At 60.4% G+C, this 56,309-nt stretch carries 46 protein-coding genes; 11 read left to right on the top strand and 35 right to left on the bottom strand.

The window, feature by feature from the left end; translation table 11 throughout:
- Positions 1-75: 75 nt before the first annotated feature.
- The 15 genes from ABJN75_RS20625 to ABJN75_RS20695 all read right to left on the bottom strand — a co-directional run bounded on the left by ABJN75_RS20625 (position 76) and on the right by ABJN75_RS20695 (position 15,162).
- On the bottom strand, positions 76-708 hold the full coding sequence (locus tag ABJN75_RS20625; RefSeq protein WP_348441481.1) for a 5'-methylthioadenosine/S-adenosylhomocysteine nucleosidase: 633 nt from the start codon (positions 706-708) through the stop codon (positions 76-78).
- A complete protein-coding gene (locus ABJN75_RS20630; protein ID WP_348441482.1) occupies positions 705-1,154 on the bottom strand; it encodes a PaaI family thioesterase in 450 nt (149 codons plus the stop codon). Before ABJN75_RS20630 ends, ABJN75_RS20625 begins: the two co-directional genes overlap by 4 nt.
- Before the next feature lie 75 nt (positions 1,155-1,229).
- Positions 1,230-1,694: a TspO/MBR family protein gene (locus ABJN75_RS20635; protein WP_348441483.1), complete on the bottom strand. Its 465-nt coding sequence runs from the start codon at positions 1,692-1,694 to the stop codon at positions 1,230-1,232.
- A gap of 71 nt (positions 1,695-1,765) precedes the next feature.
- Complete coding sequence (locus tag ABJN75_RS20640; RefSeq protein WP_348441484.1) at positions 1,766-3,058, bottom strand: RsmB/NOP family class I SAM-dependent RNA methyltransferase; 1,293 nt, start codon at positions 3,056-3,058, stop codon at positions 1,766-1,768.
- A gap of 177 nt (positions 3,059-3,235) precedes the next feature.
- Positions 3,236-3,982: an SDR family oxidoreductase gene (locus tag ABJN75_RS20645; RefSeq protein ID WP_348441486.1), complete on the bottom strand. Its 747-nt coding sequence runs from the start codon at positions 3,980-3,982 to the stop codon at positions 3,236-3,238.
- Positions 3,983-4,002: 20 nt separating this feature from the next.
- A complete protein-coding gene (locus ABJN75_RS20650; protein ID WP_348441487.1) occupies positions 4,003-5,469 on the bottom strand; it encodes an aldehyde dehydrogenase family protein in 1,467 nt (488 codons plus the stop codon).
- Positions 5,470-5,489: 20 nt separating this feature from the next.
- Positions 5,490-7,100: an ABC transporter ATP-binding protein gene (locus tag ABJN75_RS20655; RefSeq protein WP_348441488.1), complete on the bottom strand. Its 1,611-nt coding sequence runs from the start codon at positions 7,098-7,100 to the stop codon at positions 5,490-5,492.
- Positions 7,097-7,921, bottom strand: a complete 825-nt coding sequence (locus tag ABJN75_RS20660; RefSeq protein WP_348441523.1) for an ABC transporter permease — start codon at positions 7,919-7,921, stop codon at positions 7,097-7,099. Before ABJN75_RS20660 ends, ABJN75_RS20655 begins: the two co-directional genes overlap by 4 nt.
- Positions 7,922-7,956: 35 nt before the next feature.
- A complete protein-coding gene (locus tag ABJN75_RS20665) occupies positions 7,957-8,907 on the bottom strand; it encodes an ABC transporter permease (protein ID WP_348441489.1) in 951 nt (316 codons plus the stop codon).
- Between the two features lie 70 nt (positions 8,908-8,977).
- On the bottom strand, positions 8,978-10,468 hold the full coding sequence (locus ABJN75_RS20670; RefSeq protein WP_348441490.1) for an ABC transporter substrate-binding protein: 1,491 nt from the start codon (positions 10,466-10,468) through the stop codon (positions 8,978-8,980).
- The gene (locus ABJN75_RS20675; RefSeq protein ID WP_348441491.1) at positions 10,469-11,812 is read right to left on the bottom strand and encodes an acetylornithine deacetylase/succinyl-diaminopimelate desuccinylase family protein; all 1,344 of its coding nucleotides are present in this window, start codon (positions 11,810-11,812) and stop codon (positions 10,469-10,471) included.
- A gap of 63 nt (positions 11,813-11,875) precedes the next feature.
- Positions 11,876-12,205: a septal ring lytic transglycosylase RlpA family protein gene (locus tag ABJN75_RS20680; protein WP_348441524.1), complete on the bottom strand. Its 330-nt coding sequence runs from the start codon at positions 12,203-12,205 to the stop codon at positions 11,876-11,878.
- A gap of 157 nt (positions 12,206-12,362) precedes the next feature.
- Positions 12,363-13,235 carry an SDR family oxidoreductase gene (locus ABJN75_RS20685; protein ID WP_348441492.1) on the bottom strand — a complete coding sequence of 291 codons (873 nt, stop codon included), beginning with the start codon at positions 13,233-13,235 and terminating at the stop codon, positions 12,363-12,365.
- Between the two features lie 45 nt (positions 13,236-13,280).
- Entirely contained in the window at positions 13,281-14,465 is a 1,185-nt protein-coding gene (gene queG / locus ABJN75_RS20690; RefSeq protein ID WP_348441493.1) for a tRNA epoxyqueuosine(34) reductase QueG, read from the bottom strand.
- 4 nt (positions 14,466-14,469) lie between these two features.
- Positions 14,470-15,162: a glutathione S-transferase family protein gene (locus ABJN75_RS20695; protein ID WP_348441495.1), complete on the bottom strand. Its 693-nt coding sequence runs from the start codon at positions 15,160-15,162 to the stop codon at positions 14,470-14,472.
- A 189-nt stretch (positions 15,163-15,351) separates the two neighbouring features.
- Here ABJN75_RS20695 and ABJN75_RS20700 point away from each other — a divergent pair, with 189 nt between their 5' ends.
- On the top strand, positions 15,352-16,155 hold the full coding sequence (locus tag ABJN75_RS20700) for an undecaprenyl-diphosphate phosphatase (RefSeq protein WP_348441496.1): 804 nt from the start codon (positions 15,352-15,354) through the stop codon (positions 16,153-16,155).
- Between the two features lie 8 nt (positions 16,156-16,163).
- On the opposite strand, the gene ABJN75_RS20705 is transcribed toward ABJN75_RS20700, so the two are convergent.
- From ABJN75_RS20705 to ABJN75_RS20760, 12 genes are all read right to left on the bottom strand, one after another.
- Positions 16,164-16,316 carry a hypothetical protein gene (locus ABJN75_RS20705; RefSeq protein ID WP_348441497.1) on the bottom strand — a complete coding sequence of 51 codons (153 nt, stop codon included), beginning with the start codon at positions 16,314-16,316 and terminating at the stop codon, positions 16,164-16,166.
- Positions 16,317-16,552: 236 nt separating this feature from the next.
- Positions 16,553-17,272, bottom strand: coding sequence for a sulfite exporter TauE/SafE family protein (locus ABJN75_RS20710; protein WP_348441498.1), 720 nt, complete (start codon positions 17,270-17,272; stop codon positions 16,553-16,555).
- Between the two features lie 62 nt (positions 17,273-17,334).
- Positions 17,335-18,315, bottom strand: coding sequence for a complex I NDUFA9 subunit family protein (locus tag ABJN75_RS20715; RefSeq protein ID WP_348441499.1), 981 nt, complete (start codon positions 18,313-18,315; stop codon positions 17,335-17,337).
- Between the two features lie 141 nt (positions 18,316-18,456).
- A complete protein-coding gene (locus ABJN75_RS20720) occupies positions 18,457-18,750 on the bottom strand; it encodes a DUF1330 domain-containing protein (protein WP_348441500.1) in 294 nt (97 codons plus the stop codon).
- A gap of 11 nt (positions 18,751-18,761) precedes the next feature.
- A complete protein-coding gene (pyrF, locus tag ABJN75_RS20725; protein ID WP_348441525.1) occupies positions 18,762-19,490 on the bottom strand; it encodes an orotidine-5'-phosphate decarboxylase in 729 nt (242 codons plus the stop codon).
- 72 nt (positions 19,491-19,562) lie between these two features.
- Complete coding sequence (locus ABJN75_RS20730) at positions 19,563-20,144, bottom strand: NAD(P)H-dependent oxidoreductase (protein WP_348441501.1); 582 nt, start codon at positions 20,142-20,144, stop codon at positions 19,563-19,565.
- Between the two features lie 178 nt (positions 20,145-20,322).
- Positions 20,323-20,913 carry a phospholipid N-methyltransferase PmtA gene (gene pmtA / locus ABJN75_RS20735; RefSeq protein WP_348441502.1) on the bottom strand — a complete coding sequence of 197 codons (591 nt, stop codon included), beginning with the start codon at positions 20,911-20,913 and terminating at the stop codon, positions 20,323-20,325.
- 111 nt (positions 20,914-21,024) lie between these two features.
- The gene (dnaJ, locus tag ABJN75_RS20740; RefSeq protein WP_348441503.1) at positions 21,025-22,164 is read right to left on the bottom strand and encodes a molecular chaperone DnaJ; all 1,140 of its coding nucleotides are present in this window, start codon (positions 22,162-22,164) and stop codon (positions 21,025-21,027) included.
- 192 nt (positions 22,165-22,356) lie between these two features.
- A complete protein-coding gene (locus tag ABJN75_RS20745; RefSeq protein WP_348441504.1) occupies positions 22,357-23,472 on the bottom strand; it encodes an acyltransferase in 1,116 nt (371 codons plus the stop codon).
- A 224-nt stretch (positions 23,473-23,696) separates the two neighbouring features.
- A complete protein-coding gene (dnaK, locus tag ABJN75_RS20750; protein ID WP_348441505.1) occupies positions 23,697-25,610 on the bottom strand; it encodes a molecular chaperone DnaK in 1,914 nt (637 codons plus the stop codon).
- A gap of 252 nt (positions 25,611-25,862) precedes the next feature.
- Positions 25,863-28,046 (bottom strand): transglycosylase domain-containing protein, encoded by a 2,184-nt coding sequence (locus ABJN75_RS20755; protein ID WP_348441526.1) that lies wholly within the window; start codon positions 28,044-28,046, stop codon positions 25,863-25,865.
- A gap of 236 nt (positions 28,047-28,282) precedes the next feature.
- Positions 28,283-29,674, bottom strand: coding sequence for a M20/M25/M40 family metallo-hydrolase (locus ABJN75_RS20760; protein WP_348441506.1), 1,392 nt, complete (start codon positions 29,672-29,674; stop codon positions 28,283-28,285).
- Between the two features lie 648 nt (positions 29,675-30,322).
- On the opposite strand from ABJN75_RS20760, the gene ABJN75_RS20765 reads away from it, so the two are divergent.
- The 6 genes from ABJN75_RS20765 to ABJN75_RS20790 all read left to right on the top strand — a co-directional run bounded on the left by ABJN75_RS20765 (position 30,323) and on the right by ABJN75_RS20790 (position 38,519).
- Entirely contained in the window at positions 30,323-30,511 is a 189-nt protein-coding gene (locus ABJN75_RS20765; RefSeq protein WP_348441507.1) for a hypothetical protein, read from the top strand.
- A 68-nt stretch (positions 30,512-30,579) separates the two neighbouring features.
- Positions 30,580-33,522, top strand: coding sequence for a DNA polymerase I (gene polA / locus ABJN75_RS20770; protein WP_348441508.1), 2,943 nt, complete (start codon positions 30,580-30,582; stop codon positions 33,520-33,522).
- A gap of 81 nt (positions 33,523-33,603) precedes the next feature.
- Positions 33,604-33,882 carry a hypothetical protein gene (locus tag ABJN75_RS20775; protein WP_348441528.1) on the top strand — a complete coding sequence of 93 codons (279 nt, stop codon included), beginning with the start codon at positions 33,604-33,606 and terminating at the stop codon, positions 33,880-33,882.
- Between the two features lie 70 nt (positions 33,883-33,952).
- Positions 33,953-36,418 carry an ATP-dependent helicase HrpB gene (gene hrpB / locus ABJN75_RS20780; RefSeq protein ID WP_348441509.1) on the top strand — a complete coding sequence of 822 codons (2,466 nt, stop codon included), beginning with the start codon at positions 33,953-33,955 and terminating at the stop codon, positions 36,416-36,418.
- Positions 36,419-36,546: 128 nt separating this feature from the next.
- A complete protein-coding gene (locus tag ABJN75_RS20785) occupies positions 36,547-37,887 on the top strand; it encodes an ActS/PrrB/RegB family redox-sensitive histidine kinase (RefSeq protein WP_348441510.1) in 1,341 nt (446 codons plus the stop codon).
- Between the two features lie 62 nt (positions 37,888-37,949).
- A complete protein-coding gene (locus ABJN75_RS20790) occupies positions 37,950-38,519 on the top strand; it encodes an ActR/PrrA/RegA family redox response regulator transcription factor (RefSeq protein ID WP_348441511.1) in 570 nt (189 codons plus the stop codon).
- Between the two features lie 76 nt (positions 38,520-38,595).
- Here the strand turns inward: ABJN75_RS20790 and ABJN75_RS20795 are convergent, their stop codons facing one another.
- Entirely contained in the window at positions 38,596-39,066 is a 471-nt protein-coding gene (locus tag ABJN75_RS20795) for an MmcB family DNA repair protein (protein WP_348441512.1), read from the bottom strand.
- 207 nt (positions 39,067-39,273) lie between these two features.
- Between ABJN75_RS20795 and ABJN75_RS20800 the strand changes: the two genes are divergently transcribed.
- Positions 39,274-39,921, top strand: coding sequence for a L,D-transpeptidase (locus ABJN75_RS20800; RefSeq protein WP_348441513.1), 648 nt, complete (start codon positions 39,274-39,276; stop codon positions 39,919-39,921).
- Between the two features lie 91 nt (positions 39,922-40,012).
- Here the strand turns inward: ABJN75_RS20800 and ABJN75_RS20805 are convergent, their stop codons facing one another.
- The 3 genes from ABJN75_RS20805 to ABJN75_RS20815 form a co-directional block, all read right to left on the bottom strand.
- Positions 40,013-42,169: a malate synthase G gene (locus ABJN75_RS20805; RefSeq protein WP_348441514.1), complete on the bottom strand. Its 2,157-nt coding sequence runs from the start codon at positions 42,167-42,169 to the stop codon at positions 40,013-40,015.
- A gap of 223 nt (positions 42,170-42,392) precedes the next feature.
- Entirely contained in the window at positions 42,393-44,396 is a 2,004-nt protein-coding gene (locus ABJN75_RS20810; RefSeq protein WP_348441515.1) for a hydantoinase/oxoprolinase family protein, read from the bottom strand.
- 135 nt (positions 44,397-44,531) lie between these two features.
- The gene (locus ABJN75_RS20815) at positions 44,532-45,926 is read right to left on the bottom strand and encodes a cytochrome P450 (protein WP_348441516.1); all 1,395 of its coding nucleotides are present in this window, start codon (positions 45,924-45,926) and stop codon (positions 44,532-44,534) included.
- Positions 45,927-46,133: 207 nt separating this feature from the next.
- On the opposite strand from ABJN75_RS20815, the gene gyrB reads away from it, so the two are divergent.
- Complete coding sequence (gene gyrB, locus ABJN75_RS20820) at positions 46,134-48,566, top strand: DNA topoisomerase (ATP-hydrolyzing) subunit B (protein ID WP_348441527.1); 2,433 nt, start codon at positions 46,134-46,136, stop codon at positions 48,564-48,566.
- Between the two features lie 83 nt (positions 48,567-48,649).
- On the opposite strand, the gene ABJN75_RS20825 is transcribed toward gyrB, so the two are convergent.
- The 3 genes from ABJN75_RS20825 to ABJN75_RS20835 form a co-directional block, all read right to left on the bottom strand.
- The gene (locus ABJN75_RS20825) at positions 48,650-49,918 is read right to left on the bottom strand and encodes an ABC transporter permease subunit (protein WP_348441517.1); all 1,269 of its coding nucleotides are present in this window, start codon (positions 49,916-49,918) and stop codon (positions 48,650-48,652) included.
- Positions 49,915-50,721, bottom strand: coding sequence for an ABC transporter ATP-binding protein (locus ABJN75_RS20830; RefSeq protein ID WP_348441518.1), 807 nt, complete (start codon positions 50,719-50,721; stop codon positions 49,915-49,917). The genes ABJN75_RS20825 and ABJN75_RS20830 overlap by 4 nt, the downstream gene beginning before the upstream one ends.
- An 85-nt stretch (positions 50,722-50,806) precedes the next feature.
- Positions 50,807-51,799 (bottom strand): ABC transporter substrate-binding protein, encoded by a 993-nt coding sequence (locus ABJN75_RS20835; RefSeq protein ID WP_348441519.1) that lies wholly within the window; start codon positions 51,797-51,799, stop codon positions 50,807-50,809.
- Positions 51,800-52,144: 345 nt separating this feature from the next.
- Here ABJN75_RS20835 and ABJN75_RS20840 point away from each other — a divergent pair, with 345 nt between their 5' ends.
- Both ABJN75_RS20840 and ABJN75_RS20845 read left to right on the top strand, forming a co-directional pair.
- Positions 52,145-53,527 carry an aminotransferase class III-fold pyridoxal phosphate-dependent enzyme gene (locus ABJN75_RS20840; RefSeq protein WP_348441520.1) on the top strand — a complete coding sequence of 461 codons (1,383 nt, stop codon included), beginning with the start codon at positions 52,145-52,147 and terminating at the stop codon, positions 53,525-53,527.
- A gap of 133 nt (positions 53,528-53,660) precedes the next feature.
- Positions 53,661-55,133, top strand: coding sequence for a PLP-dependent aminotransferase family protein (locus ABJN75_RS20845; protein ID WP_348441521.1), 1,473 nt, complete (start codon positions 53,661-53,663; stop codon positions 55,131-55,133).
- 50 nt (positions 55,134-55,183) lie between these two features.
- On the opposite strand, the gene ABJN75_RS20850 is transcribed toward ABJN75_RS20845, so the two are convergent.
- Positions 55,184-56,309: sulfoacetaldehyde acetyltransferase (locus ABJN75_RS20850; protein ID WP_348441522.1), on the bottom strand; the 1,126-nt coding region annotated here is incomplete at its 5' end.

Consider the following 56,309-nt stretch of genomic DNA (forward strand, 5'->3'; position numbering starts at 1 on the left):
CACCTGACTGCCGAAATCGATGATCAGGATGGAATCGGGATGAGTGGTGTGGAGGATATCGTTCATGGCGAGCGATTAAGCCAAAGCCGCGCCGGATGCAATCGCCGCCTCGACGCGATCCACCGCTAGAGCCAGTTTTTCGTCGATCACGTGAAGATACTCCGTCCAGTCGTCGATATGGGTGAGGTCGGACTTGCCGTCTGAAATGCCGCGCAGGCCGATGACCGGGATCGAGAACAGGCTCGCCGCACGCACCACCGCAAAAGTTTCCATGTCGACCATGTCGGCATCGATCAGGTCATAGGCAGCGCCGGAAACGATGTTGGCGCCGGTCGACAGGCGCACTGCAGGAATCTCCGGCACGACAACCGGCATGGGAAGGGCGGCAGGCAGATCCAGCAATGGGGTGCGCCCCTTCTCGAAACCCAGCGGGCTTGCATCAATGTCGCGATAACTCACCGAGGCCACCTGATAGATCGCGGTCTGCTCAAGCACACGGGAGCCGGCGGATCCGAGACAGACCAGGCAATCGATCCGTTCGCTGGCACCGCCGGCCAGTCTCGCAGCCACCATCATGGCCGATTCGACGGGACCGATACCGGTGATCAGCGGGTCAAACCGGGCCTTGAGATGGGGGCCATATTCCGGCTCCGCCGCCATCACATAGAGAACACGGTGATCACCAACTGACTTGATTTCACCTCTCATCCGGCGATTCCTTCACGTCCGCGCACCACCATCATCGTGCCTGTCATCGAGGCAATCAGCTTGGCCGGGCCGTCGGCAATGGCATATGCACGTCCGTCGCTGACAATGATGGTGCTGCCCGGCTTGGTGACTTCGCCGCGAAACAGGAACCTGTCGCCCCGGCCCGGCGACAGCAGATTGATCTTGAATTCAATGGTGAGCACCGCAGCCTCTTCCGGCATCACCGAGAGCGCGGCATATCCGCAGGCCGAATCCAGCGCGGCCGAGAGTATGCCGGCGTGAAGGAACCCATGCTGCTGGGTCAGATCGGTGCGAAACGGCATCTCGATCTCGACAACGCCATATTCCACACTGGTCAATTCGGCGCCAATTGTGCGCATGGCGTTCTGCCGCGCAAAACTCGCCGTCACCCGTTCTCGGAAATTCTCATCGGGCCTTTCATTCATGCGGCACATCCTTTCGCAGGTGCGAAGGTGCCAAGCAGCCGCTCAAACAGCAAGCTCTTTTTGAAGAGGCCCGACTCAGACCGGATTGAGCTGCCAGATTGCGCCATTCAGCAAGCCGGCAAATAAAACCCAGGCGGCATAGGGCAGAAACAGAAGCGCCGACGGGCGATCGCGGCTCCAGGCGAGCGTGATGAAGCAAAGGATGGCAATCAGCATGGCGATCAGCACTACAAGCGCCAGATCCGGTCGATGCAAGATGAAAAAGACCGGGGACCAGACCAGATTCAGCGCCATCTGGAGAAACCAGATCTTCGGCAGCCAATTACCGCGTTCGCGGATGAAAACCCGCGCACCGGCAATACCGATGAGCACGTAGAGCGCTGTCCAGACCGGTCCGAAAACCCAGCTTGGCGGATTGAAAGACGGCTTTTGCAGCCCCTGATACCAGGGACCGGGGATTGTGGAATATCCGACAAGGCTGCCGGCCGCGACAGTCAGAACGACAAACAGGATCAGCGTCAGTGCATGGGATTTATTCATGGTTCCACCTCTTGTGCGTCGTTGCCAGACAACCGGCACGCGGCACAGACTTTGGTGCTCCGTCCTGCCGGTTACATCTTGCGACGGAAACCGGCGAAATAGAATCCGTCCGTGCCGGTACGGCGTGGCGACAGCAGCAAGCCCAGGTTCTGGTCCGCATAGGGAACCGGCGCATCCGGGTCCGCCACGACACTGCCCCAACGCTGCTTGAGACTAATGGTTTCAAATTCAGGATGGCGTTGCAAAAACGCCTTGACCCGGTCGGTGTTCTCTTCCGGCAGCAGTGAACAGGTGACATAGGCCAGTTCGCCGCCGGGCCGGACATAGAGCGACGCGCTGTCCAGCACCTGGTCCTGATCGGCGACGCGGTCGTTGATGTTCTTTTCCGAGATGCGCCATTTGGCATCGGGGCGGCGGCGCCAGGTGCCGGTTCCTGTGCAGGGAGCATCAATGAGAACCCGGTCCATGCGGTTTTCCAGACCTGCAAGCATCGCGGCACGTTCCTTGATGTAGATGATCTCGGCGCCTGCTCGGCGGATACGCTCGACCATTGGCGCCAGCCGGCGCCGGTCGGCATCAAAGGCATTGATGCTTCCCTCATTGCCCATCATCGCCGCGAAGGCCAGCGACTTGCCACCGCCGCCGGCGCAATAATCGAGCACCTTTTCTCCGGCGGAAGCTCCAGCCAGTCCGGCGGCCAGTTGCGAGCCTTCGTCCTGGATTTCGAACCAGCCGCGAGCGAAGCTGACTTCGCTGGTGGCGGCGATCTGGCGCTGGGGTCCTTCGCCGGCTTCAATTCGGATGCCGTTCGGCGCCAGCCGGGTCGGGCGGGCGCCTTGCTCACCAAAGGCTTCCAGCACCTGGTCGCGCCCGGTTACAAGCGTGTTGACCCTGAGATCAAGCGGTGGGCGGGCGGTCATAGCTAGCGCTTCGGCTTCCCATTCGGGGCCGAAAGCGCGTTCGAAAGAGCCTGCCAGCCATTCGGGAATATCGGCGCGAACGTGGGGCGCGGCCTGAGACAGGTCACGGCCCAGACACGTGACGAGGTTCTCTGTCGAAGGGATCTCCGGAGCGAACTTGTCGCCATCCAGACTGGCGGTCAGTTGTTCCGGACTGATTTTCCATTGGCGCAGCAAGGTTGCCACGGCCAAACCGGCAGGCTCGTCAGTCTCCATGATGAAGCCGTGCGACAGCTTCATCCTGAGCGCGTCATGCACAAGGTTGGAAATGGCCGCGCGATCACCCGATCCGGCGAAGCGATGCGACAGGCCCCAGTCCTTGAGCGCATCGGGAACCGGCCGATGCCGGGTTTCGATATCAGTGAGAACCTCAATGGCTGCTTGCAGACGTCCGCCAATGCGCATGATTTTGTCTCCGAATGCATGTCGGGCTCACATGGAGACATCCGAGCGACAACGCACATGCATTGCTTCAATTGGGTACAGCATCCCTTGCACGTCACTTTTGAGGCGCGGTGCTGTTGATTGGCCTCTGCTAGAGCGTTTCGTGCTCAATTGAAAGCGATTTGACTGTGGACACGCCTAGATGCAGCGACCGCCATCGACTTCCATGGCGACACCAGTGATCATCGAGGCCTCGTCGGAACACAGGAAACAGGCGGCGTTGCCCATATCTTCCGGCGTCGAAAACCGTCCCAGCGGAATGGTCGAGAGGAATTTGGCGCGGATTTCCGGCGTATCCTCTCCCATGAAGGATTTGAGCAGCGGCGTTTCTCCGGCAACCGGATTGATGGCGTTGACCCGAATGCCGGATGGCGCCAGTTCGACCGCCATGGTCCGGGTCGCGGTGATCATCCAGCCCTTAGAGCAATTGTACCAGCTCAGCCGGGGACGGGGGCTGACGCCCGCGGTTGAAGCAACATTGAGGATGGCGCCCGAGCCTTTTTGTTTCATAGCCGGAACAAAATGGCGTGCGGTGAGGAAAACAGACTTGGCATTGACCGCCAGCACCCGGTCGAAATCCTCTTCGCTGACATCTTCGAGCGCTGCGGGGAGATGGGTGATGCCCGCATTGTTGACCAGAATATCGAGATGGCCGAACCGGCCAAGCACATCCCCGGACATGGCGGCGACGCTGTCATTGCTGGAAACATCGACGGAAACAGCAAACGCCCGCTCGCCCAGTTCCGCGGCAAGCGCGGTGGCGGCATCGGCATTGATGTCGGCGATGACGACGCGGGCGCCTTCAGCCAGGAACTTGCGGACGATGCCCGCGCCAAACCCGGATGCGCCGCCTGTGACCAGCGCGGTCTTGCCTTCAAGTCTCATCGAATTCTCCTCCAACGAAATTATTTGCCATGCCAGACCGCAACGGTCTTCAAGGCCGAGAAACCATACAGCGCCTCAAAGCCCTTTTCGCGGCCATGGCCGGATTTTCCAACGCCGCCAAAGGGCAGTTCCACACCGCCGCCAGCGCCGTAATTGTTGACAAACACCTGGCCCGAGCGGATCGCACGCACCAGACGCATCTGCCGGCCGCCGTCGCGGGTCCAGACTCCGGCGACGAGACCGTAATCGGTGCCGTTGGCGATAGCGATTGCTTCCTCTTCATCACGGAACGGGATGATCACCTGCACAGGACCGAAAATCTCGTCACGGGCCAGTGCATGACCAGGATCAACATCACCATAAAGCGTCGGCCGCACGTAATGGCCGCCCATCGGGGCTGATTTGGGCATCTGGCCTTCGGCGATCGGCGCCAGCCCGTCTTCATCCGCCTCGGAGAGAAATCCCTGAACAATGTTCTTCTGCCGCTCGGAAATCAGCGGGCCAACCGACTGATCCTCGATCGCGGCGCCGACGGTCAGCGCCTTGTAGCGCTCGCTCATCAGCCGCACGACGTCGTTGTGCAGTGGCGCCTCGACAAGAATGCGCGACGAGGCCGAACAGGTCTGCCCGGCGTTCTGAATGCCGGCATTGACCAAAAATGGCAGCGCCCGCTCAAGGTCGGCATCAGCGAAGACGATCTGCGGCGATTTTCCGCCAAGCTCCAGCGTCACCGGAACTACATTTTGCGCGGCTGCCTGCTGCACCTTGCGGCCGGTTTCCAGCGACCCGGTGAAAGAGAGATGATTGACACCCGGATGGCCGCAGAGCGCGGCACCGGCTTCTTCGCCCAGGCCCGGAACGACATTGAGCGCACCAGCCGGAAGACCACACTCCATGGCAATACGGGCGAAAGCCAGAGCCGTGAGCGAGGCTTCTTCAGCCGGCTTGAGAACCGCGGCGTTGCCCATAGTCAGTGCTGCGCCGACGGAGCGCCCGAGGATCTGCATCGGGTAATTCCACGGAATGATATGGCCGGTCACGCCGTGCGGCTCGCGCAATGTGTAGACCGTGTAATCGTTGAGATAGGGAATGGTCTCGCCGTGGATCTTGTCCGCCGCGCCGCCATAAAACTCGAGATAGCGCGCCAGCGCCCTGGCGTCGGCCCTGGCCTGGGTCAACGGCTTGCCGACATCGTGGGCTTCCAGCGTGGCCAGCCATTCGACATGGTCCTCCACCGCCCGTCCGATCTTGGCGAGCAAACGCCCCCGTTCGGCGGCGGGCATTTGCCCCCACTCACCCGCAAGCGCCGAGCGGGCGGCGTCGATAGCGGCCTCGATCTCGACTTTTCCGCCACGGGCGATGCGGCCGATTTCCTTGCCGGTCGAGGGATCTTCGACAGCAAGGGTGCGACCGCCGCTGGCACCGATCCATCGGCCGCCAATCAGGCATTGGCTGGTGTCAAATCCGGCGTCGAGAGTGTCGGTCACGGAAGTTCCTTTCGTCTGGATCAGCTTGCCGGTGCGGCGAGCGCCGCATCCAGTGACGGCGTCGCGGCCACCAGCATCTGTGTATAGGGATGTTGCGGATTGCGGAACACGCTGTCGGTTTCGCCCTGCTCGACAATGCGCCCGTCCTTCATCACCAGCACCCTGTCGGTGATGGCGCGAACCACGGACAAATCATGCGAGATGAACAGGTAAGACAGATCCAGTCGGTCTGAAAGACCAGCAAGCAAATCGAGAATCTGGGCGCGGATTGACACATCCAGCGCGGATACCGCCTCATCGAGCACAATCAGCGCCGGCTCGATGATCAGGGCCCGGGCAATGGCGATACGCTGACGCTGGCCGCCGGAAAACTCATGGATATATTTGTCGGCGTCGCTGGAGGAAAGGCCGACTTCAACCAGCGCCCGGTCAATCCGTCGCTCGAGTTCTGCGCCCCGCGGTGGTGATTTCAATAGATGAAACGGTTCCGTAACAAGACGACGAACCCGGTGACGTGGATTGAAAGACCCATAGGGATCCTGAAACACCACCTGCATCCTAGCCCTTAGTTCCGGGTGCGGACCATCGCCGGCGCTTGAGACCACATGACCGTTGAGCCTTATCTCGCCACCCTGCAGGGCATCGAGCGCCAGAATGGCGCGGGCGAGCGTTGATTTTCCGCAGCCTGATTCGCCGACCAGTCCGACATTTTCGCCATGGGAGATCTTAAAGCCGACCTGATCGACAGCGCGGAATGGCGGCCGCCTGACAAACAGGCTCCGGCGGGGCTGCTGGTAGTCGCGGACAACATTCTCAACCGACAAGACGGGGATTGCCGACGCCACAGGCTTGCGGCTTCGGTCGGGCACATGGGCGGAGGCGGAGAACAGGGCACGGGTATAGGGATGGCGCATGGTGCGGAACACCTCACGCGTCGGCCCGGTCTCGACCACGGCGCCGTCCTTGAGGATGGCAATCGTATCGGCCAGTCCGGCGACAACCGCCAGATCATGGGTGATCAGCATCAGCCCCATGTTCTCCTCGCGCACCAGCTCGATAAGCAGATCGAGAATCTGTGCCTGGGTGGTCACATCAAGCGCGGTGGTCGGCTCGTCGGCTATCAGCACCCTGGGTCTCAGCGCAATCGCCTGGGCGATTGCCACCCGCTGGCGTTGGCCGCCGGACAGATCATGCGGATACCGGTCAAGCGGAAAACGGTCTTCCGGCAGGCCAACCCGATCAAGCGTTTTGCGGGCGACTGCGAGGGCGTCGCGACGGCTTGCCCCGGTATGGATCCGCACGGTCTCGGCCACCTGGTCGCCGATTGTCATCACCGGATTGAGCGCGGTCATCGGTTCCTGGAAGATCATGCCGGCATCGCGGCCGCGCATCTCGCAGAGCTGTGCCTCATCCTTGCCCGCAACACTTTCGCCGCCGACCAGAATTTCGCCGTCCCAGCGGCTGCCTCGCGGCAACAATTGCATCACCGCCAGCGCGGTCATCGATTTCCCCGACCCCGATTCACCGACCACACCGAGAACCCGTCCGGGTTCAAGCGACAGGTCGATATCATGCAGCACTGTCTTGCCGTGAATGTCGACTTTCAGGTTGGAAATGACGAGCGCACTCATCCACGCCCTCGTCTCAGTTTGGGATCAAACAGGTCGCGCAGGCCGTCACCCATCAGGTTGAGGCCAAGCACGGTGATGATGATTGCAAAGCCGGGAAACAGGGCCATGTGCGGCGCCAGCGAGATCAGGGTTTGTGCATCAGCGAGCATCCGGCCCCAGCTTGGCAGCGGCGGCTGCGCGCCAAGCCCGACATAGGCAAGCGCTGCTTCGGCGAGAATGGCGAGCGAAAACTGGATGGTGCCCTGAACGATCAGCAGACTGGTGATGTTGGGCAGGATGTGTTCCGCGGAAATGCGCGCCTTTCCCTTGCCCGCAACCCGGGCGGCGAGCACGAAACCCCGGGTCCACAACGACAGCGCCGCACCGCGCGCCAAGCGCGCGAACACGGGCACATTGAAAATACCGATGGCGATGATGGCATTGATCGCGCCGGGGCCGAACACCGCGGTGATCATGATCGCCAGCAGCAGGGAGGGAAAGGCAAACACCAGATCGTTGCCGCGCATGATGATTTCGTCAACCAGACTGCCGCGCCGGGCGGCAGCGTAAAGGCCGAGCGGCACACCAAGGATCATGCCGATGCCGACCGCCACAAAAGCGACGGCAATCGACACGCGAGCCCCGACCATGATCATCGAAAACATGTCACGTCCGAAATGATCCGTGCCAAACCAGTGCTGCAAACCAGGCGTTTGCAGCTTTGCCGGAATGCTGAGCTTGGCCGGGTCGAACGGCGTCCAGATAAACGAGACAAGCGCCATAACGATGAAGAACGACGAAAGCGCACACCCGGTCAGGAATGCCGGGTGGCCCAGCGCCATGCGCAGGAATAATTTCTCGGTGGGCTGCGCGAGGCTCATCGGCGATGCCTTCTGAGCCGGGGATCGACGGCGGCATAGGCGAGGTCGACCAGAAAGGTGACGGCAATGACGGCAAAGACCAGCAGAATCACCACCGAGCGGACGACGATCAGATCGCGCTGGGTGATGGCCTGAAACACCAGCCGTCCGAGACCGGGCAGATAGAACACATTCTCGATGATGATGCCGCCGGCAAGCAGGAACGAGAACTGCAAGCCGATAATGGTCAGCACCGGGATCAGTGCGTTTCGCAGCGCATGCCGCCACAGCGCCTGGCTGCGGCTCAGGCCCTTGGCCCGGGCGGTGCGCATGAAATCCTCGTCCAGCGTATCGATGAGCGACGAGCGCATCACCCGCGCCAGAATCGAGGCTTGGGGCAGGGCGAGCGCGATCGCGGGAAGCGTCAGCGCTTTCAACGCCGGTCCGATGCCGGCTTCCCATCCCGGAAATCCGCCGGCCGAAAACCAGCGCAAATTGATCGCGAAGATCACAACCAGAATCATCGCGAACCAGAAATTCGGGATCGCGACGCCAAGCTGGGTCGCGCCCATCACCGATAGATCGGCTGCGCTGTTGCGCCGGGAGGCAGCGATGATGCCCGCCGGGAAGGCGATCAGAGTCGACAGCGCCAGTGCATAGAGCGTCAACGGCAGGGAGATCAGCACCCGATCCGAGATCAGCTCCGAGACCGGAACCCGGTAGGTATAGGACACGCCGAAATCGCCCTGCAGCAGTCCCGCCACCCATCCGATATACCGAAGCGGCAGCGGTTCATCGAGACCCATCTGCAGACGCAATGCAGCCACCGCCGCAGGATCGGCATTGATGCCCATCATGAAGGAGGCCGGATCGCCCGGCACCACTTCCATCACCATAAATATCACGACGCTTGCCGCAACGAGACTGAGCGACAGCGACAGGAGGCGCCTGAGCAGATAGGCGGTCATTGAACAGGATCCAAAAGCAGACTCACTCCAGGGCCGGCAACAAGGCCGACCCTGGTGCAGATATCAGGTGTCACTCTTCCCAGTATACGCCGGTCATATCGTTGGCCTGGGTTGGCGAGTTGGGCCAGATGCCCTTGAGCTTGGCGTTGGTTACGCCGGTGCGAGGAAGCTGGAACAGATAGGCGTTGACGTAGTCGTCAGCGATTTTTTTCTGCGCTGCCTGCATCAGCTCGGTGCGTCTGGCCGGATCTGTGGCCTTGTCGAGATCGGCCATGATCGCCTTGAAATCCGCATTGCCGTACTGGAAATAGTAGTCTTCGCGAGCATAGATGCCGATGTCCATCGGCTCGGTGTGGGAGACGATGGTCAGATCGAAATTCTTGCCCTTGAAAACGTCTTCGAGCCATTGCGCCCATTCGACATTGGTGATCTCGGCATTGATGCCGACCTCACGCAATTGCGCGGCGATGATCTCGCCGCCACGGCGGGCATAGCTTGGCGGGGGCAACTTGAGGGACAGTGTCAGATCCTTGATGCCGGCCTCGGCCAGAAGCGCCCTGGATTGGTCAGGATCATGGGCCGATTGCGCGGTCAGATCGACATAGGCCGGGTTATGCGGGGCAAAATGCGTGCCGATCGGCGTGCCATAGCCGAACAGGGCGCCATCGATGATGGCCTGACGATCGATGGCATGGGCTATCGCCTGACGCACCTTGATGTTGTCGAGCGGCGGCTTCTTGTTGTTCATCGCGAGAATGGTCTCGCCTTCCGATGAGCCGATAATGACCTCAAACCGAGGGTCGGCTTCGAACTGCACCAGGTTTTCAGGCGCCGGAAAGGCCGGATAGGCATCCAGATCACCCGCCATCATGGCGGCAAACGCAGCTGTCGGGTCGGAAATGAATTTGAACGTCACCTTGTCAAGTTTGACCGGCGTGCCCCAGTAGTCGGGATTGCGGTTGAGATCGACACGGTCTCCCTTGGCCCATTCACCAAAAGTGAACGGGCCGGTGCCGACCGGATGGGCGGCGTTGTCGGCCGCGGTCTCCGGAGCAACGATGACAGCATCGCCCCAGGCCATGTTGAAAAGAAACGATCCATTGGGTTTGGACAGGGTCACCCTGACGCTCGCCGGATCAACCACCTCGACCGACGCGATATCTGCGAACAGGGCCTTCTGGGCATTGGTCGAATCATCCGCGCGGGCACGATCGAGCGAGAATTTCACATCCTCGGCGTCAAATGCCGAACCATCGTGAAATTTCACCCCGGTGTGCAGCTTGAATGTGTAGGTGAGGCCATCCTCCGAAATCTCCCAGCTTTCAGCCAGCGCCGGCAGAATCGCACCATCCGAACCAAAGCGGGTCAGTCCTTCGAACACATTGGCATAAAGCACTTCGTCGATCGCGGCAGCCGCGCCGCCGGTCGGATCGAGATTTGGCGGTTCAAGCTGCATGCCGATGGTGGCGTCCATCTTGGCGGCCAGCGCCGGCGTGACGCCGAATGCCAATCCCAGGGCCAGTATCGAAACGGCTGCAGCCGCAATCGGGTTCTTTGTCATTTAAACTTCCTTCGCTCCCGTTGGCCCGGATGCGTCCTGCGCGCATCCGTGCAAAAGATCGTCCAGGGCAAAAGCCATTACCTTTGCCGAATCGATCATGTCTTCAATCCCGACATATTCATCAGGCTGGTGGGCCAGATCGAGGATGCCGGGGCCATAGGCGATACAGTCTTTCAAGCGGCCAATCCGGTCAATATGTTTCTGATCGTAGGTGCCGGGCGAGACAACGTGGACCGGTTCGCAGGCAAGAGCCGAGCGTATGCCGCGCTCCACCGCCTTGACCACCGGCGCATCCACGGAGGTCATGGTCGGGCTGACCTGCCAGAGTTCCTCGAAATCATAGCGGAATCCATGCCGCTCCGCCTTCACCCGTTCGAGAAGCGCCACGATTTCCTCTCGCACATCGCTCGCCTGCTCCTCGATCAGATAGCGCCGGTCAATGACCATGCGGGCTTCATCGGGCACGCAAGCCGAAGGAAAGCCGGTGAAATCCGGTTCCGGTTCGGCTTGGCCTCCGTGCAGGGAATTGATGTTCATGGTCGATTGCCGCGCGCCATCGGGGACAACCGGCATGGCGGTGCGTTTTTGCGCCAGCGCCGGAAACAGCGAGGTTTCCATTTCGGAAATGACCGCTCCCATGTGCCGCACGGCACAATCACCCAGGAAAGGCATGGACCCGTGTGCAATCCGCCCATGAGTGCGGATCTGCGCCCACATCACGCCACGGTGGCCCAGACAGATGCGATCCTTGTTGAGCGGCTCGGGAATGATGACATGCTGGACGCGCTCGGGCGAGAAATAGCCCTGCTCGGCGAGCCAGGCGACACCGCCATAACCGCCGGTTTCCTCATCAGCAGTACCGGAGATCTCGATTGCGCCGGGATAATCGGGCCAAAGCGCGACAAAAGCTTCGACCGCGATGATCGACGCGGCGAGCCCGCCCTTCATGTCGCAGGCGCCACGGCCGTAGATCTTGCCGTCGGAGACAGTTCCGCCAAAGGGATCGAAGGTCCAGCCGCTGCCGGTCTCGACCACATCGATGTGAGAATTGAAATGCACGCACGGGCCGGGGCGCCCACTTTCGCGGCGGGCAATCACATTCCAGCGTGGATGCCGTTCGCTGTCGCCGGGGGTGCCTTCGGCACGCAACATCTCGATGGCAAACCCGGATTTTGCCAGGCGCCGGGACAGATACTCGCAAATGTCGCGATAGAATTCGCCGGGTGGATTGATCGTCGGTATGCGAATCAGATCCTGGGTCAGAGCCACGAGATCGTCGCGCCGCGCGGCAATTTCCCGGGCCATTGCCTGCTGGCGATCAGATTGTTCGACGGCTTGCGCCATGTGATGTCTCCCTGCTGTCGCGCCACAATAGCGAGACCGGCAGGGCTGACAAGATGTCTCGGATCAGGAAACCACGCGAAAACAAACCTTTGCGACGCCGGATCTGATCATGCCCAAACGACCGGCGGCGGCCTTGGAGACATCGATGATGCGACCCTTGACGAAAGGTCCACGGTCATTGATGCGCACGACGACGGTTTTTCCGTTGTGCGGATTGCTGACTTCCACCTTGGTGCCAAAACGCAGACGCGGATGGGCCGCGGTCAGCTTGGACGGATCCATGCGTTCGCCCGATGCGGTGCGCGAGGTCAGTGCGTACCACGAGGCGCGTCCGCACGAGGGATCGGCGGCGGAGGCCGGGGTGGAGACAGTGACGCTGGCTGTCACGGCCATGAGGCCGGCAAGGAACAAAGATGCGGCTCGTGCGTTGGTGCTTGTTGAAGTCAATTTTGGATCCCTTTTGGTTCAGTCAGGGTGTTGCACACCGAACCGGGCCAAAAAAAGAACTGCAAAATCACTTGTTGTTGCGTTTTGTTGCAATGCAACAGAATCAGCCTGCCCAGGCCGCATCCCGCCACAGCGCGCCAAGGCCGGCTTCGTAGTCGGGGTGGAGAAATTCATATCCCGCCGCCCTTATCCTGGCATTGGAGACACGCTTGTTCTCGCTATAGAACGATCTGGCCATGGGAGAGATATCCGCGGTTTCGAAATCGGTTTCCGGTGGCGGCGCGACGCCCATCAGCTTTGCGGCACATTCAACCACATCCTGCGGCGGCGCGGGCACGTTGTCGGTCACATTGTAGATCCCGCCAAGACATTGTCGCGCCAGCAAGGCGGTGGCGCCGCCGATGTCCTCGACATGAATGCGATTGAACACCTGGCCGGGCTTGATCATCCGTCGCGCCTTGCCTTGTTCCAGTGTTCGAAGCGCATTGCGGCCAGGACCATAAATGCCCGACAACCTGATGATGGCAAGCGGCACATGCACCTGATCGGCCAGTCTGGCCCAACCTTCTTCGGCCGCCAGCCGCGCCACAGACCGTTTGGACACCGGGCGGCAAGGCGTTGTCTCGTCAACCCATTCGCCGCCATGATCGCCATAGACCCCGACCGTGGAGAGATACCCGATCCATTCAAGCTTCGGCATGATCTCGCCAAGCCCGCCGGCAAAGGCGTCGAGAAGCGGATCACCACCGGCATCGGGTGCAATCGACATGACCAGATGCGTGGTTTTTGAGAGCGCCTTGTGCAATTGCGGCGATGGTTGCCCCCCCTCATAAGTGAAAGGGGAGAGACCTGCGCTGCGCAACTCGCCAAATCGAGCCTCGCTGCGGGTCGTGCCCGCTGCAAACCCGCACTCACCGGCAAGGGTACGGGCGATGGCGAGACCGGAGAAACCTGCGCCGAAAATCATCAAGTTCATCTGCCGGTCCATCCTCTGACTACATTTGGTCTGGTCAATCCGGGTTCACCGGGAAGCTGGCGAGACAGCCGCATGCCATTCGGCGCGGACGTCATCATCCGGATCGACGCCGATCCGCCCTGCGAGGGCCTGCATATGGTCCTGCCCGGTCAATTGCATCAATGCCCAGACCGCAGCCCCACGCACCAGCGGCGAGGCATCCTCAAGCAGAACCTCGCAGGGCGGAACCAGTTTCGGATCGTCACTGTTGCCGGCAGCAATCAGCACGTTGCGTAGGAACCGGTCGCGGCCGATCCGCTTGACCGGAGAACCGGAGAAAAAGCTGCGAAACGCTGCATCATCCATCGCCAGGAAGTCGATCAACGGCGGCGACCGCAAATCATCGCGGGCGATCAGTTTCGCCTCATTCGCAGTCACCGCGTATTTGTTCCACGGGCAGGCCGCCAGGCAGTCGTCGCAGCCATAGATGCGATTGCCGATGGCCTTGCGGAATTCTTCGGGAACAGGCCCCTTGTTCTCGATGGTGAGATAGGAAATGCAGCGCCGCGCATCGATTTGATAGGGCGCGGGAAAGGCATTGGTCGGACAGGCATCGAGACAGGCCCGGCAGGAGCCGCAATGGTCAATCTCGGCCGTGTCCGGGGGCAGTTCCACGGTGGTGAAAATCGAGGCGAGAAACAGCCAGGAACCGTGGCTGCGACTGACCAGATTGGTGTGCTTGCCGATCCAGCCAAGCCCGGCGGACCTGGCCAGCGGCTTTTCCATCACCGGCGCGGTGTCGACAAAGACCTTGACGTCACCGCCTGACCGGGAGGCAAACTTGCCTGCAAGCTCCTTCAGCCTGCCCTTGATGATGTCATGGTAATCGCGGTTGCGGGCGTAGACCGAAATGTTTGCGCGGGTTCTTTGTCCAAGATTGGCAAGCGGGTCACTGTCCGGACCGTAATTCATCGCCAGCATGATCACCGAGCCGACCTCGGGCCACAGGGTTTTCGGGTCGGCGCGGCGGGCCCGCGTTTCATCAAGCCACAGCATCGATCCGTGTCGCTGCAACTCGACAAACCGGTCCAGCCGCTCGGCAATTTCCGGGCCGGTATCGGGAGCGGTAACCGCCAGGGCGCAGAAGCCGAGCCTCTCGGCCTCGGTGACCAGATAGGCCTTGAGCCGCTCAGCCCTGACGCCGGCCTTGTCAGCGGTAGTGGTTAGCGTAGAGGGATCAGCCGGCGCCATCGCCTTAGAAATCGAGATCTGCGTAATGGGCGACCGGTGGCAGATTCCGGATCCGGTCGGCCAGAAGCGGCCTGAAAGAAGGGCGGGATTTGACGCGCTGATACCAGTCCTTTGCCTGGGGATGTTCTTTCCAGTCAATTTCGCCCAGATAATCCATCACTGACAGCGCGGCGGCGGCGGCGAGATCAGCATAGCTCAAGCGGTCGCCGGCCAGCCAGGCGCGGGATCCGGCGAGCCAGGACACATACTTCATATGCTGGCGAATATTGGCCCGGCCGGTGCGAAGCATTTTCGGGTCAGGTGCACCGCCGCCATTGCTGGTGGGCATCTGCAGTTTGACAATCCGCTCGCGAACCAGCGGGCGAACCACATCCTGCTCGAACTTGATCAGAAACCATTCCAGCAATCGCCGGATTTCCGCACGCCGAAACGGATCCTCCGCCAGCAGGCGGCGATCGCGCTTGAACACGCCAAAAGATTCATCAAGCCACTCGGCGATGACGTGCGGTCCGCATAATGCATGAGCGTTGTCGGTCACCAGCACAGGCAATGTTCCGGCCGGATTGATCTTGAGAAACTCCCGACGATTCTCCCAGGGCAGTTCCTCGGAGAGGTCCGCCACGAAATCCACCTCGTTGAAACACACCCTGACGAAGCGGGAGGCGGCCGAAATTGTGTGATGATAAAGGACTGGCATCGTTGTGCTGAACGTGTTTGCGTTGGCGCCGGTGCGCGGGACTGGTCAGTTTCCGGGAAATAGAGCTATAGGGATTGGCCCACCGCAAGACAAGCGAATCACTAAACCAATGTTAGTGAATCCTTGTGGCGAAACCGGGTAGGGCTACCGCAAAGTGCGAAAACCAGTCGAGACAGGGATGTATCCAGCATGAATGATTCCACACTTGTAGGGGCTCTGCTGGGCCTTATAGAAGGCCTGACAGAGTTCGTTCCGGTGTCTTCGACCGCGCATTTGCTGCTGGCCGGGCATTTCCTGGGGTTCAAGTCCCCGGGCAACAGCTTCGAGGTGCTCGTACAGCTCGGCGCCATACTGGCGATCTTGTCGGTGTATTTCGCGCGGCTCTGGAAACTGCTTACAGACCTTCCATCAAGCCCCCAGGCGCGGCGTTTCGTTGCCGGCATACTTCTGGCTTTCCTGCCCGCGGCGGTGATCGGCGCGCTGGCCCATGACTTCATCAAGTCGGTGTTGTTTGAATCGACGGCGATGATTTGCTGGGTGCTGATCGGCGGCGGGATCATCCTGTTGATGATAGACCGGATGACGCTTACCCCGAAATATACCAATGTCATGGATTACCCGCTGCCGCTGGCATTCAAGATCGGGCTGTTCCAGTGCCTGGCGATGATCCCCGGCACGTCGCGCTCGGGAGCAACCATCGTCGGGGCATTGCTGATGGGCGCCGACAAGCGCTCGGCGGCGGAATTCTCGTTCTTCCTCGCCATGCCAACCATGGTGGGCGCTTTCGCGCTCGACCTGTACAAGAACTACGACAAGCTGGCCTATGACGACGTCGTCACCATCGCCGTGGGCTTTGTCATGGCGTTCATCGCCGGGGTGATCGTGGTGCGCAGTCTGCTCGACTTCGTATCAAGGCACGGTTTTGCGCTGTTTGCCTGGTGGCGCATCATTGTCGGCGTCCTTGGGCTCGTCGGTCTGCAGCTGCTGAGTTAGGCCCGAAACTATTCGGTCATAGTCTGGATGGCGCAGGGATCAACACCATAGGCCGGAGTGCAGCCCTTGGAAGAGTGGGCAACGCTGCGTGGCGCAAAGGCTGACGCGGACAGGATCACCACAATTGCAAAAGCGAATGCGGATACGACTGTTTTACCCATAAATACTCATCCCGACTTGTTTCGTCCCGACGCCTCGATTGACCAAAGCGCGTGGCGTTTGTTGTATTCCAAACATGCATTTCGCTGCCGCGGGCCGTAATACGGTGTTGATCCATGACACTGCGGAGAGCAATGAAGGCCCGCGAGAAGCAGGGGCGATTTACGCGGCTCTGCCTGTTGGTTCAAGTCCCAACCCGGCAAGGTCTCCAATAAAACCCGATAAACTTAAATCAATGCTAACCATGCGCCATTCCTGCAACACCACGCCGGACCAGATCGAGCGCCAGAATGGTCAGGCAGAGCTTGAAAAGCAGTTGAAAGCGGCTTTCGGGCATCTTGCGCAGGATATTGGCGCCCACCCAGGTCCCCGCAAGTCCGGTGACAATCATCGCCGCAATCAGCACAAGCCAGGGGGCAAAGGCAAAACCGGCAAGCGCAAAGGCGATGGTCTTGACCAGATGCTGCAGGCTCATGACCGCCGCGGTGGTAGCCTGAAACCGCAGTCGGTCAGGAAAAGTCTTGGACAAAACCACGGCGTTGAACGGTCCGGTGGCGCCAAAAAGCATTGTCAGGAAAGTGGTGATCGCGCCGGTGAGCACAAAACCCGGTAGCCTGATCGCCGCAAGCCGGGGAAGGCGCATCCAGGTGATGAGCAGAATAAATCCGCCAAGCGCCGCCCTGAGAACCGGTTCGGCCAGGGCGCCGACAGCAACACTGCCCATCCACGCTCCGGGGATAGCGCCGATCAAAAACGCCACAAGACAGCTCCAGGCAACATGGTCGCGCAGAATGGCTGCTCGGCCGACATTGGAGCCCAATTGCACGACGCCGTGGACCGGAATGATGACTGCAACGGGAAACAGATATCCCATCAACGCAAGCAAGGCGACGCCTCCGCCAATACCGACGGAAACAGTCAGCGCGGAGGCGAAAAAACTCGCTGTTATCAAAACCACCGCTGCCCAGGCTTCAAGCCCGGGCGGAACCAGCGCCGATATCAGCCAAGCAAAATCGACGCTCAGGCTTTGCTCCCGGCGCCGCTGTACTGGCCATGGGGCCGGTAGCGTGTGAGATAGCTCGGCAGAATCGCTTCCACCGTGGTCGGTGCGATGCCGATTCCGGCCAGGGTCCGGTTCTGGCTTGACGCTTCTGCGGAAACAACATTGTCGCTTCTGAGCAGAACAACCTGATCGCCGGTCAATGGCGGGGCAATGAATGGAACAAGGCTGGCAATTTTGCCGATCATCGACGCCACGCTCCATGGCAGCGGAAGCAGGACGCGCTTGCGATGGGTAATCTCGAGGATCTCCTCAAGACATTCCCTGAAGCTCATCACCCTGGGTCCACCCAGTTCATAGGTCACGCCACCTGCCAGCGTGCCGTCGACACTGCGCGCGACCGCTTCGGCGACATCGCCGACATAGATCGGCTGGAACTTTGTTTCCCCGCCGCCGATGAGCGGCAGGGCCGGGAAAAACCGCGCCATTTCGGCGAATTTGTTGAAAAAATCGTCTTCCGGCCCGAAAATGATCGACGGTCGCAGGATCACCGCATCGGGCATGATTTTGCTGATCGAGGTTTCGGCGCGTCCCTTGGATCTGGCATAAACCGATTCGGATTCAACATCGGCGCCGATGGCCGAGATATGGGTGAGGCCGGCGCCCGCCGCGCGGGCGGCTTCGGCGACGGCGCGCGCGCCAAAATCCTGGACTGAATCAAAGGTGTTGCGTCCCGATTCAAACAATATGCCGACGCAATTGACGACATGATCGGCGCCTCTGACTGCCCGGTTGACCGAATCGCGATTTCGCAGATTGGCCTGGACAGCGACGATCTGGCCAACCCCGCCCAACGGCTGAAGATGGCCGGCGAGATCGGGCCGTCGCACGGCGACCCGAATGCGGTAACCGCGGCGGGCGAGCGCACGCACGACGTGGCGGCCAACAAAGCCGGACCCGCCGAATACCGTTACGAGCTTGGGTTGGATCAGCGATGTCATCTAGGCACTCCCTCGCAGGGTCAATGGGCAGGTTGATCAATCAAGAGCAGCCCGGTCGGGTCAACGTTCAAGCATGCTCTTAGTCAAAAACAGCCGCGAGGTGAAGAGCCAGGCCCTGCGCCAAATGGACCATTCTCCGGCTCAGGCCTCATGTCCTTGAACAATCAGCAGTTCGCCATCGGAAAATTGCTGGCGGATGGCACGGGCCTTTTGATAGGTCGCGGAATTGTAGCAGGCGATGGCCGCCTCGTAGCTGGGGAATTCGATCACGACGTTGCGGGCCCGCGACTGGCCCTCGACCGGATTGAAGTCTCCGCCGCGCACCAGAAAGTTTGCGCCAAACTCCTTGTAGGCCGGCGTCGCAGTCTCGACATAGGCCTTGTATGCCTCCGGGTCATGCACATCGATGCGCCCGATCCAGTATCCCTTGGCCATGATCTGCTCCTTCAGTCCTGTGACATTTCCAGGCGGATCGCCCGGGCTGCGGCGGCCGGATCGGCAGCGGCGTTGATCGGTCGTCCGACAACGAGATGTGATGCACCGGCGGACAGCGCCCTGGCAGGCGTCATAACCCTTTTCTGGTCGCCGTGATCGGCGCCGGCTGGCCGGATACCCGGTGTGACGATTGCCATATCGGGACCAATGATGGCGCGCACAGCCGCGGCTTCGGCGGCAGCACAGACAATGCCACCCATTCCCGCATCACGGGCTTGTGCGGCACGGCGCTTGACCAGTTGCTCGGGAGACATGGCATAACCGGCTTCAGCAAGATCGCCGGCATCCATCGAGGTCAGCACGGTCACGCCGAGAAGGCACAGATCGCTGCCCTTGGCCGCGGCAACAGCCGCGCGCATGGCTTTCGGGTAGGCATGCAAGGTGAGCATGTCGACGCCCATGCGCATCACGTTCTCCACACCCTTGGCGACGGTGTTGTCGATATCGAGAAGCTTCATGTCGAGAAAGACCTTGAGCCCCGACGCCTTGAGATCGCGGGCCAGCGACAATCCGCCCGCAAAGGCGAGTTGGTAGCCGATCTTGAAAAATACCGCTTCGTTGTCGATCCGCGCCACCAGGGCCTCGGCTTCGGCAACTGAGGGTACATCGAGAGCCACAATCAGGCGCGAATCAAAGGCGTCAGTGGCTGCCACATTCAAATCAACCGCTGCATTTGTCATCATGCATTCCCTCCGTACTATCCGGTCCTCGCATGAAGACGGAGCTATCGCAAGAGGGGTGAGACAAGAGCCTCACCGGCTGTTCATCATCGTGCAATGGGTGAGCAGGGATTTGCAGGCCTTGGACAGCATCGCCCGTGTCCGTTCATCCCTGAGCCCTCCGGCTTCATCGAACGCATCCGCCGCGCCGCCGACCGAGCATTGCTCGCTGATGACTTGGGTACCGACATTCATCAGCACCGAGCGGACATGATACAGCCCGCGAATGCCTGAAAATTTTCCGTTTGAAGCCGATCCCAGAGCCACATACCGTCCCGACCATGGCTTGAACGGCCGGTCGCCGTCGCTGGAAATCAGGCTGACCCAGTCAATCATGTTCTTGAGCAGCGGCGGGATTGACGAATTGTATTCCGGGCAACACAGGAACACCCCGTCCTGGGCGGCAATCAGCCGCCCCAGTTTCATGGCGTTTTCGGGTATGCCGGACCGGTTCTTGAGATCCTCGTCCACAATCGGCAGGGGAAAATCGATCAGCGAGATGCGAGTGACATCGGCGCCCTGCTGCGCCAGTTCGAGCGAAGCCGCCGCCGCCAGTGACGCATTGAACGAACCACTGCGGTTCGAGCCGGGGAGAACGAGGATTTTCGGGATCATGGACTGCTCCGCTGCACATCAGGTGGCTTTGATCGAGATTCTTCAGGTTCACAGACCCTTACAGATCACCATGGACCAGCGCAAACAACGCGATCAAGTTCGGGGGGCGCCGGGTGTGGATAGCGGCAGGCGAGGGATTACGGGCTGGACGACCACGGGCCGGTTGGAGTGGGATGCACTATTCCACTCTGTGGTAGATCCACAAACGCGCCGGCGGCACATTGCGCATGACAAAGTCATGATGAACCACTGAAAAGCTCGATCCGCGCGCCGTCACCGGCGATATCGGACCATAGGAAAACTGCACCACGGGGCGGCCAGGCGGAAGGCGATCGAGAAGATCTTCAATCAGCCCGACCCGGTGGTCCATGGGGAAGTTGAGCAAGGGAATCCCCGAAATAACGCTGTCAAACAGGCTGGTGTTCAAATCTCCCAGGGTCTTGTCGAGATCGAACGCATCGCCGTGAATAAACCGGACTTCGGGGTAATCAAGTGTCAGGCGGCTGTGAAAATCGCGGGAATTTTCAATCGACACCAGATTGGCCGGAGCCACGCCGCGGGCCAGGATGGCGCGGGTGATCACTCCGGTGCCCGGTCCCAGTTCAAGCACCGGAAGACCCGACGCCGGGTCGATCACCCGGGCCATCGACCGGGCTGTGATCGTTGAGGTCGGCATGATCGCACCGACTGCCTTCGGACCGTCTATCCAACCCTTGAAAAAACGGATTTCATCATCGAAACGCCTGGCAAACCGCCCGGAAAAATTCATGCCCACATCCTGCACCTCCCAAAGGCAATACCCGATCGTCCGCGCAATAGGGACGACGCGATCTGGGCACAACACGGTTTCTCTTGGGCGACGCCAGTCCGGGCCGCAAGATCAGTCTGTCAGCGTATCGAAAAAGCCCTTCATCCGTGAGAAAAAGCCGGTTGATTCGGGGCTGGTCTCCTTGGAGGACAGTTCCTGAAATTCCATCAGCAGTTCGCGTTGCCGTTTGGACAGCTTCTGTGGGGTCTCGATCGAGATCCGGATATAGAGGTCGCCAAACTGAGCGGAGCGCAGCACCGGCATGCCCTTGCCGCGCAATCTCAACTCCTTGCCTGGCTGGGTGCCTTCGGGCACCGATACGCGTGAGCGCGCGCCGTCCATCGTGGTGATGTCAAACTTGCCGCCCAGCGCCGCCGAGGTCATCGAGATCGGCACGGTGCAATACAGATCGGCACCCTCCCGCTGGAAAACCGGATGGGGTCGCACGGACAGGAAAATGTAGAGATCGCCGGTCGGGCCTCCGCGCATGCCGGCTTCGCCTTCGCCAGCAAGCCTTATGCGGGTGCCATCCTCGATGCCTGCCGGAATATTGACTGACAGTGAGCGCTCTTCGGTCACACGGCCCTGTCCGGCACACTTGGTGCAAGGGTCGGTAATGGTCTGGCCACGACCGTGGCAGGTCGGGCAGGTGCGTTCAACTGAAAAGAAGCCCTGTGCCGCGCGCACACGGCCCGCGCCGCCGCAGGTGGCGCATGTGGTCGGCTGCGTACCGGGCTTGGCGCCAGAGCCGGAGCATACATCGCACGTGATCGAGGTGGGAACCCGGATCTGCGCGGTCTTGCCCGCATAGGCTTCCTCAAGCGAGATTTCCATGTTGTAGCGCAGATCGGCGCCGCGTTCGCGACCGCCGGACGAGCGGCGGCCACCGCGACCGCCTCCCATCATTTCGCCGAAGATATCTTCGAAGATGTCGGAGAACCCGCCGCCACCGCCGAAACCGCCCCCCATTCCGCCAGGACCGCCCTGTTCAAAGGCGGCGTGACCGAAGCGGTCATAGGCTGCGCGCTTCTGAGGATCCTTCAAGGTCTCGTAAGCCTCGTTTATCTCCTTGAACTTGTGCTCGGCGTCGGAACTGTCGGGATTTTTGTCCGGGTGGTATTTCATGGCGAGTTTCCGGAAAGCGCTTTTCAGCTCCTTCTCGTCCGCGCCACGCGCCACACCAAGCGTTTCGTAAAAGTCTGGCTTGGCCATAGTATCCGTCTATCTCTCTTCCGGGAGCGTCCATAGCGATGCCGCAGGCTCGATGGACGCACAAGAACTCACACATGCCCCGCCTCAACCGGTGAGGAGGACTCGCGCCTGAACGCGTTCCTGCGTCATGTAGTCACTCGTCGGGAAAAATTCTAGCCCCCAATACGCCTCACAGTGCGTCACAGCCCGGTTTCAAACCTGTTGCCGAGACAATCGACGGCGTCCGATGAGACCGACAAGGGTTGTTTCGATCCACTTGCCCGCGGGCCGCTCAAACCAGCGTGCGGATGCCAGCGCCACACCGATGGTCAAGATCATGGGGAGCGGCAAAAAGAGCCAGAACAGCGCAGGATCGTCAATTCCGATCAACCGTTTCCACAAAAGCGAGTAGGCGAAAAGTTCGATGACCGGATGCCAGAGATAAATCCCGAACGACACCGTTGCCACAGGCATGACAGGATCAAGCCATGCCGTTTCATCCTTCCCGGTCCGGTCAGCCAGGGCTGCCAGGACAATGGCCACTCCGAACAATCCGAGCGTGAGATAGATATTGGCCTCGGAGAACATGGCGACGAAAACGCCGCCAAACATGCCCCAGGCCAACCACTGGCAGCGCCGTGGCACCTTGATTTGCCGTGTGACGACACAAAGCAAAGCGCCGAAACAAAAGTCCGCCGCCACCCGATATGCGGCCCATAATTTGGTGTTGAACCAGTAGTCGTATTTTTCGGTCGCACCGTGATCGGCAATCTCCAGTGCCACGATGATGGTCGCCACCAGCAGCGCCAGTCCAAAGGCCCGGCCGCGAGCGAAAGCGAAAAGCACGACCGGGAATATCAGGTAGGCAAACCATTCTCCCGAAAGCGACCAGGACACATAGTTGAACGTCAATTCGGAATCCACGCCCCAAGCCTGGATCAGCATCAGATTGGCTGGCAGTGCCGTCAGATCATAGCGGGTGTCGGCACCCTGGGAGTTGACCAGACCGAAGTAAACAAGCACCGCGAACGCAACGAAGAATGAAAGCGTGATCAGGTGAAGCGGATAAAGCCGGGAAAGCCGCTTGATCAGGAAACCGGCATAGTTTTCACCGGTATTCTCCATGCGGCCATAATGTTCGAAAATCAGAAAGCCGGACATGATGAAAAACATGTCGAGCAGCGGCAGCATATGCTCGAACCATTTGACGACCGGCTCCGGGTTCGGCGCGGAGTGCGCGAAGTGATAGGCCATCACCAGCATCGCGGCGAGAAGTCTCCAGACCCCAAACAACCTGTAGGTCTGCTTCACTACCGTACTCCAATCCATGATGCCAACCTGCTGCAAGGCCTGGAAAAGAGCTTGCAGAGGGTCTGGAATGTCCGGACTTCATATTCGCAATGCCATTCCGGTGTGCTTGATAAGTATTTCATGAATCACTGAATAATGATCCGGGCCGGCTTTCACAAACGGAGCTTGAAAACATCGTAAACGTAAAAAGGGCCCCGCAAGCGGAGCCCTTCGTTCATGCCGGGCTTATGTCAGACCGGATGTCAGGCGGATTTCTTATGGTCGTCGTCTTCGTCTTTGACTTCCTCGAAATCGGCGTCGACGACTTTCTCGTCGCCTTCGGCTTCACCTTCGCCGCCATCAGTCTGGGCCTGCTCATACATGGCCTGACCAAGCTTCATGGAGACTTCCATCAGAGTCTGGCTCTTGGCCTGGATGTCTTCGGCGTCCGGCTCTTCGGCTTCCACGGCTGCCTTGAGCGCGGCAATGGCGTCGGCAATGGCGGCACGATCCTCTTCGGAGACCTTGTCACCATAATCCTTGAGCGACTGTTCCGAGGAGTGCACCAGGCTTTCGCCCTGGTTCTTGGCCTCGACGACGGCGCGACGCTTCTTGTCGGCCTCGGCATTGACCTCGGCTTCCTTGACCATTGCCTCGATATCGGCGTCAGACAGGCCACCCGATGCCTGGATGCGGATCTGGTGCTCCTTGCCGGTGCCCTTGTCCTTGGCAGAGACGTTGACGATGCCGTTGGCGTCGATGTCGAAGGTGACTTCGATCTGCGGCACGCCGCGCGGGGCCGGCGGAATGCCGACGAGATCGAACTGGCCGAGAACCTTGTTGTCGGCGGCCATTTCACGTTCGCCCTGGAAGACCCGGATCGTCACGGCATTCTGGTTGTCTTCAGCGGTGGAGAAAACCTGGCTCTTCTTGGTCGGGATCGTGGTGTTGCGGTCGATCAGACGGGTGAACACACCACCCAGCGTTTCGATGCCGAGCGACAGCGGGGTCACGTCGAGCAGCAACACGTCCTTGACGTCACCCTGCAGCACGCCAGCCTGAATGGCGGCGCCCATGGCAACGACTTCATCCGGGTTGACGCCCTTGTGGGGCTCCTTGCCGAAGAACTTCTTCACCACTTCCTGGATCTTGGGCATGCGGGTCATGCCGCCGACCAGAACCACTTCGTCGATGTCTGCAGCCTGAAGCCCCGCATCCTTGAGCGCAGCCTTACAAGGCGCGATCGTGCGCTGGACGAAATCATCGACCAGGCTTTCGAACTTGGAGCGGCTGAGCTTCATGGTCAGGTGCTTCGGCCCGGAGGCATCGGCGGTGATGAAGGGAAGGTTGATTTCGGTCTGTGAAGCGGACGACAGCTCGATCTTGGCCTTTTCGGCAGCTTCCTTGAGGCGCTGCAGCGCGAGCTTGTCCTGTTTCAGGTCAATGCCCTGCTCCTTCTTGAACTCGTCGGCGAGATAGCCAACCAGGCGCATGTCGAAGTCTTCGCCACCCAGGAAGGTGTCGCCGTTGGTCGACTTCACTTCGAAGACGCCGTCGCCGATTTCGAGGATCGAGACGTCGAAGGTGCCGCCGCCAAGGTCATAGACGGCAATGGTCTTGCCTTCGGTCTTGTCCAGGCCATAGGCCAGGGCAGCAGCGGTCGGCTCGTTGATGATGCGCAGCACTTCAAGACCGGCAATCTTGCCTGCATCCTTGGTGGCCTGACGCTGGGCGTCGTTGAAGTAGGCCGGAACCGTGATGACGGCCTTCTCGACCTTCTCGCCAAGATAGGACTCGGCTGTTTCCTTCATCTTCTGAAGGATCATCGCAGAGACCTGAGCCGGCGAATACTTGTCGCCATTGGCCTCGACCCAGGCGTCGCCATTGTCGCCACGGACGATCTTGAACGGAACCAGTTCCTTGTCCTTGGACACGGCCTTGTCTTCGTAGCGCCGGCCGATCAGGCGCTTGACTGCAAACAGTGTATTTTCCGGATTGGTGACCGCCTGCCGTTTGGCCGGCTGGCCAACCAGACGTTCGCCGTCATCATTAAAGGCCACCATTGACGGTGTGGTGCGGGCACCTTCCGCATTTTCAATCACGCGGGCCTCCTTGCCATCCATCACTGCAACGCAGGAATTGGTGGTTCCGAGGTCGATACCGATTACTTTCGCCATGTTACTTTCTCCTTGAAGCGAGCTGCCGGGACCCGGTCAGGCGTTCCATTCGACAGCCCCTAACGGGACATTACTGAAAACAGGATAATCTTGATCATCCGTTTCCGCCGCCAATCAGGACCGCTTCAATACGGCGCCCGCTGGAAGCGTTGAGGCGTATATAAGAATGTCCCCGACAGACTGCAAGCGCCGCGGATTGCCCAGATGGGCGGTTCACGCCTGTTTTTGCGAGATAAAGCGGTCAATCCGGTTCTAATTGCCCAACAGGATATCAAGCAAGGTAGTCCGTTTTCCGTTGTCGGGCCGGGACGAGGCTACGCCAATGCCGGCAGGCTGGGTCGGAACGCCCTGACTGGTGGCGCTCGTGGCGTCGCGCGAAACCGGCACAGGCGCCAGATCGCGGACAAGATCGGCCACGGCATCGGTGTCGGTGGGCGCGGGACCGTCAAGCGCCACCGGCGGAACCGGATTTCCCAGCGGCAGGTTTGCCGGCGGCAGCCCCGAATGGGCAACCTGCATGAACTTCTTCCAGGTCTGGGCCGGAAGCCCGCCGCCTGTGACATTCTTCATCGGCTTGCCGTCGTCATTGCCAAACCAGACGCCGGTGACAAGATTGGCGGTGTATCCGACGAACAGGGCGTCGCGGTAGGACTGGGTGGTTCCGGTCTTGCCGGCCGCCGGCCAGCCGTCCAGCCGCGCCTTGCGGCCGGTTCCCTGCTCGACAACACGTACCAGCATGCGGTTCATCATGCCGGCAACGGCCGGATCGATAACCCGCGGTGGATTGTCATAGGTGTTTTCGTAAAGCACCTTGCCGGCCTGGGTGGAAACCCGGCGAATGACGTGCGGTGTGGCCTTGTAGCCGCCATTCATGAACGGCGCATAGGCTCCGGTCAGTTCCAGCAACGTCACTTCGGACGTGCCCAGGGCGATCGACGCATTGGCCTTGAGCGGCGCTTCGATGCCAAGCCGGTGGGCGGTCTGCACCACGGTTCTGGGCCCGACTTCCATGACAAGCTGCGCCGCCACAGTGTTGAGCGAATCGGACAGCGCATCCGACAAGGTCACCTCACCGCGATACTTGCCGTCATAATTTTCCGGCGTCCACTTGCCGATCCGGACCGGCGCATCGTTGCGCACAGACAGCGGCGTGCGGCCCTGTTCAAGTGCTGCGGTATACACAAACGGCTTGAACGCGGACCCGGGCTGGCGCAACGCATCGGTTGCCCGGTCGAACTGGCTGGTGGCATATTCGCGACCGCCGATCAGCGCCCTGACGGCGCCGGTGCCATCAACAGAAACCAGCGCGCCCTGGCCGACCTTGAGCCTGGCGCCATTCTCCTCAAGTGCGGCGCGCAGCGTCCTTTCAGCTTCGCGCTGCAGATGGAAATCGATTGTCGTGTCGACCACCAGATCTTCGGTGATCTTGCCGACCAGATCCGGCAATCTTTCCATCACCAAATCCGCGACATAATTCTCGGACCCGGTCCAATAGCTTTTGGCGCGCACCTGCGGGCTTGTCAGCGCGGTGGCGATTTCACTGTCGGACACCACACCATGATCACGCATGGCGGCAAGCACGACTTGCGCACGTGCCTCGGCGGCCTTGGGATCACGCGCGGGCGACAACCGCGACGGCGCCTTCAACAGCCCCGCGAGAAGAGCGGCCTCGGCCAGGGATACGTCGCGGGCCGGTTTGCGGAAATAGCGCCGCGACGCAGCCTCGACTCCATAGGCGCCGGAGCCAAAGAACACGCGGTTGAGATACATTTCAAGGATCTGGTCCTTGGTGAAACGGTGTTCGAGCCACAAGGCCAGCAGCACCTCCTGAACCTTGCGTTCAATGGTGCGCTCCGGCGAAAGGAACAGGTTCTTGGCCAATTGCTGGGTCAGGGTCGATCCGCCCTGGACCATCCGCCCGGCCATCACATTAGAGACCATGGCCCGCGCCAATCCGATCGGGTCGACGCCAAAATGCGAATAGAAGCGGCGATCCTCGATGGCAATCACGGCCTCGGGAATATAGGGTGACATATCGCCCAGAAGCAGCGCTTCGCCGCCGGTGGCGCCGCGATTGGCCATGATCTCGCCCTTGACCGAGACGATTTTCACATTCGGGGGACGGTCCGGAATCGACCATGTCGCAGCACTCGGCATGCGGGCGCCGTAAAATGCGACGACGCCGGCAATAGCGATGCCGCCCCAGATTGCCAGCACGAAACACCAATAGACCATGCCGCGCAGCACGCCAGCAAGGCGGCTCCGCGATGTCCGTGACTTGGGTTTGCGGGTTTTGGGCGAGGATTTCTTGCGGCGCTTGGGCGGCGTGGACTTGCCTGCCACCCGTTCATCGGCAATCGTCCTTGCGCTCGCTTTGGACCGACCGCCCTCAAAAGAAGGTTCGATACGGTTCGAGCTGGATTTCTTGCGCGCCATGAATGATCCGGATGCTGTTGTGGACCCGGTCAGCCTGGCAATCGTGACAATTGCGTCCGCGAGCCGGGGTATTGGTTCGACTGCAATTCCGGAAAGGGACATTCGGTGTCCCGCTCCGAAACTGCCCGGTGATCGCAAAACACCCTAAATGCGACGATTTAAGGGGCGGTTAAGGAAACCGCCCCTTTTCGCATTGAACCCGCGCGCCGGATCGTCCGTCTTGACCAGACCCGCGCCTATCGCGTCGACAGGGTCTCCAGTATGCGGATCCAGGAGCGGATTCCCTTGGCGTAGGATATCAGGTCGTATTTCTCGTTGGGGGAATGGATGCGGTCATCTGTCAGACCGAAACCGCACAGCATCGACTGCAGCCCCAATATGTTCTGGAAGTCGCCGACAATCGGGATGGAACCGCCCATGCCGATCATCACGGCCGGCTTTGGCCATTCATCGGTGAGCGCTGTGCGGGCCTTGGTGACCACCGGCGAATCATAAGGCAACTGAATTGCGGGCGAGCCGCCGTGAGGCGCATAACTCACCGTGCAATCGGCAGGAAGACGGGCTTCCACATGAGCGCGGAAGGCGGCGCGGACCTGATCTGGGTCCTGCTTGCCGACAAGCCGGAATGACACCTTGGCCGAGGCTTGCGCCGCGATGACGGTCTTGAAACCCTCGCCGGTATAGCCGCCCCACATGCCGTTGACCTCGGCGGTCGGGCGCGCCCAGGTGAGTTCGAGCACCGACCGGCCCTTTTCTCCTGAAGGGAGCGAAAGGCCGACCTCGCCGAGAAATCCTTCCGCGTCGCGGCCGAGGCTTTCCCAGCTGGAAAGAACCTGTGCCGGCGTTTCCTCGACGCCGTCGTAAAATCCCTCAAGCGTCACCCGGCCTGTCTCGTCATGCAGATCGGCAAGGATGGCCGACAGGATATGCAACGGATTGGCAGCCGCGCCGCCGAACAGGCCCGAATGAAGATCCCGGTCTGCGGCACGGATGGTTATTTCCTCACCGACCAGACCGCGCAACGCCACCGCGATGGCCGGTGTCTCGGGGTCCCACATGCCGGTGTCGCAAACCAGGGCGCATTCGGCCTTGAGTTCCTCGACATTGGCCTCGAGGAACGGCTTGAGTGACGGCGACCCGGATTCCTCTTCGCCTTCAAACAGGATGGTGATGCGGCATGGCAAAGACCCGGCTGCGGTTTTCCAGGCCCGGCAGGCCTCGACAAAGGTCATAAGCTGCCCCTTGTCGTCGGACGATCCCCGGCCTGTGATAACCTTGCGACCCGGCGCGATTTCCTTGATCGCCGGCTCGAACGGAGGCTCGTCCCACAGGTTCAGGGGATCAACAGGCTGAACGTCGTAATGGCCATAGAACAGATAATGTGGCGCATCCGGCGTGGCGCCGGGATGATGGGCAACCACCATCGGATGGCCGGTGGTATCGCGCAGACTGGCGTCAAAGCCGAGCGATGCCAGTTCATCGACCAGCCATTGGCCGGCGCGGCGACATTCAGGCGCATAGGCCGGATCGGTGGAGATCGACTGGATGCGCAAGAGCCCGAACAGACGCTCAAGACTCTCGTCGAGATTGGCATCGGCGGCGGAAAGGGCGGCGGTCAGGTCTGTCATGGCAAGCTCCGTAGGGAATCAGAAGCGCAAAGACTACTGCATAATTCGCCATTCCGGACCCGATCCGGGAGTGAAAATTCGGCTGCAAGTCGAGGCATGTGAAAGCGGCCGGATTTGACATCAACCACACAGGACCTTGCGCGGTCCGGACCGGACAAAGAAAAGCCGCCATGACCAGGGGGGAGGTCATGGCGGCATATTGATCGGACAAGGGCCACAAGAGGGGGCGGGGAGGCCCTTGTCCTGGGTCTGGAGGCGGCGGGGGACGAGCCGGAGTTCCAGACAGCGGCTTATTCGTTTGCCGATGTTGATGATCTGGCCCCGGGAATGTGGCTTTTCAAGGACACAAAGTATTGCAGAAGATTACAAATTGGTAACCATTGTGTGATCGCGGAGGGAGCCAGGTCGCCCCGAAAATTCACCCATGCGCTGCATATTTATGGATTATCGCGCGAAATCAATATTTTAGCATCCCCTAAAGGATGCGACTCTGCTTATCTCATTGTTCAGCTTGAATCGCACCAACGACCATGTTGACCCGCCAGGTAACCTATGGGTCAGGCGACACGCGTTAGCTCTTTGTTTCTTCAAGTCGTTATCGCAAAACCGCAGGACACTTTTGCGCGACGTGGGTTCGTTTGGGCTGCGATGCCTGTCGACACCGACATGACATCCGGCCGGGGCAAGTCAACAATCTCGCCCGAGGTCATGGCGGACGCAGTTCTTGAGGGTAGTGCGGAGCGACGTCAGACCGTTGCCGCCGGCCTGTCACGCCGGATAATGATCCTCAACCGGTTGCTGCAGGACCTGGTGCGCTGGATTCTGGCGCGAAATTGACTGCTTTTCCCGGCATATCGAGTGCGAAACACATGGACCTTGGCGGCACCCCGCGCTAATCCTGCACCATGAAAAAAGGTGATCATCTCTTCCTCGTCGACGGCTCCGGCTACATTTTCCGCGCCTATCACGCCTTGCCGCCGCTGACGCGCAAGTCCGACGGGCTGCCGGTCGGCGCCGTGGCCGGTTTCTGCAACATGCTGTGGAAGCTGATGGTGGACACGCGCGACACCTCGGTGGGGGTGACACCAACCCATTTCGCGGTGATTTTCGACTATTCGTCGAAAACCTTCCGCAACGAACTCTATCCCGAATACAAGGCCAACCGCTCGGCGCCGCCTGAAGATCTGGTGCCGCAATTTGCCGTTATCCGCGAGGCAACGCGGGCTTTCGACCTTCCTTGCATCGAGATGGAGGGATTCGAGGCCGACGACCTGATCGCCACCTATGCGCGGCTGGCGCGCGAAGCCGGCGCCGATGTGACGGTGATCTCGTCCGACAAGGACCTGATGCAGCTGGTCGGCCCGCAGGTGTCGATGTATGACTCGATGAAGGACCGCCAGATCGGCGTGCAGGAAGTCATCGACAAATGGGGCGTGCCGCCCGAGAAGATGATCGATCTGCAGGCGTTGACCGGCGATTCGGTCGACAATGTGCCGGGCATCCCCGGCATCGGGCCGAAGACTGCCGCACAGCTGATAGAGCAATTCGGCGATCTCGACACGCTGCTTGAGCGTGCCGGCGAAATCAAGCAGAACAAGCGCCGCGAGAACATCATCGAATTTGCCGACAAGGCGCGGATTTCCCGCGAGCTGGTGCGGCTCTGTGATAATGTCGAGGTCGCCGAGAAGCTCGACGAACTGGTGCTCAATCCGCTCGACGGGCCGAAGCTGGTGGCGTTCCTCAAGGGCATGGAGTTTACCTCGCTGACCCGGCGCGTCGCCGAAGCCACGGATACCGACGCCGGTGCGGTGGATGCGGCCGAAATCGCAGTTGATGCGGCTTCGGAACTGCGCGGACCCGATCTCGATCCGGGCCAATCTGCAGCGACCAGAAGCTCAACAGGATCTGGCGGCGACGACACGCCGCAGGATCTTGCAAAACGGCGCGCGGAAGCTGCGGTCGCGGCCAAGATCGACACCAATGCTTACGAGACGCTGCGCGACATAGACCAGCTCAAGGCCTGGTGCGCGATGGCGCGAGAGACCGGGGTGGTGGCGTTCGACACCGAAACCACCTCGCTTGATGCGATGCAGGCGGAACTGGTCGGCTTTTCGCTGGCGGTCCCGGTAACCGCGCCGGATACCGGCGAGCTCAAGGTCAAGGCCTGCTATGCGCCGCTGATCCATTCCAACGGCGCTGGCGATCTGCTTGGCGGCGGCGGACTGCAGCCGGGACAGATGCCGGTGCGCTCGGCACTCGACGAGATCAAGGCGCTGCTGGAAGATCCATCAGTGCTCAAGGTCGGGCAGAACCTCAAATATGACATGCTGGTTCTGGTCCGGCACAATATCTCGATCGTCAGCTTCGACGACACGATGCTATTGTCCTACGTGCTCGACGCCGGTCGCGGCGGCCACGGCATGGATGCGCTGGCCGAACGCTGGCTCGGCCACACCACCATCTCCTACAAGGACGTCGCCGGATCGGGCAAAAGCTCGATTCCGTTTGCTGAAGTGATGATCGACAAGGCCACCGCCTATGCCGCGGAAGATGCCGATGTGACCTTGCGGCTCTGGCATGTGCTCAAGCCAAGGCTGGTGGCCGAGGGCATGGCGGCGGTCTACGAGCGGCTGGAGCGGCCGCTGGCGCCGGTGCTGATGCGCATGGAGGAGCGCGGCATCCGCGTCGACCGGCAGATCCTGTCACGGCTTTCGGGCGAGCTGGCGCAGGGAGCGGCAGCGCTGGAAGCAGAAATCCAGGAGCTGGCCGGTGAGAATTTCAATGTCGGTTCCCCCAAGCAGCTCGGTGAAATCCTGTTCGACAAGATGAGCCTGCCGGGCGGCTCGAAGACCAAGACCGGGCAATGGTCCACCTCCGCCCAGGCGCTTGAAGATCTCGCGGCCGCCGGACACGAACTGCCGCGCAAGATCGTTGACTGGCGGCAGCTGACCAAGCTCAGATCCACCTATACCGACGCGCTGCCCGGCTTCATCAATCCCGAGACCAAACGGGTGCACACCTCGTTCGCGATGGCAGCGACGACCACCGGACGGCTGTCATCGTCCGATCCCAACATCCAGAACATTCCGGTGCGTACCGCCGAAGGCCGCAAGATCCGTACCGCCTTCATCGCCGAACCCGGCAATGTGCTGATCTCGGCGGACTACAGCCAGATCGAACTCAGGGTGCTGGCGCATGTCGCCAATATTCCGCAACTGACCCAGGCCTTCGCCGATGGCGTCGACATTCACGCCATGACCGCGTCTGAAATGTTCGGCGTTCCCATTGAGGGCATGCCGTCGGAAGTGCGCCGTCGCGCCAAGGCGATCAATTTCGGCATTATATACGGCATTTCGGCGTTCGGGCTGGCCAACCAGCTTGGCATCGAGCGGTCGGAGGCGGGAGACTATATCCGCAAATATTTCGAGCGATTCCCCGGCATCAAGGACTACATGGAAGCCACCAAGGCGGAAGCCAAGGAGCATGGTTATGTGACCACCATCTTCGGCCGCCGGGCGCATTATCCCGAAATCAAGTCACCGAACGCACAGGTGCGCGCCTTCAACGAGCGCGCCGCCATCAATGCGCCGATTCAGGGCTCCGCCGCCGACATCATCCGCCGCGCCATGCTGCGGATGGAGCCGGCACTCGACGCCGCCGGGCTGAAGGCGCGGATGCTGTTGCAGGTGCACGACGAACTGATCTTCGAAGCAGCGGAAACGGATGCGGAAAAGATCATTCCAACCATTGTCGAGGTGATGGAAAACGCCGCCATGCCTGCCATCGACATGGCGGTGCCGCTGAAAGTCGACGCACGTGCCGCACTGAATTGGGACGAGGCGCATTAGCGTCAGGCACGCCTGGGCCATATTGCGGGGCTGGCTGTATATACGGGCGTTAAAAGATTGTGACTTTGCGACAGACGGTATTTGTCTGACGCCATCAACGCCCAATGGAGGGTGGGCTTGATTTTGCTTCGCGAAGGCGCCTGCCATGCCGAAATCCCTGACCGTGTTTGCCAGCACACCGACCGCAGCGTTGGTACTGGCCGATTTCCTGATATCGCCGGTGGACCAGGCAGCGCCATCGGCGTTTACGCCCTCATGCAGACGCTGCTGCCATTTTTGGCTTTTGCCATTGCAACAGGATTGCCCGGCTTGGTATTCCGCAACCGGCAAGGCTTGCGGGTGAGATATTGGAGAACGTGACTGACAATCAGGGTCTGGTGCTTGAAGACGCCCGCGCCGCTGGCGGCCAGGTGCACGAGGTCGATCCGGCATGAGCGACATTGCCGCCCGCTATATGGATCTGCCGGTTTCCGATGCGCTTGATCGCTTGCGCGCAGCTCTGTCCGATGGGCCAAATGCCGTGCTTGCGGCACCTCCCGGTGCCGGCAAGACCACGCTGGTGCCGCTGGTGCTCAAGGATGAACCCTGGCTGGGGGGCAAGATCATCCTGATCGAACCGCGGCGGCTGGCGGCGCGGGCCGCGGCGCGACGGATGGCGGCGATGCTGGGGGAAGAGGTTGGTGGAACCGTCGGCTACCGGATGCGACTCGACACGAAGGTGTCGGCCAGAACGCGCATTGAGGTGGTGACCGAGGGCGTGTTCACCCGCTTGGCGCTGTCATCGCCGGATCTCGAGGGCATCGATTGCGTCATCTTCGACGAGTTTCACGAACGCGCGCTGGAGGCTGATTTCGGCCTGGCGCTGGCGCTTGATATCCAGTCCGGGCTGCGCGAGGATCTGCGCATTCTGGTGATGTCGGCAACGCTTGATACAGCGCGCGTCGCAGCACTGCTTGACGATTGTCCGGTGATCGAGAGCAAGGGCCGGAGCCATCCGGTTGAACAGAGATATCTCGACCGCCCTGCCGGCCAGCGTATCGAAATCGCCATGACCAGTGCCATCGAGATGCTTCACCGCACCGAAACCGGCTCAATCCTCGCGTTTTTGCCGGGGCAAGGCGAAATCCGGCAGGTGGCGGCCAGGCTTGAGGGCCGTCTGGGATTGATGACGGACGTGCAGCCGCTTTATGGCGGGCTGAGTTCGGCTGACCAGGATGCCGCGATCAGGCCAGCGCCGGAACGGCGACGCAAGGTGGTTTTGTCCACGCCGGTGGCGGAAAGCTCGATCACCATTGACGGCGTGCGTATCGTCATCGACAGCGGGCTGGTGCGGCAACCGGTCTATGAACCATCGACCGGCATTACCCGGCTTGAAACCATCCGGGCTTCACAAGCCTCCGCCGATCAACGCGCCGGACGGGCCGGACGAACAGCGCCTGGTATTGCCGTGCGGCTATGGCGGGCCGAACAGACCAAGGCGTTGCCCGCCTTTTCAACGCCGCAGGTACTGGCAAGCGACTTGTCCGCCATGGTGCTCGACTGCCTGGCCTGGGGCGTCAAATCTCCCCGCAGTTTGCGTTTCATCGATCAGCCGCCCGACGCGGCAATCGAGGAAGCGCGCGCCCTGCTTCACAAACTTGGCGCTACCGGTGCAGACGGTGGATTAACCGCCCGGGGCAAGCGCATGCGCGATTTGGCGTTGCCGCCGCGGCTGGCCTCGATGGTGGTTGCCGGAGACGAAGACGGGCACGGCTTCGCCGCGGCCGAACTGGCCGTACTGCTGACAGAACAGGGACTGGGCGGGCAGGATGTGGATCTCGAAGGCCGGCTGTCACGGTTTCGCAATGACCGAACGCCGAGAGGATCAGCCGCCAGGGCTCTGACGGCGCGGCTGGCGGGCGGAGGCAAGTTCAAGCGCGCCCACGAGGCGATCCCGGCGGCTGGCCTGCTCGCACATGCCTTTCCCGACCGCATCGCGCGGCAAAGGGGCGGCCGGGGCCGGTTCGTGCTGGCAAACGGCCGGGGCGCGACACTGGATGAGACGGACCGTTTGGCCGGCGCGGAATTCCTGGTGATCGCTGATCTGAGCGGCAAGGCCCAGGCAGCGCGAATTCTCGCTGCGGCGGAGTTGACAGGGCAAGCCCTGGAGGATGTGCTGCTTGAGCAGGCGACGCAAGCTGACGAGTGTGTCTTTGATGCGCAGTCAGGTTCGGTCCGCGCCCGGCGGGTCAGCCGGCTTGGCGCCATCACGCTTGCCGAAACGCCACTGCCCAAGCCCGACGACATGGCCGCGATGGCCGTCCTGTGCACGGCGATCCGCAAAATCGGCGTCAAGGCATTACCGTTTTCCGCCGCCGGGCTGCAATTGCGCGACCGGATCAGCTTTTTGCACCGCAGTCTCGGAGCTGCCTGGCCGGATGTGTCCGACGGAGCGTTGCTCGAGGATCTCGAAACCTGGTTCGCCCCGTTCCAGCCAGGGATCACCTCCCTGAGGGAGATCGGCCGCGATGGTCTCAACGAGGGTTTGCTGTCTCTGTGCGGACCCGGCGCAAAAGCCCAGATCGCCAGGCTTGCGCCGACCCATTACGAGGCGCCGACCGGATCGCGCGTGCCGATCCGCTATGACGAGGACAGTCCGGTGGTGGCCATCCGCGTGCAGGAACTTTTTGGTGAAACCCGGCATCCGGCGATTGCCGGGGGACAATTGCCGCTGACGCTGGAATTGCTGTCGCCGGCGCACCGGCCGATTCAGACCACGCGCGATCTGCCGGGATTCTGGCAAGGCTCCTGGGCCGATGTGCGTGCCGACATGCGCGGACGCTATCCGCGCCATCCCTGGCCAGAAAATCCGGCCGCGACCGGGCCCACCCGTCGCGCAAAACCGCGCGGGACTTGACGCACGCCAGTTCACTGTTTCTGCATGTGGTTATCACAAAACCGCCGCACCCTTTGTGCACCATGCATTCAAGCGGTTTCAGCCAAACCGATTGTCCAACACCGGTTTGGTACGATAGACCAGAATCCATGACCCTATTCCCGCCTTTTCTGGACGATCATTCCATCCGCCACCGTTTGCGCCTGCAAACCCTGATCCGGCTTCGGTGGCTGGCCGTGCTCGGCCAGAGCGCCACGGTGCTGATCATCGCCCACGGCTACGGATTCGACGTTCCGGAATTTCCATCCTTTACCCTGATCGCCTGCTCGGCCTATCTCAATATTTTCCTATCCGTCCGCTTCCCTGCCGCCCACCGGCTGCCGCCGCTTGGTGCGACGGCTATCTTGTCTTTTGATGTGGCGCAGCTGTCGGGTCTGCTGTTCCTGACCGGAGGGCTGGCCAATCCGTTTTCCGTGCTGTTGTGCGTTCCGGTGATTATTTCATCGGCATCACAGCCGGTGCGCCATACGCTCGGTCTCGGCGCGTTGTCGGTGGCCATCGTCACGGTGCTGGTGTTTTATTCATTGCCGCTCCCCTGGTACCCCGACAGCAGTTTCGAGGTTCCGTATCTGCTGATCGCCGGCACATGGATCGCCATCGTCTCGACCACGGCGTTCGCTGCGTTCTATTCCTTTCAGGTTTCCGCCGAGGCCAATCAGCTTGCCGATGCGCTGGCCGCGACCGAACTGGTCCTGCAACGCGAGCAACATCTCTCGGCGCTCGATGGGCTGGCGGCGGCAGCGGCGCATGAACTGGGAACGCCGCTGGCGACCATTCAGATCGTGGCCAAGGAGATGGAAAAGGCCCTGGCCGACGATCCCCGGTTTACCGACGATCTGATGCTGCTGCGCAGTCAGAGTGAACGCTGCCGCGATATCCTGAAACGCCTGTCCACCCTTTCAGCCGAAGACGAGGCGCATATGGTGAGATTGCCGCTGGCCTCGCTGATCGAGGAAGTCATCGCACCGCACCGGGAATTTGGAATCGCCATTGATGTCGTTCACGAAAAAACCGGAATGCGCGAGCCGGTCGGCCGCCGCAACCCCGGCATTCTGTTCGGTTTGGGAAATCTGATCGAGAACGCTGTAGACTTCGCCCATGAACGCGTTACCGTTACGGTTTCCCACGGGCAGGACCGGCTCGACATCATCATTGATGATGACGGGCCGGGGTTTGCGCCCGATGTTCTCGCCCAGATAGGAGTTCCGTTCATGAACCGGCGCAACCGCCTGGATCACGAGAAGGCCGGTGGCCTGGGGCTTGGATTGTTTATCGCCAAGACGTTGCTGGAGCGGTCCGGCGCGCAATTGGCATTTTCCAACAAACAACCGCCTCAAACCGGAGCGCGTGTCCAGGTCACATGGCCACGCGAAAAAATGGACCTGTTTGGATCGGGAATGCCGCAAGAAAATGCGGCTGGAACTGGATAAATTGCAAATTGACGTTAAATTGAAGATACAGATCCGTATTGCGTACGCCCCCAAGGTGAATCATGACTGACAACAGTTTCCAGCCAACAGAAACCCGATCCATCGGGCCGGACCCGACACTTCTGCTTGTGGACGATGACGGCCCTTTTTTACGAAGGCTTGCCCGCGCCATGGAAGCCCGGGGTTTCGAGGTCGAAATCGCCGAGAGTGTGGCCGAGGGTCTTGCCAAGGCCAAGGCCAACACACCCAAATACGCCGTGGTGGACATGCGGCTTCAGGACGGCAACGGGTTGGATGTCATTGAAGCAATCCGCGAACGCCGGGATGACACACGCATCATCGTACTGACCGGTTACGGCAATATTGCCACGGCTGTGACCGCGGTGAAACTGGGAGCGATCGACTATCTGGCCAAACCCGCCGACGCCGATGAGGTTTTCGCGGCACTGACCCGCAAACCCGGCGAGCGTGCGGAAGTTCCCGAAAATCCCATGTCGGCTGACCGGGTTCGCTGGGAGCATATTCAACGGGTCTATGAAATGTGCGACCGCAATGTCTCGGAGACCGCGCGGCAGCTCAACATGCACAGGCGTACCTTGCAGCGGATCCTCGCCAAGCGCGCGCCGCGCTGATTTCCAGTTTGCCGGTCCGGCGCAACCGTTGGGAAATCCGGTTGGCGCATTTCGTGGAATTGCTCCAGGATTGGCCTTATCCAGCAGACAATTCAGCCTGCAACAGACGGTCAGCGGCAGCGCGGGCAAATCTCAGCAGCATTGCCTTGCGAGACGCCGCGGCAAGCCGGTGCTCTGGTGCTTCACGCAGCAGATGACCGGACCATTCATCAGCGATGATCAAGCCACAGTCTTCAGGAAACAGGTGTGCGGGTACGCCGGCATGGGTGGCGAAAAACAGCCGGTCGCAATGAAGACGGTAGTCAGGCCATTTGGTATCGGCCCGGAAATCTTCGACGGAGGACTTGATCTCGACGATCCAGATTTCACCGGTTCCGCTGAGCCCGACCAGATCGGCGCGGCGGCCGGATGCCAGGGTCAATTCGGCCACCATTGACAGGCGCAAATCGAAAAACAGCCGCTGCACGCCCCGGCGCACCATCAACGCCCGGTCGGACTGACGGCCATCGATCAGCGGGTTGTCCGAATGGGGAGAGATGATTGGCATGATCCATATTTGCCCCGGTTCCGATGCTGCCGCAACGTCCGGTGGCAGTCTTGTTGCAGAAAAACAATGGCTTTTGACAAAGCGTGAAGTCCTGTGCGTTTTTTCTTTGAAAACCGTTGCATGGTTAGGACTTGTTTAAAATAACCGAGGTCAAGTTGTGCGCGATTCTAATTCGGCGTCAACACCTTGCCCTCGGAAGATCCCATCATGACAACTCGCTTTTCGCTTACCATTGCAGCTCTGGTCGCAGCATTTTCGCTTGCGGCTTGTTCTCCCAGCTCGGAGGGCGGTGGTTCCGACACCATTTTCACCTCCGAATACGGCACCGTCAAGGATTCGGGATATTCCATTCCGGCCGTTCCGATCAGCAAGGTCGACAAGCGGTTCCACCGCCAGATCGTCTCCTACAGCACCAAGGAGAAGCCCGGCACGATCATTGTAGATACACCCAACCGGTTCTTGTATCTGGTGCTGCCGGGCAGGAAAGCGGTGCGTTACGGCATCGGCGTCGGCAAGGCCGGATTTGCCTGGGAAGGCGAAGCCTATATTGCCTGGAAACAGCAATGGCCGACCTGGACGCCGCCCCGGGAAATGATTGACCGCAAGCCTTCGCTTGCCAAATACGGCAAGGACGGCATGCAGCCCGGCCTGACCAATCCGCTCGGCGCGCGTGCGCTTTATCTGTTCAACCAGAAGGGCGAGGACACGCTTTTCCGGCTGCATGGCACACCCGAATGGAACTCGATCGGCACGGCTGCATCTTCGGGTTGCATTCGCCTGATGAACCAGGACATCATCGATCTCTATGAGCGTGTCCGTCCCGGCAAGAGCGCCCGGGTGATCGTCAAGCAATAATCTTCACGCATCTCGCAAACAAAAACCCGCCGGAGCGATCCGGCGGGTTTTTGATGCGTCATCCCGGCCACGATCGCCGGATAAAGCGCTGTCAGGCGCTGGCGGCCTTGAGTTCGAGGCGACGCCGGTGCAGCACCGGTTCGGTGTAGCCGTTGGGCTGGGCGCGGCCTTCCAGGACCAGTTCCACCGCAGCCTGGAACGCCACCGACTTGTCGTAATCCGGCGCCATCGCGTGATACGCCGGATCTCCCGCGTTCTGGCCGTCCACGACAATCGCCATGCGCTTCATGGTCTCGATGATCTGGTCCTTTGTCACCACGCCGTGATGCAGCCAATTGGCCATGTGCTGTGCCGAAATCCTCAGCGTCGCACGATCTTCCATCAGCCCGACATTGTTGATGTCGGGAACCTTGGAGCAGCCAACACCCTGATCAACCCAGCGCACGACATAGCCCAGGATGCCTTGTGCATTGTTGTCGATTTCGCGCTGGATTTCCTCGGGCGTCCAGTTCGGATTCTTCGCCACCGGGATCGACAGGATGTCATCGAGCCTGGCGCGAGAGCGTGATTTGAGGCCGGACTGAACTTCGCTCACATTGACCTTGTGATAATGCGTGGCGTGCAGGGTGGCCGCCGTTGGTGAAGGTACCCAGGCGCAATTGGCTCCGGCTTTCGGATGGCCGATTTTCTGCTCCAGCATCGCGGCCATCAGATCCGGCATGGCCCACATGCCCTTGCCGATCTGGGCGTGACCGGCAAGACCGCATTCCAGACCGACATCGACATTCCAGTTCTCGTAAGCAGAGATCCAGGCGGCCTGCTTCATGTCGCCCTTGCGGATCATCGGTCCGGCTTCCATCGAGGTGTGGATTTCGTCGCCGGTCCGGTCGAGGAAGCCGGTGTTGATAAACACCACCCGCTCGCTGGCGGCGCGGATACACTCCTTCAGATTGATGGTGGTGCGGCGCTCCTCGTCCATGATGCCCATCTTGATGGTATTGGGCTTCATGCCGAGCGCAGCTTCGACGCGCGAGAAAATCTCGACGGCGAAAGCCACTTCTTCAGGGCCATGCATCTTCGGCTTGACCACATACATCGACCCGGCAGTCGAATTGGCCCGCCGTCCATCCGGTCCAATGTCGTGCAGGGCGATCAATCCGGTCACGAACGCATCCATGATGCCTTCGGGGATCTCGTTGCCATCCCGGTCAAGGATAGCCGGATTTTTCATCAGGTGGCCGACATTGCGGACCAGCATCAGCGAGCGGCCCTTGAGCGTTGCGTTCTTGCCTTCGGGTGTGGTGAAATCGAGATCGCCGTTGAGCTTGCGGACAAAGCTTTTGCCACCCTTGTGCACTTCTTCCGCAAGGTCGCCCTTCATCAGGCCAAGCCAGTTGCGGTAGACCAGCGTCTTGTCCTCGGCGTCGACGGCAGCAATTGAATCCTCGCAATCCATGATGGTGGTGAGAGCCGACTCGAGTCCGATATCGCCGATACCTGCCGGATCGGTCTTGCCGATCATGCTGTCCGGATCGACAAGAACCACAGAGTGCAGGCCGTTCTTTTCGAAATAGAGCCGGTAAGCCTGCTCATCCTCACGCTTGAAGCCGGTGTACTGCGCCGGATCGGCGAGCGCCGTCTCGCCTTTGGCAGTCTCGATCTTCAGCTCACCCTTGTCAAAATCGAAGCCGGTGACATCGGCCCATTTTGCATTCGCCAACGGAACACTGTCATCAAGAAACGACTTGGCCCAGGCGATCACACGGGCACCGCGGCCCTCGTCATATCCACCGGCCCCAGGTAGATCGCCCAGTGCATCGGTGCCGTACAGCGCGTCATAGAGCGACCCCCAGCGGGCATTGGCGGCATTGAGCGCAAAGCGCGCATTCATCACCGGGACCACCAGTTGCGGACCCGCGACGGACGCGATTTCCGGATCGACATTTTCGGTCGATACCTGGACCGGGCCGCCTTCGGGAAGCAGATAGCCGATCGATTTCAGGAATTCCTTGTAGGCATCGAGATCATGGGGCGCGCCGTTTTTGCGATGCCATTCATCGATTTTTTCCTGCAAGGCATCCCGTTTGGCGAGCAGCGCATGGTTTTTTGGCGCCAGATCATCAATGGCGGCGCCGAAGGCCTCGAAAAAACCGTCAGCCTCAACCCCGGTTCCGGGCAGCGCTTCATCAACAATGAACTCATAGAGGTCGGCGCTGATCTTGAGGCCATTCTTTTCAATTCGCTTCACAGCATGTCTCCTCTTAGCGAGCGCTGTGCTTTTCAACGGTTCGCACAAACGCTCTGTCTCTTGTTATTCACGCGGTCACGGGCGGAACGTCGCCTTCCCCGCCTTGCCTCAAATCGCTTCGAGGCGAGACGGAGTCCGCCGCATTATGGCCGGACCCTGCCGTCCAGGCGATTGCCTGTCAATTCATCTAAGGTGCAAATGATTTATTCCGATTTGGAACAAATCATTTGCTTGCTATGCGCGGTCGCCCCGAGGCCGATGCGCTAAAACGCGCTTCGATCAGCTTTTCCAGGCCCTCGATCAGTGGCATGTCGATATGTTCCTGCAGCTCAATGACGGGGCTTTCGGCACCGCTGCGAATCGCGGCCGCGCGGGCCTCTGTGGTGGAGATTTGCCGCGCGCAGTCGAAGGCATCGTCACGGCTTTTGAACATCCGGCGTTCACCACCGCCATTGACCGCATAACGGCCTTCGTCGGGTTCGGTGACGAAAACCGTCACCGTCTGACGCACCTGCCCTACAACCGCGCCCACCGCATTGGCGACCCCGGCGTGAACCGGCACGAAACTTTCGACCTTCAGCATGGCTGCGATCGCCGGATAGTGAACCGGAGCGGAAGCGCCGAGAGCGACGAGCGGTCGGTCAAGTGTGACGCCGAAGCGAACAAATCCCGGCGTGCCGCTCAACGCGCGGTCGATGAGAGTTGATGTGGTGGCGTCGACGCCAGTCATCCCCTGATCCGCCATCAGCGCGGACAGAACAACCTCGGAGCTCTGTCGGGTGAGTCGCGCCGACACCTGTTCGGCGAACATCGCAGGCGTGTCAGCAACAGCGCGCCCTGAACCCGATTTGCGGCGTGCAAGGATCTCCGCACCCAGACGCGCGGCCTGCTTGTTCCATTGATCCTGCCGTCCCAGAACATGCATGGCGTCGGATGGTGTAAAACCGGAAATCAGAACCAGGCCGCGGCTGACCAGCCGGTCAAGCGTTGCCCTTTGCGCGGTGCTCGACAACACCACGTCCAGCGGCTGCGGTTCAAGCCCGAGCTTGTCATAAAGCGCCGCCTCCTGGGGCGCCAACCCTGCCGCCATTGCATCGGGCAGACCAGTGCGCACCGCAAACCGGCCATCCTGACGCCCCGGATAGGAAGCCCGCAATTGCCGCTCGAGCACCGGAAGAACAGCCTGTGGCCAAAGATGTGCGGCCAGACTCAGTGGCATCAAACGGCGCGGGCCAAGGGTCATGCCTGCGTCCAGACCGCCCTCGTCAAGCCGCACCTCGGAATCCCCCCCCAGCCCGAATGTGTGCATCGCCACCGCCTCGACCATGGTGCGATAGCGTCCGACCGTGGCGCCTTCGACATCGAGTCGGGGATGGCCGCCATCCAGCACCGCGATGTCAGTTGTAGTACCGCCAATGTCCGAAACCACGGCATTGTCGAGACCGGTGAGATGGCGCGCGCCCACCAGGCTCGCTGCCGGACCTGACAGAATCGTCTCGATTGGCCGCAGCAGCGCCTCGTCGGAGGAAATCAGCGCCCCATCGCCGCGCACCACCATCAATGGCGCGGTAATGCCGCGCTTGCCCAGATAACCACTGGTCGCATCGATCAACCGGGCAACCATCGAGATCAGCCGCGCATTCAGCAATGTCGTCAGCGCCCGGCGCGGGCCGCCAAGCCGGGACGACAAATCATGACTGCAGGTCACCGGCAACGCCGTCCGCTCCCGAATCAGGGCGCGCACGGCGATCTCGTGAGCCGGATTGCGGACAGCAAAATAGCCGGCGATCGCAACTGCAGCGACATCATTCGCCAACTCGTCGAGACGCGCCTCAAGCGGGGCCAGGTCAAGCGGCGTTTCGCGGCCATGCACATCATGTCCGCCGTTGAGATAAATCACCGGATCACTGCCCAGGGCTTCGGCCAGGCCGTCACGCTTGAGGTCCTCGGGGGAAAAGCCGATCATCACCAGGCCCGCGCGGCCGCCTTGTCCTTCGACCAGCGCATTGGTGGCCAGCGTGGTCGACAGCGACACCAGTCTGATGCGCGCGGTGGCGCCGCCGATCTCCGACAGCACCGTTTCAACCGCGCCGGCAACGCCCACGGCCAGATCATGACGCGTGGTCAGCGCCTTGGCCGAAGCCAGGATGCCTTCGCTTTCGCTGTAAAGCACCGCATCGGTATAGGTGCCACCGGTATCAATGCCGAGAAACAGGGGGGATGTCATGTCTGCGGTCCAATCAGGCACTTTGGCGTTTTCTCTCATCACCTTGTCACATAGAATGGTTTGTCATGCGGACGCCATACCCTTTTCATGGCGCTCAAGGTCAGATCTGGGAGGGCCGCTTTCGGTGAGACCGGTTTATCGGCGACTGACCTGCATCGGCAGCCCGCCCTCGGGTTGGGTGGTGAGTTTCTGAACCGGCCAGGGCCTGGTTTCGGCAACGCAATCAAAACGGTACCTGGACAGCAATACGCCAAGTGCGATCACCGCCTCCTGAAGCGCGAAGGTCGCACCGATGCAGATACGCGGCCCGACACCAAACGGCAGATACTGATACCGATCGATCGCACCGCGATTTTCGGGCAGGAAGCGGGAGGGGATGAAGGCTTCGGGCCTGTCCCACAGCTTGGTATGGCGGTGCAATGTCCAGGGCATCACAAGCATCGTGGTGCCGGCTTCAATCGTCACGGTCTCGCCCTTGCCGTCATCCCACTGGTCATCCTCGATCGCCGCACGATTGATCGATGGCGCCGGTGGATAAAGCCGCATTGCCTCCTCAAACGCAGCCCTCGTCCACGGCATCATGTCGAGCCATTTGACCGGATCGGCCTCACTTGCGGTCACCACGTCGATCTCGGCTTCCACCTTCTCCCGGTCGGACGGCGAATTGGCCAGGCAATAGAGCGTCCAGCCAAGCGCCCGCGCCGTGGTTTCATGACCCGCGCCGATGAAGGTGATGATGTTGTCCTCGATCTCGTCGATGGTCAGTCCATCCGGACCCTGAAGCCGGATAAGCAAGGTGAGGAAATCCTCGGGCACGGCTTCCGGATCGGTTTTCATCAGACGCTGGCGGTCGGCCATGGTCTGTTTGACGATGTTCCTGAATTTGGCGAGCACAGTTCTGCCGAACAGCCGGCGGATGCGCGGCACCCATGAGGGCGCCTTGAGCAAATCCATCGGATCGACCCGGCCCATGGTCGAGAGCAGCTTTTCGATATCGCCGGCAAATTCCGCCTCGGTTCCGGCAACCTGCCCCGAGAAAAGTGTGGCGGAGAGAATGTCGAAAGTCAGTTCGGTCATGTCGACGGCGATGTCACGGACTTCACCGCTCGCCGCGGCGGTTTCGTAGCGGGTGGTGAAGGCGCGGGATTGCTCCAGCATCTTCTCGGCGAAGCCCTGAGCATGGCGTGGTGTGAACACCGGCGCCATGGCCTTGCGCGAGCGCCGCCAGGTCTCGCCTTCCGCGGTCAACAGACCATCGCGCAGGATCGGCCGCAGAATCAGCTGGCGGATCGTCGCCATGCGGTAGTTGCGCGCGTTGTCGACAAGCACATGGCGTACCAGACCGGGGTGGTTGACGATCAGCGTGCGTTCGTTGAAAAACTTCGTCTTCATCCATTGCAGCCGGAAGGACGGCTCGCCCCACAGCTCAAGCGGATTGCGCATGACGGTGCGAATGATCTCAAGCCGCGACGGCGGTGTCGTACGCGGCACCGGAGCCGGCGGCACGAACGGGCGGGTGATGACGGACATGAAATCTTCCTTTCTGGTTCCGGCCTTTGGGTCCCGGCAGGTTCATCCCCATATATGCATTCCAAAACCCACAATTCCATGGCGTCGCGGATTTGGTTTTCGCCACCTGCCCGCCTATACTGAAAGTTCGTATACGCGGTGATTCGTTGCCGCATTTCCCATCTTTTTCAGCCTGGCACAGCCGCTCTGGACCGAAAGACCTGCATGATGAATGATACGCCCGAGACAATCCCGACCGTGGAGGCCGAATATGGCGCCGAATCGATCAAGGTTCTCAAGGGCCTGGATGCCGTGCGCAAACGGCCGGGCATGTATATAGGCGACACCGATGACGGCTCCGGCCTGCATCACATGGTCTACGAAGTCGTGGACAATGCCATCGACGAAGCGCTGGCAGGCCATGCGGACCGCGTCACCGTGACGCTCAATCCGGACGGATCGGTGACTGTAACAGACAATGGCCGCGGGATTCCGACCGACATACACCAGGGCGAAGGCATTTCCGCGGCTGAAGTGATCATGACCCAGTTGCATGCTGGCGGCAAGTTCGACCAGAATTCCTACAAGGTATCAGGGGGCTTGCACGGGGTTGGCGTTTCGGTGGTCAACGCGCTGTCGGTCTGGTTGAAGCTGGTTGTCCGGCGCAAGGGCAAGATCCACGAGATCGGTTTCACCCACGGCGTCGCCGATGCCCCATTGAAGGTTATCGGTGATTGCGGCGACGAGACCGGCACCGAAGTGACCTTCATGCCCAGCAGCGAAACGTTCACGATGATCGATTTCGATTTCGGAACACTCGAGCATCGTCTGCGCGAACTGGCGTTTCTCAATTCCGGCGTCCGCATTCTGCTGGCCGACCGGCGTCATTCCGACGTCAAAGAGCTGGAATTGTATTATGAAGGCGGTCTGGAAGCCTATGTGCGCTATCTCGATCGCTCCAAGAAACCGCTGGTCGTCGACCCGGTGACGCTCTTGGGCGAAAAGGACGGTATCGTTGTTGAACTCGCCATGTGGTGGAACGACAGCTACCACGAGAATGTGCTGTGCTTCACCAACAACATCCCCCAGCGCGACGGCGGCACACACATGGCCGGTTTCCGCGCCGCGCTGACCCGGCAGATGGTGGCCTATGCCGACAATTCCGGCATGACCAAGAAGGAAAAAGTGTCGCTGACCGGCGATGATTGCCGCGAAGGCCTGACCGCGGTCTTGTCGGTGAAAGTGCCTGATCCGAAATTCTCGTCGCAGACCAAGGACAAGCTGGTGTCGTCGGAGGTTCGGCCCGCCGTTGAAAATCTGGTCAACTCGACGCTGAGCGCCTGGCTTGAGGAGCATCCGGCAGAATCGAAGATTCTTGTCGGCAAGGTTATCGAAGCAGCCGCCGCGCGGGAAGCCGCACGCAAGGCGCGCGAACTGGCGCGGCGCAAGGGCGCGCTCGACATCTCCTCGCTGCCCGGCAAGCTTGCAGACTGTTCGGAGAAGGATCCGGCCAAGTCGGAACTGTTCCTGGTCGAGGGCGATTCGGCGGGCGGATCGGCCAAGCAGGGCCGATCGCGCGAAAACCAGGCGATTCTGCCGCTTCGAGGCAAGATTCTCAATGTCGAGCGAGCCCGGTTCGACAAGATGCTGTCGAGCCAGGAAATCGGCACGCTGATCATGGCGCTGGGGACAGGCATCGGCAAGGACGAGTTCAACGCCGACAAGCTGCGGTATCACAAGATCATCATCATGACCGACGCCGATGTCGACGGCGCCCATATTCGGACCCTGCTGCTGACTTTCTTCTTCCGGCAGATGCCGGAGCTGATCGAGCGCGGCCACCTCTATATCGCCCAGCCGCCGCTCTACAAGGTTTCGCGCGGCAAGTCCGGCCAGTACCTCAAGGATGAGAAGGCGATGGAAGACTATCTGGTCACGACCGGTCTTGATGAAGCCGCATTGGAGCTTTCAACCGGTGAAGTGCGTATCGGGGCCGATCTGAAAGACACGATCACCGATGCGCTGAGAATGCGGGCGCTGCTGGAAGGCCTGCATTCACGTTATGATCATTCCGTTGTCGAGCAGGCAGCCATCGCCGGCGCCTTCAATCCGGAGCGGATTACCGATCCTGCCTCGTCGGAAGCAATGGTCGCGGAAGTCGCCCGGCGGCTTGACATGATCGCCGAGGAATCAGAGCGCGGATGGACCGGAGTCACCAGCGACAATGGGTACCGGTTTGAACGCGTGGTGCGCGGCGTCAAGGAATCAGCATATCTCGACTCCGGGCTGATCGGCAGCCAGGACGCGCGGATGATCGATCAGATGAACACCAAGCTGCGCGATGTCTATACCGAACCTCCAGTGCTGAGGCGCAAGGAAGGCGGAACCCAGATTTCAGGACCGCGTGAGCTGCTTCAGGCGGTGTTTGCCGTCGGCCGCAAGGGTCTGACCATTCAGCGCTACAAGGGCCTTGGCGAGATGAATGCCGAGCAATTGTGGGAAACAACGCTTGATCCGCATGCCCGTTCGCTGCTGCAGGTCCGGGTCAATGACGCGGTGGATGCCGACAGCCTGTTTTCGCGGCTTATGGGCGACGAGGTCGAACCACGGCGCGAGTTCATCCAGGAAAATGCGCTCTCGGTCGCCAACCTCGATATCTGATCGAACATCATTTCAGACGTAAAAGCGCCGCCGCCCCGAGCTGGAGCGGCGGCGCTTTTGCAACGCCAATTCTTGTATTCAGGTCAGCCGCGACCCTTCCAGGGCACCAGCCATTTCTCGGCCATGCGCATCAGGATGTCGATGCCGTAGCCGATGATGCCGATCAGGATGATGCCGAGAATCACGATGTCGGTGAGCTGGAACTTCGAAGCGTTGACGATCATCATGCCGGCGCCGCGATCGGCGGCAACCAGTTCGGCGGCAACCACCGTGCCCCAACAGACACCCATGGCGACGCGCGCTCCGGTGAAGATTTCCGGCAGCGAGTTGGGCACAATGACGTGTCTGAGGATCTGCCATTTCGACGCTCCGAGCGAATAGGCCGCGTGCACCTTGGAGATGCGCACACCCGAAACCCCGGCGCGCGCGGCAATGGTCATGATCCACAGCGCCGCCAGGAACAGCAGAATGATCTTGCCTTCCTCGCCGATGCCGAACCAGATGATGATCAGCGGGATCAACGCCAATGGCGGCACCGGACGCATGAATTCCACAATCGGATCGAACCAGCCGCGAAACCAGTTTGACAGTCCCATTGCGTAGCCGAGCGGGATGCCGATGATGCTGCCGATGACGAAGCCGACCAGCACCCGGCCGAGTGACGAGCCGAGATGTTCCCACAGCGAGACATTCTTGTAGCCGTCGCTGGCGATTTCACCCAGGCGGCTGAGAACGGCTTCCGGCGCCGGCAACCAGATCGGTTCCATCTGCCAGCCCTTGTCCGGCTTGATCGACAGGCTGCCCTTGGAGGTCATGGTGACATCGCCGTTAGCGAAACGCACCGTTTCGCCGGGTGCGACGGGTTTTCCATCAATGGCTACGAGGCTGTAGCTGTCTTCCTTGCCGCCAATGTCGTTTTCATTGGGGCGGCTGAGAACCGATCTCCAGGCGCCAATCTTCACCGCGTCATCCACCGCAAACGTGTGCGGCTTGTCAGATACTTCCGGAAGAGCCACCTCCTCGCCAACACGGTAAACCCGCATGTGCACCACTGCATCATCGGTTTCACCGCCAGCGTTGCGGGCCGTGTAGGTGAAGCTTGTATCGCCGACGAAAGGACCCGGCACATGCAAGGGCGTTATGACCGAGCCGGTGAAGGCGCCCCAGATGGCAAACAAGGCAATGATCGAGACCACCGACGCAAAACGGTTTGGCGACACAGCGCTTTCATCGCCGAAGGTCACGGTTTTCAGGCTGGTGAAGTCATGGATGTGGTGCCGCGAGCGCTCCCAGAACCGGTAGGCAAAATAGGCCAGCGCGAAGATTGCCAGATAGAGAAGAAAGACAATCATGCGGTTTCCTCCTGCCGGCCCATGATTTCTTCTTCCATATCCCAGATCATGCCGAGGATCTCTTCCCGGCGCTGGTTGAATTCGGGTTCCTTCTTGACCAGGCGCAGATCGCGGCCGACTCCCATCTCGGCAAAGGGCAAATTGTATTCCTGGTGAATCCGACCGGGCCGCGGAGCCATTACCAACAGCCGTTCGCCCAGAAGCAGCGCTTCCTCGACCGAATGGGTGATCAGTATGATGGTCTTGCCGGTTTCCTTCCAGAGCTTGAGCACCAGACCCTGCATCTTCTCGCGGGTCAAAGCATCGAGCGCGCCGAGGGGCTCGTCCATCAATATGACGTCCGGGTCGTTGGCCAAACATCGCGCCAGCGCCACGCGCTGCTGCATGCCGCCGGACAATTCGTAGATCATCTTGTCTCCGAAATCCTGCAGGCCGACCGTGCGGAGCAGATTTTCGACGATGGGTGTGGTGTGAGATGCCGGCTTGCCGGCCATGTCGGGTCCGAACGAGATGTTGCGGCGGACACTCATCCATTCAAACAATGCGCCTTGCTGAAACACCATGCCGCGCTCCGGGCCGGGACCGGTGACATGCTTGCCGTTGAGAGTGACTCTGCCGTCAGTGGGGGCGAGAAATCCGGCGACAATGTTGAGAAGTGTGGTCTTGCCGCAACCCGAAGGGCCCAGCACTGCCAGAAGCTCGCCTTTTGCCAGCTCCAGCGAGACATTCTTGAGCGCTTGAACAGATCCGCCATCGGGCAGGTCAAAGCGCATGGATAGGTCGTCAATCACCAGGTTGCCCATGGCTGCTCCAATCATTGAGAACAGGTGTGCAGTCGGGCGAACGGCCGAATGGAAATCCCGTCCGGCCGTTCGCTGATGCCCTGGCCTACATCTTGGCCGCAGCGGCGAGCGGACCGGTGTTCACGGCGCCATCATAGGTGTCACGGGAAGCCGGGATATTGCCCTGTTCCTTGAAAAAATCACCCACGCCCTTGAGAAACTCGGGCGTGGCCTTGCCCAGCCATTTGTCCGACAGCTGCGCTTCGACTGTGGGGAACTGGAATCCCTTCAGCGTGTCGGTCGCGTCTTCCTCGCTCATGCCTGCATCCTTGGCGATGACCGGCAGCATTTCCGCAGAATCGGTCAGCCATTTTGCATTCATGTCGGCGGTGACCTTGAGGAATTTGGCAAGAACCTCGGAGTTTTCGGCAGCGAAAGAAGCCGGCACCGATGTCACGTCATAGACCGAAATGCCGATGGCGTCCTTTTCCGCACCAGTCAGCAGCACGTTGCCATGCTCCTTCATGCGGCGAAGCGAGCCGCCCCAACCGCACACCATGTCGAGGCTGCCCTGGGCAAAGGCCGCCGCGCCATCCGGCGGAGCCATGTCGACGACTTCCATGGTGGAGACATCGACGCCGAAATGTTCCATCTGCTTGAGGAAGCCGTAGTGAGCGGCGGTCCCGATCGGGACGCCGACCTTCTTGCCCTCAAGTTCCTTGGCGCTGTCCTTGGTGATCTCCAGTTCGGTCTTGACCACGCAGTTGTCGTTGTCGTTGTAAACAACGGCAATGTCGGCAACCTGCAGGTCCTGGCCGGCGGATGTGGCAACCACGAAGGGCGGCACGCCCTGACTGACCGAAATATGGATATCGCCTGACGCCATGGCAGCCGACATCGCCGTGCCGGCGTCGAATGCTTTCCAATTGACTTTCATGCCAAGCGCTTCGTCATAGAGGCCCTTTACCTTGGCGTACTGAAACGGCATGGGCCATTCCAGGAAGTAGGCGACTGTGATTTCCTCGGCCTTGGCGACCGATGCGGTGGCCACCATTGCGATGCCGGCCAACAATGCTGAAATTCTTGATGCAGCTTTCATGTCCATGCTCCCCTGTCCGGGCCAGCGCTACGCCAGCCTTTCGATTGCAATTCATCGCCGGGCAGATTTGAGCCGACGACACTGTTCCCATCTTCGTGGCTTTTTTGTATTGTGATATGTGCCAGTAGGGTGAAGTCGATCAACTCGGGAGTCAAACCCATAGCGCCAATTTGACCATCCGCATTGTACCAGTTTCGTTCATTTGCCTCAGGTCTTTGGTTTTGTTCGGGTTTTTCTGGCCATATGGTTGAGTGGTCACTGGCCCTATTCACTTGCCAAGGACTTCGGCGATGGTTTTGACACCAAAGCTGTGTCCATCAATACTCTTCCCGGGAGGGACCTCTCATGAATCTGCCCATCCAGCCCAACGACATTCAGGCGGTCATAGAGGCTGACCGGTCTCATGTCTGGCATCATCTGATCCAACACAAGCCGTTTGAAACCATTGATCCGCGCATCATGGTCGAGGGCCGCGGCATGCGGGTCTGGGATGCGACGGGCAAGGAATACCTGGATGCGGTGTCAGGTGGCGTCTGGACAGTCAATGTCGGCTATGGCCGCGAGAGCATCGCCAATGCGGTGCGCGACCAATTGATCAAGATGAATTATTTCGCCAACAGCGCCGGATCGATTCCCGGGGCGCTTTTTGCTCAAAAACTGATCGAGAAAATGCCGGGCATGAGCCGAGTCTATTATTCGAATTCCGGATCGGAGGCCAACGAGAAGGCGTTCAAGATGATCCGCCAGATCTCGCATCGCCACCATGGCGGCAAGAAATACAAGATCCTTTACCGGGATCGGGATTACCACGGAACGACGCTGGCAGCGCTGTCGGCCGGCGGACAGCCGCAGCGGGTGGAGCAGTATGGTCCGCTGGCGCCCGGTTTTGTCATGGTGCCGCATTGCCTCGAGTATCGCAACCAGTACCCGGATGCGGAAAGCTACGGACTGGCTGCGGCAAACGCCATCGAAGAGGTGATCCTGCGCGAAGGTCCCGATACCGTCGGCGGTCTCTGCCTTGAGCCGATCACGGCCGGCGGCGGCGTGATCACCCCGCCCGAGGGCTATTGGGAGCGGGTTCAGGAAATCTGCGCGAAATACAATATCCTGCTGCATATCGATGAAGTCGTTTGCGGTCTGGGCCGAACCGGCGCCTGGTTCGGTTATCAGCATTACGGCATCAAGCCGGACTTCGTGACCATGGCGAAAGGCGTCGCGTCAGGTTACGCGGCGATTTCGTGCACCGTGACGACGGAAGCGGTGTTCGATCAGTTCAAGGACGATCCATCAGACCCGATGTCCTATTTCCGTGATATCTCGACATTTGGCGGATGCACTTCCGGTCCTGCGGCGGCGCTTGAGAACATGCGGATCATCGAGGACGAAAACCTCATCGAGAACACCCAGGTCATGGGCGCGCGTATGGTGGACAATCTTCGCGCACTGCAGGACAAGCACACGGTTATTGGCGATGTGCGCGGCAAGGGCCTGTTTGTCGGCGCGGAACTGGTCAGCGACCGAAGCACCAAGGAACCGGCCGATGAGAAAAAGGTTCAGGCCGTCGTGGCCGACTGCATGGGGCAAGGCGTCATCATCGGCGCAACCAACCGATCGCTGCCGGGGTTCAACAATGTGCTGTGTTTCAGCCCGGCCCTGATAGTCACAGCCGATGACATCGACCGGATCACCGACAGCGTCGACCAGGCGCTGACACGGGTGTTCGCATAACAAGGCCACCAGGGCGCCGTAGCCCCGACAAGGGATGCGGCGCGGCATTCGACCGCCTGCCGCATTCTCCCGCTTGCTTCTTTCGTCGGACCAAGTCTATCGATAAGCTGGTGAAAACCGGCTGGGCGATTGAATGTCGATTCCGATAGACACATTTTTTCTCGATCCGAAATTCGAGGGAACACTGCAGCAGAAAATCCAGAGGATGATCAGTGAAGGCGTTCTGTCCGGGCGCTTCATTCCGGGCGCCAAGCTGCCGTCGAGCCGCAAACTGGCCGCACATCTCGCAATCAGCCGGATCACCGTAACACTGGCTTACAGCGAGTTGGTGTCGGATGACTATGTCGTCGCCAAGGGACGCTCGGGATACTATGTCTCGCCGACAGCGCCACAGCGCAGCCGGTTCGATGCGCCGAAAGGGGTGATGGAGGACAAGGTAGACTGGAGCCGCGCCATCGGTCAACGCTATACCGGCCAGGTACTGGTCGAGAAACCGGTGGATTGGCGCACTTACCCGTATCCGTTCATCTACGGTCAGGCCGATGAGAGGATCTTCGATCACAGCAACTGGCGGCAATGTGCATTGCAGGCGCTGGGAAAACGGGAATTTGCCACGGTTACCGCCGACAGCTATGAGCGCGACGACCCGGAACTGGTCAAGTATATCGCGCTCAACACCCTGCCCCGGCGTGGCATTCAGGCCAAACCCGAGCAGATCCTTATCACCATGGGCGGACAGAACGCACTCTGGCTGGCTGCACAGGTGCTGCTCAATCAGCGGCGGACCGCCGTGATGGAAAATCCCGGCTATCCAGGCTTGCGGGTGGCGCTCAATCTGACCCGCTGCAATGTGGTCAGCGTGCCGGTTGATCATGCGGGGATGCGGCTCGACGCGCTGCCGGCGGAAACCGATGTGGTGTTCACCACGCCAAGCCACCATTGCCCGACGAGCGTCACGATGCCGCTTGAGCGACGGCAAGCGCTTCTCGAGATGGCGGCGCGGGATGATTTTCTGATCGTCGAGGATGATTATGAATTCGAGATGTCGTTCCTCAACCCGCCGGCGCCGGCGCTCAAATCGCTGGATGAAGAAGGCCGGGTGATCTATGTCGGTTCGTTCTCCAAGTCCCTGTTTCCCGGCCTGCGGCTTGGATACATGGTCGGTTCCGAGCCGTTCATCCGCGAAGCCCGCGCCTTGCGCATGATCATCGTCAGGCATCCGCCGGGACATTTGCAACGCACCGTGGCAAACTTCCTGTCACTGGGTCATTTCGATGCCCTGGTGGCGCGGATGGGCCAGACCTATCGGCGCCGGCGCGAAGTCATGCAGGAGGCAATTGACCGGCGCGGTTTGCACATCGCCGGATCGGACGTTTCGGGCGGGTCCAGTTTCTGGATGCAAACCCCGGACGGGATCGATGCGCGCGACCTTTCCCTGGCATTGAGACAACGTGGTGTCCTGATTGAACCAGGGCACTTCTTTTTTGAAAACCCCGAAGATGGCAGCCGCAATTTCCGGATTGCCTATTCCTCGATCGACAGCGCCAGAATACCTGCGGGGATCGATATCATCGCCGACACAATCGAGGCGTTCGGTCGCAAATGAAAACGGCCACGCACAAGGCGTGGCCGTTTTCAAAGACTTATCCGATTGCCTCAGACGGCACCCGTTTGCGGACGCATGTCATCGCGATTGATGCCGGCGACGACGACAGGTTTTTTCATCGCGTCACGGCGGAACGGTTCGCCCAGTTCCTGGTTGAGCAGGACTTCTATGAAGGTGGTCTCGCCATCCTTCATTTGCCGTTCCACGGCTTTGGCCAGTTCCTCGCTCAGGCTTTGCTGATCCTTCACCACAATTCCCTTGGCGCCGCAGGCCTCGGCGACGCGGGCATAGGAGGTATCGCGGTCGAGTTCGGTGCCGACGAAATTGTTGTCGTACCAGAGCGTTGTGTTGCGCTTTTCAGCACCCCACTGGTAATTGCGGAAGATCACCATGGTGATCGCCGGCCACTGATCGCGTCCGCAAGCCGTCATTTCATTCATCGAAATGCCAAAGGCGCCGTCGCCGGCAAAGCCGACCACCGGAATGTCCGGCTGGCCGATCTTGGCGCCGATGATCGACGGAAATCCGTAACCGCAAGGACCGAAGAGGCCGGGAGCAAGATATTTGCGCCCCTCCTCGAACGTCGGATAAGCGTTGCCGATGGCGCAATTGTTGCCAATGTCAGACGAGATGATGGCGTTTTTCGGCAGCGCTGACTGGATGGCGCGCCAGGCCTGACGCGGCGACATCAGATCAGCATCGCGCGCGCGCGATTCCTCATTCCAGACCGTGCCGGGATCATCGTCTTCATGATCGAGCGAAGACAGTTCCTGCGCCCAGCGCGATTTGGTCAGCGAGACCAGATTGCGCCGGTCCTGGCGATCGGCATCGCCGGCATCATCGGAGAGCTGGGCCAGAATGGCGCGCGCGACCTTGCCCGCGTCGCCTTCAATGCCGACCGTGACCTTCTTTGTCAGACCGATACGGTCGGCATTGATGTCGACCTGAATGACGTCGGCGTTCTTTGGCCAGTAATCGATACCGTAGCCCGGCAGCGTCGAAAACGGATTGAGCCGTGTGCCGAGCGCCAGCACCACATCGGCCTTGGCGATCAGCTCCATCGCGGCCTTGGAGCCGTTGTACCCGAGCGGTCCGACCGCGAGCGGATGCGATCCGGGGAAACTGTCATTGTGCTGGTAGTTGGAGCAGACCGGCGCATCAAGACGTTCGGCCAGC

The organism is Hoeflea sp. (assembly GCF_039975035.1).
In the GTDB taxonomy this organism is placed as follows: domain Bacteria; phylum Pseudomonadota; class Alphaproteobacteria; order Rhizobiales; family Rhizobiaceae; genus Hoeflea.

What these genes read in the sequence shown, in the direction of transcription:
- ABJN75_RS20745 (WP_348441504.1), bottom strand. Translation starts at nt 23,472, where the DNA reads ATGGATTGGAGTACGGTAGTGAAGCAGACCTACAGGTTGTTTGGGGTC.
- ABJN75_RS20675 (WP_348441491.1), bottom strand. Translation starts at nt 11,812, where the DNA reads ATGGCGCAAGCCGTCGAACAATCTGATCGCCAGCAGGCAATGGCCCGG.
- ABJN75_RS20635 (WP_348441483.1), bottom strand. Translation starts at nt 1,694, where the DNA reads ATGAATAAATCCCATGCACTGACGCTGATCCTGTTTGTCGTTCTGACT.
- ABJN75_RS20800 (WP_348441513.1), top strand. Translation starts at nt 39,274, where the DNA reads ATGACAACTCGCTTTTCGCTTACCATTGCAGCTCTGGTCGCAGCATTT.
- queG (WP_348441493.1), bottom strand. Translation starts at nt 14,465, where the DNA reads ATGGCGCCGGCTGATCCCTCTACGCTAACCACTACCGCTGACAAGGCC.
- ABJN75_RS20755 (WP_348441526.1), bottom strand. Translation starts at nt 28,046, where the DNA reads ATGGCGCGCAAGAAATCCAGCTCGAACCGTATCGAACCTTCTTTTGAG.
- ABJN75_RS20845 (WP_348441521.1), top strand. Translation starts at nt 53,661, where the DNA reads ATGTCGATTCCGATAGACACATTTTTTCTCGATCCGAAATTCGAGGGA.
- ABJN75_RS20785 (WP_348441510.1), top strand. Translation starts at nt 36,547, where the DNA reads ATGACCCTATTCCCGCCTTTTCTGGACGATCATTCCATCCGCCACCGT.
- ABJN75_RS20715 (WP_348441499.1), bottom strand. Translation starts at nt 18,315, where the DNA reads ATGACATCGCTGATCCAACCCAAGCTCGTAACGGTATTCGGCGGGTCC.
- polA (WP_348441508.1), top strand. Translation starts at nt 30,580, where the DNA reads ATGAAAAAAGGTGATCATCTCTTCCTCGTCGACGGCTCCGGCTACATT.
- ABJN75_RS20630 (WP_348441482.1), bottom strand. Translation starts at nt 1,154, where the DNA reads ATGAATGAAAGGCCCGATGAGAATTTCCGAGAACGGGTGACGGCGAGT.
- pyrF (WP_348441525.1), bottom strand. Translation starts at nt 19,490, where the DNA reads ATGACAAATGCAGCGGTTGATTTGAATGTGGCAGCCACTGACGCCTTT.
- ABJN75_RS20625 (WP_348441481.1), bottom strand. Translation starts at nt 708, where the DNA reads ATGAGAGGTGAAATCAAGTCAGTTGGTGATCACCGTGTTCTCTATGTG.
- ABJN75_RS20655 (WP_348441488.1), bottom strand. Translation starts at nt 7,100, where the DNA reads ATGAGTGCGCTCGTCATTTCCAACCTGAAAGTCGACATTCACGGCAAG.
- hrpB (WP_348441509.1), top strand. Translation starts at nt 33,953, where the DNA reads ATGAGCGACATTGCCGCCCGCTATATGGATCTGCCGGTTTCCGATGCG.
- ABJN75_RS20645 (WP_348441486.1), bottom strand. Translation starts at nt 3,982, where the DNA reads ATGAGACTTGAAGGCAAGACCGCGCTGGTCACAGGCGGCGCATCCGGG.
- ABJN75_RS20830 (WP_348441518.1), bottom strand. Translation starts at nt 50,721, where the DNA reads ATGGGCAACCTGGTGATTGACGACCTATCCATGCGCTTTGACCTGCCC.
- dnaJ (WP_348441503.1), bottom strand. Translation starts at nt 22,164, where the DNA reads ATGGCCAAGCCAGACTTTTACGAAACGCTTGGTGTGGCGCGTGGCGCG.
- ABJN75_RS20695 (WP_348441495.1), bottom strand. Translation starts at nt 15,162, where the DNA reads ATGCCAGTCCTTTATCATCACACAATTTCGGCCGCCTCCCGCTTCGTC.
- gyrB (WP_348441527.1), top strand. Translation starts at nt 46,134, where the DNA reads ATGAATGATACGCCCGAGACAATCCCGACCGTGGAGGCCGAATATGGC.
- ABJN75_RS20660 (WP_348441523.1), bottom strand. Translation starts at nt 7,921, where the DNA reads ATGGCGCTGGGCCACCCGGCATTCCTGACCGGGTGTGCGCTTTCGTCG.
- ABJN75_RS20665 (WP_348441489.1), bottom strand. Translation starts at nt 8,907, where the DNA reads ATGACCGCCTATCTGCTCAGGCGCCTCCTGTCGCTGTCGCTCAGTCTC.
- ABJN75_RS20790 (WP_348441511.1), top strand. Translation starts at nt 37,950, where the DNA reads ATGACTGACAACAGTTTCCAGCCAACAGAAACCCGATCCATCGGGCCG.
- ABJN75_RS20730 (WP_348441501.1), bottom strand. Translation starts at nt 20,144, where the DNA reads ATGATCCCGAAAATCCTCGTTCTCCCCGGCTCGAACCGCAGTGGTTCG.
- ABJN75_RS20670 (WP_348441490.1), bottom strand. Translation starts at nt 10,468, where the DNA reads ATGACAAAGAACCCGATTGCGGCTGCAGCCGTTTCGATACTGGCCCTG.
- ABJN75_RS20795 (WP_348441512.1), bottom strand. Translation starts at nt 39,066, where the DNA reads ATGCCAATCATCTCTCCCCATTCGGACAACCCGCTGATCGATGGCCGT.
- ABJN75_RS20640 (WP_348441484.1), bottom strand. Translation starts at nt 3,058, where the DNA reads ATGCGCATTGGCGGACGTCTGCAAGCAGCCATTGAGGTTCTCACTGAT.
- ABJN75_RS20835 (WP_348441519.1), bottom strand. Translation starts at nt 51,799, where the DNA reads ATGAAAGCTGCATCAAGAATTTCAGCATTGTTGGCCGGCATCGCAATG.
- dnaK (WP_348441505.1), bottom strand. Translation starts at nt 25,610, where the DNA reads ATGGCGAAAGTAATCGGTATCGACCTCGGAACCACCAATTCCTGCGTT.
- ABJN75_RS20815 (WP_348441516.1), bottom strand. Translation starts at nt 45,926, where the DNA reads ATGTCCGTCATCACCCGCCCGTTCGTGCCGCCGGCTCCGGTGCCGCGT.
- ABJN75_RS20760 (WP_348441506.1), bottom strand. Translation starts at nt 29,674, where the DNA reads ATGACAGACCTGACCGCCGCCCTTTCCGCCGCCGATGCCAATCTCGAC.
- ABJN75_RS20680 (WP_348441524.1), bottom strand. Translation starts at nt 12,205, where the DNA reads ATGGCCGTGACAGCCAGCGTCACTGTCTCCACCCCGGCCTCCGCCGCC.
- ABJN75_RS20685 (WP_348441492.1), bottom strand. Translation starts at nt 13,235, where the DNA reads ATGAACTTGATGATTTTCGGCGCAGGTTTCTCCGGTCTCGCCATCGCC.
- ABJN75_RS20825 (WP_348441517.1), bottom strand. Translation starts at nt 49,918, where the DNA reads ATGATTGTCTTTCTTCTCTATCTGGCAATCTTCGCGCTGGCCTATTTT.
- ABJN75_RS20700 (WP_348441496.1), top strand. Translation starts at nt 15,352, where the DNA reads ATGAATGATTCCACACTTGTAGGGGCTCTGCTGGGCCTTATAGAAGGC.
- ABJN75_RS20765 (WP_348441507.1), top strand. Translation starts at nt 30,323, where the DNA reads ATGCCTGTCGACACCGACATGACATCCGGCCGGGGCAAGTCAACAATC.
- ABJN75_RS20840 (WP_348441520.1), top strand. Translation starts at nt 52,145, where the DNA reads ATGAATCTGCCCATCCAGCCCAACGACATTCAGGCGGTCATAGAGGCT.
- ABJN75_RS20705 (WP_348441497.1), bottom strand. Translation starts at nt 16,316, where the DNA reads ATGGGTAAAACAGTCGTATCCGCATTCGCTTTTGCAATTGTGGTGATC.
- pmtA (WP_348441502.1), bottom strand. Translation starts at nt 20,913, where the DNA reads ATGAATTTTTCCGGGCGGTTTGCCAGGCGTTTCGATGATGAAATCCGT.
- ABJN75_RS20810 (WP_348441515.1), bottom strand. Translation starts at nt 44,396, where the DNA reads ATGACATCCCCCCTGTTTCTCGGCATTGATACCGGTGGCACCTATACC.
- ABJN75_RS20720 (WP_348441500.1), bottom strand. Translation starts at nt 18,750, where the DNA reads ATGGCCAAGGGATACTGGATCGGGCGCATCGATGTGCATGACCCGGAG.